This window comes from Rathayibacter sp. SD072, from assembly GCF_017355185.1.
GTDB lineage: Bacteria > Actinomycetota > Actinomycetes > Actinomycetales > Microbacteriaceae > Rathayibacter.
This window is the reverse complement of record NZ_JADILJ010000027.1, coordinates 1-47,021: the sequence shown is the minus strand read 5'-3', so window position 1 is coordinate 47,021 and position 47,021 is coordinate 1. Positions and strand designations below refer to the sequence as shown.

The following is a 47,021-nucleotide window of genomic DNA, read 5'->3' as shown; positions in this document are numbered from 1 at the left end:
CCCACGCCGTGCCGCCCGAGGGGCTCCTCAGCCGGATCCCGGCGGACGGGGTCGCCGGGATCCCGCTGCGGCGGGGATAATCGAGTGCGATGCGTGAAGACGACGATGTCGACCTGGTGATCGACGCCTGGGCCGAAGCCCTGCCCGACCTCGACTTCGCGCCCCTCGACGTCGTCTCGCGGCTGCGGCGCCTCAGCCCGCGCGTGCAGGAGTTCCGCCGGCAGGCCTTCGCCGTCAGCGATCTGGCCCCGTGGGAGTTCGAGCTGCTCTCGATGCTCCGCCAGAACGGCGCGTCCGGGCTCACCCCCTCGGCACTCGCCGCCCGCCTCGGCATCTCGAGCGGCAACCTCGCCAACCGGCTCGACCGACTCGCCGCCCGCGGGCTCGTGCTGCGCGAGCAGAACGCCGCCGACTCCCGGAGCAAGATCGTCTCGCTGACCCCGCGGGGCACGAAGCGGGTCGACGAGGCGATGCGCCACCTCGTGCACGCCGAGGGCGAGGTGCTCGCCGACCTCGACGCGAAGCAGATGGCGGTCCTCATCCAGTGCCTGCGCACGATCAGCGAGACGCTCGACCGGCTGGAGTGACGCCGCCCCGGTTCCCGTCGGCCCCCGGCGAGTTGTGATACTCGACGGATGCGGATCCTGGTTGTCGACGACGAGGTGCGGTTCGCCGACGGCGTCCGCCGCGGGCTCGAGGCCGAGGGTTTCTCCGTCGATGTGGCGCACACCGGCGTCGACGGTCTCTGGCGCGCACGCGAGACCGGGTACGACGCGATCGTCCTCGATCTCATGATGCCGGGGATGAGCGGATCCGCCCTCTGCCGGACCCTCCGCGACGAGGGCGACTGGACTCCTGTCCTCCTGCTGACGGCGAAGGACGGCGACGGGGATCAGATCGCCGGTCTCGACGCGGGCGCGGACGACTACGTCGTGAAGCCGTTGGACCACTCCGTCCTCGTCGCCCGGTTGCGGGCGCTCGTGCGGCGCGGCCGTCCGGAGCGACCGGTGGCGCACCGGTTCGGGGACCTCGTGATCGATCCCGCGTCTCGGGAGGTGCGCCGCGCCGACGTCGCGATCCGCCTGACCTCCCGGGAGTTCGCCGTCCTCGACTTCCTGGCGCGCCGCAGCGACCGGGTCGTCTCGAAGCAGGCGATCCTCGAAGGCGTGTGGGACGACGCGTTCGACGGCGACATCAGCATCGTGGAGGTCTACGTCGCGCGGCTGCGGGCCAAGATCGACCGGCCGTTCGGCACGGAGTCGATCACGACGCTCCGAGGAGCCGGGTACCGGCTGCGGGAGGCGCAGGCGTCCGATGGCTGAGCGTCCTGCCGCCTGGAGCATCCGCGTCCGGCTCACCGTGCTCGTCTCCGCGGCGATCCTCGTGGTCCTCGTCGCCGGTGCGGTGGCGTTCACGGCGCTCCTGGAGCGCTCGCTCGTCGACGCCGAGGCCTTCACCGCCGGTCAGCAGGCCCGGCAGATCGCGGGTGACACCGAGAACGCCGGCCGACTGCCGGCCTTCACCGCCGACGAGGTGGTCATCCAGTTGCAGCGGCAGGGCGCGGTCGTCGCCGTCGCCGACCCCGAGTCCGTGTCCCCGGTGCCGCTCCCGGTCCGCGAGGAGCCGACCGTCGTCACGATCACCGGCACTCGGTTCGTGGTCGCATCGGCTGATCTGCAGCTCGGCGGGGACCCGCGCGAGACCGTCGTCGTCGCACGGACCCTCGCGGGCGCGGAGGACGCCGTCGACTCCGCCGCCGGGCTGCTGGCCGTCGCGGTGCCCGCCGTCACGCTCGTCGTAGGGGCGGCGGTGCGCTTCGTCGTGGGCCGCTCGCTCCGGCCGGTCGAGCGGATCCGATCCGATGTCGAGGCCATCGAGGCGGCCGACCTCGAGCGTCGAGTGCAGGAGCCGCGAGGGCGGGACGAGATCGCCCGCCTCGCGCACACCATGAACGGCCTCCTCGCGCGGCTCGAGCGCTCGCAGGCGGCTCAGCGCGCGTTCGTCTCGAACGCATCGCACGAGCTCCGCTCCCCCGTCGCCGCGATCCGCCAGCACGCGCAGGTCGCGCTGCGGCACCCCGAGTCGATGCGCCTGGCCGAGCTGGCGCGCGTCGTCGACGACGAAGCCGAACGGATGCAGTCCCTCGTGTCGGGGCTGCTCCTGCTGGCCCGTATCGACGAGCGCGCCCCGAGAACGCTCGACGACGTCGACCTCGACGACATCGTCCTGCTCGAGGCGCAGCGCCTCCGCGCGCTGGGGGCCACGGTCGGCAGCGCGGGGATCGGCCCTGCCCAGGTGCGGGGAGACGAGATCCTCCTCCGCAGCGCCGTGCGGAACGCCGCCGACAACGCCCTCCGCCACGCTCGCTCCGTCGTGGTCTTCAGCGTGCTGCGCGAGGGGGACGAGGCGGTCGTCCTAGTCGACGACGACGGACCCGGAGTGCCGGAGGCCGACCGGGAGCGGGTGTTCCGCCGCTTCGAGCGCCGCGACGACGCCCGAGCGCGCGACACCGGAGGATCGGGGCTGGGTCTCGCGATCATCGCCGAGGCGGCGCGGGTGTCCGGGGGGACGGCACGGCTCCTCGAGTCGCCGCAGGGTGGCGCGCGCCTCGAGATCCGGATCCCCGCGCAGGGCGTGTAAGGCTGGCGAAAGGGTCCGCCGGTCACCCTGGTCGGGTGGAGATCCCCGCCTACCTCAGAGTCCTCTGGCACTACCGCCTCGCGGTCGTCGCCGCTGCCCTGCTCGCCGCCCTCGTCGCGACGGCCGTGCACTTCACCATCCGCGACGGCGCCCTCGAGATCCGCGCCGAGCGCGAGTACAGCGCCGCAACGACCGTGCTGCTCGGAGGCGGCCCGCGCAGCCCGTTCCTGTCGGAGTCCCCCGCGCTGGAGCGCGTGCCCGGCATGAGCGCGGCGCAGGAGGAGGACCTGAGCAGCACCGCGGTGGTCTACGCGTATCTCGTCAGCGGTGAGGCGGTCCGGTCCGAGGTCGTCGCGCGGCAGGGTCCCCTCGGTGAGCGGGAGGGCGTCGGCGGAGTCCGCCGCACCACCCAGCCGTCCGGCTCCGAGCGCAACCCCGGACGTGCGTCACTGCCGATCCTCTCGATCATCGGCACCTCGCCCGATCCGGCCCGCGCCGTCGAGCTCTCCCGAGCGGCGACGTCCGTGTTCCTCGAGCAGGCCCTCGCCCGGCAGAACGCCGACGGGATACCCCAGGAGCGGCGCGTGACCTTCACCGTGACCGACGAGGGCGCTCCCGAGCCGGGCCCGCTCGGCACCGTCGCCCTCCCCATCGCGGCCACAGGAGTCGCGGTCTTCCTGCTCGGGGTCCTGGCGATCCTCGCGGTGCACGGGCTCCGGCTGCGCCGAGCGGCCGCGTCTCCCGCTCCCCTCGGGAGCAGCGGGGACGAGGACGACGCAGCGATCGAACCCCGGCGCGAGCGGACCTCGGCGCGGTGACGACGTCGCTACTCCCGCCCGAACGAGAGGTCAAGCCCGTGGGATGCGGGTCCCGTCCGACGTAGCGTGACGTGAGCGCGATGAGGTGAGAACCGACGCGCTACGACACGCGAAAGCGGAGAGCACCATGACACAGACACCCATCATCCAACCCGCGCGATGGAGCCGGAACGGAATCCGGATCGTCGTCGTCCCCGGGGCGGAGCTGCCCCAGTTCCGACTCGAGACCGACCGCCGACTCCTCGGCGACCCCTTCATCCCGACCGGCCCCTTCTCGAGTGTGGAAGAGGCGGAGCGCGCCGCCGAGATCGTCGCGTCGGCCCTGAACGCCAAGATCCCGGCCTGAGCGGAGACCCGCGGCAGAGTTCCGCCGGGAGCCTCGAGGCGTCGCTCCCCGCCGCGGGAATCGGAGAGGACCCCGTGCGCACCCTGCTCCTGACCGGCGAGGGCCGCTACAGCGATCCCTGGCATCCGTTCGCCGGGACGAGCGCCGCCGTGGCCGGCCTGCTGTCGGATCGCGGGCACCGCGTCGAGGTGCGGGGCGATGTCGACGACGCGCTGTCGCGACTCGACGACCTCCCCGACCTCGTCGTCGTGAACGTCGGCCTCCCGCGGGACGGAGCCGCGTCGCCGGCCCCGACGGCGCGAGCCGGTCTCGCGCGGCTCCTCCGCTCACCCGTGCCCCTGCTCGGGCTCCACGTCTCGTCCACGAGCTTCGTGGACGCCGACGAGTGGCCGCGGCTCCTCGGAGGCCGCTGGGTGCACGACGTGTCGATGCACCCCGACTTCGGTCCGGCGCGCATCCGCATCACCGGCGCGGGGCACCCGGTCACCGCGGGGGCCGCCGACTTCGAGCTCGAGGACGAGCGCTACTCCTGGCTCGAGGTCTCGCCGTCGGCCGAGGTCCTGGCGGTCCACGAGCACGAGGGGATCGACCACCCCCTGATCTGGGCGCTCGAGCGTCCGAGCGGGGGCCGCACCGTCTACGACGCGCTCGGCCACACGGCCGCCTCGTACGACTCCCCCGCGCACCGGGCCCTGCTCACGGGCGCGCTCGACTGGCTGGGCGTCTAGACCAGCTCGGCGTCTAGACCAGCTCGGCGAGCGGCCCGGTCGGCAGCGCGATCCAGCCCTCCGCACGGGCGGCCTCGCGGTGCTCCTCCGGGATCGGCAGCGTCGCGCCGAGCGCGTGGGCACGGGCGTTCAGCGCCGCGATCACCGCGTCGAGCGCGTCGTTCGAGCGCGCCATCAGCGCGAACGCCTCCGCGGGTCCCTCGAGCCACGGAGCGGCGCGGCGCAGGGCGTCGACCGCACGCGGCACCGCCTCGGGCCGGGTCTTGTAGCCCGCGGTGTCGATCTGCCAGTGCCGGAGCGCCGCTGACGGATACACCTCCACCAGACGACCGGCCCCGGACCGGTCCACGACCTCGCCCTCCTCCTCGAACGCCTCGAGCAGCTCGGCGCAGCGCATCGCGGTCATGCCGAGCCGATCGGTCGAGACGCTGAGCGGCCAGCGGCCGGTCGCCTCGCGGGCCGCGCGGTCCGTCTCCCGGTACGCCAGCCGCCGGCGCCAGTCGCGCCCGGCGAGGCTGCGCGGAGCGACCTCCCGGCGCGTGTGGGCGTGCACGAAGGCGGCGAACTCCAGCGGCCAGCCGAACGCGCAGTCGATGCCGACCGTCGTCGCGCCGCGCGACAGGGCCACGATCGCGGCGTCGGAGGAGTCGAGGGCGACCTCGCGGATCCTCGCCCGCCCCGCGCTCCACTCCACGGCGGCCCGGGCCGTTCGGGCCGGCTCCGCGGCGAGGTCGACACCGATCGTGAGCACCCGGTCAGGCTAGCGCCGCGGGCTCGCCGGTACTCTCGGCAGAGCAGTGACGCCGTCACCCGAAGGAGCGCTATGAGAACCGCAGTCGCCCTCGTCCGGATCGTCGTCGCCCTGACCGTGCTCGCGGCCGTCGTGGCCACGGCCCTGGACACCGCCTCGCGCACCCCGCTCATCCCGTGGAACTTCTTCGGCTTCTTCACCATCCAGGGCAACATCCTGCTCGCGGCGATCCTGCTCGCCACCGGGGGCCTCTCGCTCGCCCGACGTCCGCAGAGCGGCGGGCTCGTGCTCGCGCGCGGTGCCGCGACCGGGTACATCGCGATCGTCGGAGTCGTCTACAACCTGCTGCTCGCGGGTCTCGCGGGCGGAGTCGCGCTGCCGTGGGCGAACACGGTCATGCACGTGCTGTTCCCCCTCTACGGCGTGCTCGACTGGCTGCTCGTGGGCGATCGCCCTCCCCTCCCGTGGCGGCGCCTCTGGGTCGTCGTGCTGTACCCCGTCGTCTGGCTGGTCGTCGTCCTGGTGCGCGGTGCGACCGACGGCTGGGTGCCCTACCCGTTCCTGGACCCGGCGAACGGGTACGGCTCGGTGGCCGTCTACGTCGCGGCGATCGCCGTCGCGTTCGTGCTGGCGGGCGCGCTCGCTTGGGCGAACAGCCGACTGCGGATCCTCCGCCCGGCCCCCTGACGAACGGCAACCGCATTCCGGCCGTTCTGGGGCCAGAGCCGCAGGAGCGCCCGACGCCCCCGGGACCTAGCGTCGACCTCGGCGGCCCCCGTCGCCGATGACCGAGAGCGATCCCCCATGCCGAGTCACGTCCTCCCCCGCCCGCGCCGATCCGCCGGGAGGAGCCGCCTCGCCGCTCTGGCCGCCGGCGCCGTCCTCGCCCTGACCACCGCCCTGGTGCCCGCCGGTGCCGCGTCCGCCGCCACGCCCACGCTGTCCGTGCTCGCCCTCGGCGACTCCGTCACCCAGGGCTACGGCACCTGCGGCTCGTTCGCCGACTGCCCGCGCAACAACTGGTCGACCGGCACGAACACCACCGTCAACTCCTTCACCCAGCGCCTGCGCGCGGCGAACCCCGGCACCACGGTCACCGCCGCCAACTACTCGGTCTCGGGCGACCTCATCGCCGCCGTCCCCTCGCGCGTCGACACCGCCGTCGCCGCGGGAGTCAAACCCGACGTGGTGACCCTGCTGATCGGCGGCAACGACCTGTGCTCGGCGAAGAACCCGGTCGCCGCCGACGGCTACACGATGACGCCCGCCTCGACCTTCAGCGCATCGGCGACGACCGCGATCACCAAGATCCGCAGCACCTGGCCCGCGGCCAAGATCGTGCTGGCCTCCATGCCCAACGTCGCCGGCGAGTGGGCCGTCGTCCGGAGCGGCTTCGGAGCCGTCATCTGGTCCTCGGGCAACATCTGCCGCACCACCCGGGGCGTCTCCGCCACCGGCGCGAAGCTGAGCACCACGGCCGCCAGCGCCTCCGCCGCCGCGGCCAAGACGCGGACCGCCCAGTACAACACCGCTCTGCAGAACGCCTGCGCCGCCGCCGGCACGCTCTGCGACTACGACGGCGGAGCGCTGACCGCCACTCCGGTCACCAGCAGCCTCATCGGCAAGGTCGACTACTTCCACCCCAGCATCGCCGGCCAGGCCAAGATCGCCTCTGTGCAGTGGAGCGCGTCGAACTTCGCGACCACGGGCTGAGCCGGAGTCGCCGGCGCGGGTCCGCCCGCGCCGACGGCGGCCTCAGGCGTCCTGCGGTCGCTCGCCCTCGAGCCGGCGACGCCGCTCCTCCGCGAGGCGGGCGTAGTGCGCCTCCTCGCGCTCGAGGTCGGCGAGCTGCTCCTCCGTGGACTTCTGCGCGGGCCGCACGACGATCGTCTGCGGCGCCGCCGGGCGCCGGCGCTGCCGGGGCGTGCGCCCGCCGGGGATGAAGGAGCCGCCGTCGCCCCGCTTCCACTCGTGCCCGAGCAGGAACCAGATCGTCACTCCGATGAGCGGGATGAACACGATCAGCAGGATCCAGACGATCTTGGGCAGGTTGCGGACGACGTTGTCCGGCTGGCGCACGACGTCCACGAGCGCCAGGACCATCAGCACGACGGTCAGCAGCGAGAAGAGAGTCCCCATGCACCGAGGGTACGTGCCCCCGGTCGCAGGGACCATCCGCGGAGGGCCCCCTCAGTCGACCGTGGCACGATCGGAGGATGAGCGAGCCGACCCCCGACCGCCCGCGCTCCCGTCCGCGCGTCACGCCCCGACGACTCGCAGCCCTCACCTCGGGCGTCGTGGCGCTCGCAGGGATCGCGCTCCTGGCGCTCGTTCCGCTGCAGTACGCCGCGCTCGCCCGTCGGGGCTTCGACGCGGCCTGCCTGGCGAGTGTCGCGCGGGTGCCCGCCGAGGAGGGCGAGCTGCTGCGCGGTGCGTGGTCGTGGTGGCCACTCGGCGCGTCGTGCGACTGGACGCTGCTCGACGGCACGGTGGTGCGGATCCTGCCGGACTGGTCGACGACCGCGGTCGCGATCACCGGGGGCGCGCTCCTGCTCGTCGGGATCGTCGGCGCGGCGCTCGCGCTGCTCGTGTGGCGCCGCGCCCGTCCGGAGTCCGGGGGACGATCCGAGGACTAGCGGGTCCGACGTCCGGGCTGACCAGCAGACCAGCAGACCAGCGGCCAGCGGACTGGCGGTCCAGCGGCCTGGCGGTCCAGCGGCCTAGCGGTCGAAGAACGACCCGAGGTCGCCGAGGTCCGGCATCTGGAAGTCCGACACCTGCTCGCCGAGCCCCGACGCGTGCTCGCCCGCACCCGAGACGAAGTCGCCCGCCGAGCCGGTGATGTCGCCGAACTCCCCGAGGTCGCCGAAGCCGCTCAGGCCCTCGAGATCGACTCCCTGCAGGAGGGAGCCGCCGACGCTGCTGAGCACCGCGCCGCCGGCGACCGCTGCGAGCAGACCGCCCGCGGCACCGAGGCCGACCCCCGCGACGGCGCCGACTCCGGCGCCTGCGAGGGCTCCCCGGGTGCCGGGCTTCGAGAACATCTTCTTGAGGAAGCCGGGGTTCTGCGCCTCGCCGCGCGTGGCCGCACGGGCGAGGTCGTCGGGCGCCGAGGAGCGCGGCTGCTCGTTCGCGGGCAGCTCGTCGCGCAGGCGCGCCTCGACCTGCGAGCGCTGCGCCGGCGTCAGCTTCGCGAACGCGTCGCGGTGCACCTGCTCGAGCTGCTCGGGGTCGGCGGTGCGGAGGAGGTAGTCGTAGCGGGCGATCGCCGCGCGGTCCTCCGCGGACACGACCGGCTGCCCGGGGCGGGCGTCCTGCGGTCGGGAGGAGGCGCGGGGCGCGGGGGCGCCGTACTGGGGAGCGGGGCGCGAGTCGCCCGTCACCTTGTCGGCGGCGGTGCGGACCAGATCGCGCCAGTCCGTCCCTCCGCTCGAGGAGGCGGGGCGCGCGGCGGAGCTCGTCGAGCTCTTCGAGTCGAGCGCCTTCGACGCCATGCTGAGGATGCGCTTGAGAGTGCTCACAGAAGACCTTCCGTCGGGTATCAGCGTCGATCATCCCGGGGCCACCTGAGCGAAGGCCGTCCGAACACCCTCCGAGCGCCCTGAATCCCCGCACCGGCTCCCCGGGCGCGGGCGGGACTCAGGAGCGGAGGCCCCGCCGCCGGGCGCTCGCCGTCCCGGCGGTCGTCCGGTCGGATCCCCCGGCCGTCCGGTCGGGCGGCGCCGTCGCCGCACCGCCAGACTCGAGCACATGCCCTCGACAGCGTCCCTCCCCGTCGTCCGCCCCCAGACGACCGCGAGGCGGTTCCCCTACGTGCCCCTCGTCGTCCTGATGCTCCTGAGCTTCCTGCTGGTGACCGCCGAGTTCCTGCCCAACGGCGTCCTCACCGAGATGGCGGCCGGACTCGACGTCACGCCCGGCCAGGCCGGCCAGACCGTCACGGTGACCGCGTTCGTCGGCCTCCTCGTGGCTCCGACGATCGGCCTGATGGTCCCCCGGCTCGACCGCCGCAGCCTGCTCGTCTGGACGGCCGTCGCCGCCGGCGTCTCCGGGATCCTCGCCGGTCTCGCGCCCACCCTCCCGCTCGTGCTGCTCTCGCGACTCCTGCTGGGAGCCGCCATCAGCGCCTTCTGGTCCATGTCGATCACCGTCGCGGCCCGGGTCGTCGGCCAGGACCGCGTGGGGCGCGCGACCATGTTCACCAGCGCCGGGCTCTCCCTCGCGACCGTCGCCGGAGTGCCCCTCGGCGTCGTCCTCAGCGAGCTCGTCGACTGGCGAGCGGCGTTCGTCCTGATCGGCGTCCTCACCGCGCTCCTCGCCGTCCCGCTGCGCCTCGTCCTCCCGAGCGTCCCCGCCGCTCCGGCCGCCGGACTCGGGATCCTGCTCGACACGGTGCGCCGCCGCGGCGTGCGCCAGGGCTTCGCCGGGCACGTCCTGATCGTCCTCGGCCACTTCCTCGCGTACACCTACATCCGGCTCGCCCTGGAGCGCACGGACGGAGTCGACGCCGCGACAGTGGTCGGCCTGCTGGCGCTCTTCGGCGCCGGCGGCCTGATCGGCAACATCGTCATCGGATCGGTGATCGACCGCTCCTTCGCCTTCTTCGGCGTCGTCGCGCCGGTGGCCATCGCGATCGCCGTGGGAGCCGTCCTCCTGCTCCCCGGTGTGGTCGCCGCCGTCGCCGTCGCCGTGTTCGTCTGGGGCTTCTTCTTCGCCTCATGGCTCATCATCGTCAACGCCTGGGTCGGCCACCGCATGACCGACCGCCTCGAGGCGGGCGGCAGCCTCGTGGTCGTCGGCTTCCAGGCCGCGATCGTGGTGGCCGCCGGCGTCGGCGGCGTGCTCGTCGACCAGGTCGGCGTCGAGGCCGACTACGCGATCGGCGCGGTCCTGCTCCTCGTCGGAGCGGCCCTGTTCGGCTCGTCGAACCGGCGCTCCGCCGTCTGAGCGCTCACGCCGCGCGTCGTGCCGTCCGCCAACGCGACGGCACGACGCCGACGTGCCGCCGGAACGCGCGGCTGAAGCCGTCGTCGGAGGAGTAGCCCAGCGCCCGCGACGCCTCCGACACGCTGCGCCCCGCCTCGAGCAGGTCCTTCGCCCGCCGCATCCGCACCTCGGTGACGTAGCCCGCGGGGGTGCGACCGAAGGCCGCGCGGAACCGCTCCGTGAGCACCGTCCGCGACATCGCCCCGATGCTCGCGAGGCGGTCCACCGTCCACTCGAGGCCCGGCTCGCTGTCCACCGCCGCGACCACCCGGTCGAGGTAGGCGTCGCCCGTCGTCGGCAGCGCCGAGGCGGTGTCGCTGAAGGCCCACGCCCGCACCACCGACAGCAGCACGGTGCGCACCATCAGGAGGCAGATGACGGGATCGCCCGACCGCACCGTCCCGTCGGCGGCCGTGCCGAGCTGCGCCGCCAGCGCCGCCGCGGCCGGCTCGAGCCGCGCGAACCCGCCGGCGATCACCAGCTCCGGCAGCGGCAGGAGGCACGCCGAGGCCTCGAGCTGCACCTCGACGACGGTCAGCCGCGCCCCCGACGGGGAGGCGATCTCCACGGGCTGCCCGCCGAACGTCAGCAGAGCGTCGCCCGCCCGCAGCGCCCGCGGCGGGCGGACGGCCGTCGCCTCGCCGGCGGGGAGGTCGAGCTCGCAGGCGGTCGCACACGGAGCGAGCGCGGTGATCGCACCCTCGACGACGTACACGAGCACGACGGCGCCCGGTGCGAGTCCGAGGCGCTCCCCGGGCGGCACCGTCACGCGCCGGGTCGCCCCGAGCGTCACCTCGAGCGAAGCCAGCACGTCCTCGAGCACCACGGGTTCGATCGTCACCCTCGGGGCAACGCGCGCTCCTCCCCTGCCATTCCGATGGCGCGAACCACGCCGAAGCACCGCCGGTAGCCGGACGGAGTGCTGCCGAACGCCTGCGCGGAGTTGTGCCGCAGGGTGACCGGATTCCCGTACCCGCAGTCGGTCGGGATCCGGTCGATCGGCAGGTCGGTCGTCTCGAGCCTGCGCGAACGCCGCCCTCCGACGGCCCTCGACACCGGAGGCCTCTCCGCCTTCGCGATCGGCGGGTCCACCGTCGCGACCGACGACCCGCTCCACCTGGTCGGCGCGCGCGGAGTGCCCACGACCCACGTCACGATCCGCGGGTACGGGAAGGCGGGGCACCGACGCCGGTGCCCCGCCCGCTTCAGCCCTTGATCCCTCCCGAGATGAGATCGAGCCGCCAGTAGCGCTGCAGGAACAGCACGAGCGCGACGAGCGGCACGATCGAGACGGCCGCGCCGGTGATGGCGAGAGAGTAGAGCGCCGGCGCACCCGAGCCGCGGGCGAGCAGGGTGAACAGACCCACGGTGAGCGGGTAGTCCGACTGGTCGGACAGCATGATGTACGGCAGCAGGAAGTTGTTCCAGATGCCGATGAACTGCAGGAGGAAGACGGTCACCATCCCGGGCAGCAGCAGCGGCACGGCGATCGAGCGGTAGATCCGCCACTCCGACGCGCCGTCGATCCGCGCCGCCTCGATGGTCTCCTGGGGCACCGCCGAGGCGGCGTAGACCCGGCAGAGGTAGATGCCGAACGGGCTGATGATCACCGGGATCAGCACCGACAGCGGATGCCCCGCCAGCCCGAGCTGCGAGAGCAGCAGGTACTGCGGCACCGCGAGGGTGATGCCCGGGATCAGGACTCCCGCGAGGATCCCGTAGAACAGCACCTGGCGCCCCGGGAACTCGTACTTCGCAAGCGCGTAGCCGGCCATCGACGAGACGAACGTCGACAGCAGCGCGCCCACTCCCGAGTAGAGGAGCGAGTTCAGCGCCCACAGCACGAACTGGCCGCCGTTGTAGGTGAACAGGTCGCCCAGGTTTCCCAGGAGTCCCGTGCCCGGGGCGAAGGTGAAGGTCGAGAACAGCTCGCTCGGCGCCTTGGTGGTGGCGACGAACACCCACACCACGGGAACCAGGCAGTAGACCGCGCCGACCAGCAGCACGAGCGTCGGGAGCACTCCCCCGCGACGCCGCCTCGCCTCCGGCGCCGCAGCGCGGACGGGCGGGCGCTCGAGAGTCGCGGTCACTTCACCGCCTCCCTCTGCCGGCGGTTCGCGAGGACGAGGACCAGTGCCGACACCAGCACCGTGCCCAGCGCCAGCACCGTCGAGGACGCCGCCGCGGCGGGCAGGTCGTCGGTGATGAAGGCATCCCGATAGATCGTCATGAGGGGCGCCCAGGTCTGGCTGATGTCGCGAGCCATCGGCTGCAGAGTCGCGGGCTCCCCGTAGAGCTGCAGCGTGCCGATGAGCGAGAACACGAGGGTCAGCACGACCGCGGGCATCACCAGCGGCACTTTGACCTGCAGGGCGATCTGCGTCTCGCTCGCCCCGTCGAGCCGGGCGGATTCGTACAGCTCCATCGGGATCCCGCGGAGCGACGTGTAGATGATGATCATGTTGAAGCCGACCCCTCCCCAGATCGCGATGTTCGCGAGCGAGCCGAACAGGGTCGGGCTGTCGAGGAACGGGATCGTGCCGAGCCCGGCCGCCCGGGTCAGGTACGAGAACGGACTGGTGCTCGGCAGGTACATGAATCCCCAGAGGAGCGCGGCGACGACTCCGGGCACCGCGTAGGGCACGAAGATCGCGGTGCGGGCGAACCTCTTGGCGCGCACCGCCGGCACATCCAGCAGCAGCGCGAAGAGCAGGGCGAGCCCCAGCGTGATCGGCACCGCGATCAGCCCGTACACCGCGAGTCTGCCCAGGCTCGCCAGCAGCTCCGGGTCGGTGAGGACGGACGCGTAGTTCTCCAGCCCGACGAAGACGTTCTGCCGGGTGCCGAGGACGCCGCCGCCCACCAGGCGGTAGGCGCGCAGGCTGAGCCACACCGCGTAGCCCATGGGCACGAGCATGAATCCGACGTAGAGCACGACGGCGGGTGCCGAGAAGAGGTACGGGGCGAGCCGCGGGCGCAGTGAGCGCCCCGCCCGCGGGCGTGAGCCGATGGAGGTGCTCACCTCAGTCCTCGGCGAGCTCGTAGCCGGTCTCGCGCATGTCGGCCCTCACGGCCTCCGCCGTCTCGACGAAGGCGTCGCGCCAGGAGCCGCCGGAGTCGATCGCTTTGTTGAGGCGGTCCTCGAAAGTCGACTTGGCCACGTTGACGTTGGGTCCCCAGATCACGGGCACGGTCTCGGAGGAGATCTGCGCGGCCAGCGAGTAGAAGTCCGTCTGCTGGGGCATCAGGGTCGGCGGCTCGCTCTCGGCCGCGAGCTCCTGGCCCGAGATCGCCGCCGGATAGGCGTTCTGCTTCGTGAGCACCAGCTCCGACCCCTCCGCACTCGCGTTCAGCCACTTGGCGAACTCGGCGGCCTGCTCGGGGTGCTCGCTCCCCTCGGTGACGATCACGCCGGAGCCGCCCTGATAGGCGACGCGGGCGTCACCCTCCTCCCACTGCGGCGACGGCGCCATCGACCACGATCCCGCCGTCTCGGGCGCGACGCTCTCGATCACGCCCGGTGCCCACAGAGCCGAGGGCCACGACAGGATCGTGCCCTCGTTGAGCTTCTTGTTGTACTCCGGGGTCAGGAGCGGCTCGGTCGAGATCAGGTCCTCGTCCGCCAGTGCCTGGAAGTAGTCGGCGACGGAGAGCGACTCCTCGGCGTCGATCCCGACCGACCACGTGCCGTCGTCGATCGACCACCATTCGGCGCCGGCCTGGGCGGCGACTCCGGCGAAGAACCCGAGCTCGCCGGCGGGGATCGCCGCGATGTAGGTGGACGGGTCCGCGGCCCGGACGGCGGCGGCCGCCTCACGGAAGTCAGCCCAGGTCGTCGGCACCTCGATGCCGAGCTCCTCGAACCGGTCGCTGCGGTAGATCAGCGCACCGGGGCCCACGTCCTGCGGCAGCGCGAAGACGGCACCGTCGAAGGTGGTCTGCGCCCAGGTGCCCTCGGTGTACGAGTTCTGCACGTCCTCGACGTCCTCGGTGATGTCCCGGGGCACTCCCGAGACGATGAGCGAGGGCAGCGTCGTGTACTCGACGAGCGCGACGTCGGGCGCGTTCCCGGCCCGCGCGGCGGTGAGGAGCTTGGCGGACGAGTCGTCTCCGCCTCCCGCGTCCGTGTACTCGACCTGGATGTCGGGATTCTCCTCGTTCCAGACGTCGACGATCTCCTGCGTGTTCGGCGCCCAGGACCAGAAGGTCAGCGTGACGGGTCCGTCCTCGTCCCCTCCGGCACTCGTGCAGGCGCTGAGCAGGAGCGCTGTCAGGCCGACGAGCCCCAGCGCGGTCCCCGAACGCGTAAGCGATCGCATGGCATCTCCTTCGATACTCACTCCGGATCGCACGACAGTGTGCGAATGAGATCAGGATGCGGCGGCGCCCGCTGTTTGTCAATCGACAATACAAACTCTCGGAGCGCACGAGTTCGTCATCGGTCAGGGGTGGCCGCGTACCGGAGGAGGCATCGGCGCAGCGCCGCGTCGCCCGACGCGCTCTCCTGGAGGAGCTCGCGCGCGCGGACGTTCCGCCGATCGCCGCCCGCCTGCGGCTCAGGCTGCGCCGAAGCGCCGCCGGTAGCCGGACGGCGTGCTGCCGAACGCCTGCGCGAAGTTCTGCCGCAGGGTGACCGGACTCCCGAACCCGCAGTCGGTCGTGATCCGATCGATCGGCAGGTCGGTCGTCTCGAGCATCCGGCGCGCCTCGTCGAGCCTGCGCGAGCGCACCCAGGCGGCCGGAGTGGTCCCCGTGGCCGCGCGGAACGCCCGCACGAACGAGCGCCGGCTCATCAGCGCCGCGGCCGCCAGCCGATCCACGCCCAGCTCCTCGTCGAGGTGCGCCAGCGCCCAGGCGGAGGCGCGCGCGATGCGGTCGTCCGTCGGCTCCTCGGGCAGCGGCCGCTCGATGTACTGAGCCTGCCCGCCCTCGCGGTGCGGCGCGACGACGAGACTGCGCGCGACCCGGTTGGCCGCCTCCGCTCCCAGCGCGCCGCGGACGACGTGCAGGCACGCGTCCAGCCCCGAGGCGGTGCCCGCAGAGGTCAGCACGTCGCCGAGGTCGAGGTAGAGCGCGGTGGCGTCGACCTCGATGGACGAGTGGCGCGCCGCCATCCCCGCCGCCGCCTGCCAGTGCGTGACCGCCGCGCGACCGTCGAGCAGTCCGACGTCGGCGAGGACGAGCGCTCCGAGGCAGAGGCCCGCGATCCTCGCGCCGCGCTCGTGCGCGTCGAGCAGCACGCGCGAGAGGGTCGCGCCGGGCGCCCGGCCGTCGTCGATCCAGGACGGGATCACCACGAGGTCGGCCGCTGCGGCCGCCTCCGGCCCGCGCACCCCGCCGATCGTGTAGCCCTCCGCCGTGCGGATCGACCCCGGCCGGTCGGCGAACAGGAGCGTCTCCCACTCGGCGAGGCCGAGCCGCCGCACCTCGTCGAAGACCATCTGCGGCACCGAGAGGTGGAACATCGTCACGCCGTCGACGGCGTGGATCGCGATGCGCACGGTGATCTCCTCCGATTGGCCCGAATCCATCGTAGAGCCGCCTGCGTGCCACTGGTCGGGGCCCGAGCCGACCACGAGGATCGGAGGACCGCCCCGACCCCTGGGAGACACCACCATGACCGCACCCCGCCGCGCCCTGATCCTCGTCGACGTCCAGCAGGAGTACTTCGCCGGACCTCTCGAGATCCGCTTCCCGCCGCACGCCTCCTCGCTCCCCCGGATCGCCGCCGCGATCGACGCCGCGACCGCCGCCGGCCTCCCGATCGCCGTCTTCCAGCACAGCGCGGGCGAGGGCGCTCCCGTCTTCGCGCCCGGCACCGAGGGCTTCGCGCTGCACCCCGAGATCGAGCGCCGCCGCACGACCGAGTGGACGTCGATCACCAAGCAGTACGGCACCGTCTTCGCCGGCACCGATCTGCTCGCCCGGCTGCGCGAGCGCGACGTCGACACGATCACCCTGGTCGGCTACATGACCAACAACTGCATCCTCGCCTCGGCCGCCGAGGCCGAGACGCACGGGCTGACCGCCGAGGTCCTCTCGGACGCCACCGGCGCCATCGCGATCTCGAACGCGGCCGGCTCCGTCGACGCCGAGACGGTCCACACCACACTGCTCGCGCTGCTCAACTCGAACTTCGCTGCCGTGGGCACCACCGACGAGTGGATCGACGCCGTCTCGACCGGCGCCGCCCTCCCGAAGAGCGACCTGGGCTCCTCGGCCGTCGCGGGCGCCGCACTCGCCTCGTAGCCGGACCCGCCGGGAGGTACCGCAGGCGTGTCCTCCGCAGAGCCGACAGCGTCGACGCGCCGAGTCAGGGACACGCCCCGATCCAGAGACTGTCGCGCGCCCGGGTCATCCCGACGTAGAGCTCGCGCCGGCGGATGGTCCACGTCTCGTCCTCGGAGACGGCGCTCTCGAGGAGAGGCGGCGGCACGCGCGGCAGGAGGACGTGCTTGAATTCGAGACCCTTCGCCCGCTTGATCGTGCCCACCTTGACCGCGTCGACGGGCAGCCCTGCGTACTCCGTCAGCTGCAGGACGGGGATCCCCGCTCCGCTGAGCACTCGGATCGCATCCCTCACCCCCTGGTTCGTCAGGCAGAGGACGCCGACATCGCCGGGTCGGCAGTCGAGGCCCGTGACGTGCTCGACCAGTTCCCGATCGTGAGCCGCGCGAGCGGTGAAGCTCCGCGAGACGGGAACCGGTCCCGACCGCGGCACCTCGCCGAGGAGGTCGCGACCGCCGACGTCCCCCTCGATGTCCGCGAACTCGTCGCCCGCGACCAGGGCTGCCGCGAACTCGGCGATCTCCCTCGTGTTGCGGTAGTTGGTCGACATCACGACGCCCCGCCCCGCGATCGAGACGCCGGCTTCGGTCAGCGTGAACCCGCCCGGGTAGATGGTCTGCTGCCCGTCCCCGATCAGGGTGAGCCCGTCGGCCCTGTCGCCGGTCAGCAGGAACAGCATGCGCACCATCGCGCAGGTGAGGTCCTGCGCCTCGTCGATGATCACCGCGCCGTACTCCTCGAGAGGCGTCGCACGCAACGAGGCCTCGGCGTGCAGGATGACGTCGCCGAAATCGTGCACACCCCGTTGTCGGAGCCCCGCCTCGTAGGCCAGGAACAGACGCCACACCTCGCGCCGCTGATCGACTGCGAGCGGGCGGCGGCGGCCCGTCCTGACGAGGTCCGCGTACTGGTCGAACCGCGTCAGGCCTCGGCCCTTGATGACGTAGCCGATCTCGTCCCGCCAGTAGTGGGGGTTCGGCTCGATCGCAGAAAGGGCGCCACCCGCGCCGACGCGCAGCCACGCCGAGGAGAAGGCCGATTCGACCTGGGCACCGTCCAGGCGGACGCGGATGCCCCGTTCCGCGAGGAGCCGCAGAGCGAACGCGTGGACGCCCGCGAACTCGACCGAGTCGACGGCATCGGGAGCGAGTCTGGCCAGAAGCGCGCCCAGCACCTCGGGCAGGGTCCGCACGAAGGAGGTGACGAGCACTCTGCTGCGCTGCGAGCGAGCCAGGTACGCCGCGCGATGCAGACCCACGACGGTCTTGCCGGTCCCCGCAGCCCCGCGGATGCGTGCGGGTCCGTTGAAGCCGCGGCGGACGAGCCTGGCCTGACCGGGATGGAGGAACGCCATCCACTCCTCGATGGGCGCAGCGAGGAGCCCGGCGAGGAGGATCTCCGTCACCTCCTCGACGTCGAGCAGCGGCTCCGGCTCAGACTCCGCCATCACAGGATCGGGGATGGCCGCGTCCACAGGGACCGGCGACGCCCCTAGAACCGGGAAGTGGCCGAGGGCGGCGGTCAGCACCGCGTTCACCTGGATGTCCGTGAGCCGACGGCCTCGCGAGTTGATGTGCAGAGCGGCCCGCTTCTCGCCGATGACGACCACGCCGCCCACTTCGACGGCGGGCGTGCTGCGCCCGGCCAGCACGACGAGCACGTGCACCTCGCCGGGAGCCAGACCCAGGTCCGCCATCACCGCCTCTGTCCGGTAGCCGACGTCCGCCAGTCCCTCGAGGTCATCCGTGACGTCCGCCTGACCGCGGAAGATCCGACCCGCCGAGATCTCGACGTCCGCCCAGGCCTTGGTGTCCACGATGAAGAGTCCACCCGGACCGACGAGCACGTGATCGATCTGCGCTCGAGAGCGCGACCCCGGCCATCCGCGGTCATGCAGGAAGGTGTACCCGGCGGCGGAGAGCGGTGCAAGACTGCCGGCAACCTGACGCTCGGTCCTGTGCGCGATCATCCAGCGCTCCGCGGCGTGCCGCGCCTCCGAGGCCAGACGATCGTGCTCCGCGGCCACCGCGCGGAGTCGTCGCTCCTCCAGCCCGGCGGACTGACCGGCCGCTCCCACATCCACCCCCGACCAGCGGGTTCCCTACCCGCAGACCGTCCCCATCCTGGCGAACGTCCGCCGTCTGAGACATGCCCTCTTGGGAGGGCGTGCGAGCAGTGCGACGCTCACGGCCCGCGGGATGCGGCGCTCCGCTCCTCATCGACTCCGTGGGCGGAGCAGGTCCTCGGGTCGCGGAGGGAGCGCCGCTCCACGGAGCCGGTGCTCGTCGCCTGACCGGATTTCAGAAGACGGGAGCGGCGCCGATCCGGCGCTCGTCTCCGGCAGGGGCAGGGGTCGCTGCGGCGATGCGTGGTGCCCCTGGAGGGACTCGAACCCCCAACCTGCTCCTTAGGACGGAGTCGCTCTTCCATTGAGCTACAGAGGCTGGCCGAGCCAGTGTACCCGTCGCCCACCCCTCCCCCGAAGCCGCGGTTGACAGCGGAGCCCCGACCTGCTTGGTTAGTTACTGCACCAACTAACCACGCAACCAACGGCCAGCAGGAAGGAGCACCCATGGACGACTCACGGCCGATCTTCCTGCAGATCGCCGAGCAGATCGAGAACGACATCATCGCGGGGGCGCTCCCCGAAGAGACCCAGGTCCCCTCGACCAACGAGTTCGCCGCGTTCCACCGCATCAACCCGGCCACCGCCGGGAAGGGCGTGAACCTGCTCGTCGACGACGGGGTCCTCTACAAGAAGAGGGGGATCGGCATGTTCGTCGCCGAGGGCGCCCGCGACCGGCTGGTCGAGAAGCGCCGCACGCAGTTCCGCGACCAGTTCGTCGCACCGCTGCTCGCCGAGGCCGCCAAGCTCGGCCTCACCCGCGAGGAGCTCGCCACCATGATCAGCGAAGGGGGATCGCGATGAGCGCGGTCATCGAGGTCGCCGGCCTCAGCAAGCACTACGGCAGCATGCACGCGATCCGCGACGTGGGCTTCGCCCTCGACGAGAACCGGATCCACGGCCTCCTCGGCCGCAACGGCGCCGGCAAGACGACGCTCATGTCCCTCCTCACCGGTCAGGAGTTCGCCAGCTCCGGCGACATCCGCGTCTTCGGGGCGGCTCCCGTCGAGAACGCCGCCGTCCTCTCCCGCACCTGCTTCATCAAGGAGAGCCAGAAGTACCCCGAGGACTTCCAGGTGAAGCACGTCCTGCGCAGCGCCCAGTGGTTCTTCGAGGGCTGGGACGACGCCTTCGCGCACGAGCTCGCGAGCGACTTCCGACTGCCGCTGAACCGCCGGGTCAAGAAGCTCTCGCGAGGGCAGCTCTCGGCTGTCGGGGTGATCGTCGGCCTCGCCTCGCGCGCCCCGCTCACCTTCTTCGACGAGCCGTACCTGGGTCTGGACGCCGTCGCCCGCCAGCTCTTCTACGACCGCCTGCTCGCCGACTTCGCCGAGCACCCCCGCACGGTCGTCCTCTCCACGCACCTGATCGACGAGGTCAGCAGCCTCCTCGAGCACGTCCTCGTCCTCGACGAGGGTCGGCTCGTCGTCGACAGCGATGCGGAGGAGCTGCGCGGCTCAGCCGCCACGGTGGTCGGCACGCGCAGCGCGGTCGACGCGTTCACGTCCGGTCGCGAGGTGCTCTCGCGCAGCGGCGTCGGCGGACTCGCCTCCGCCACCCTCCCCCGCCTCGACCACTCGGGCCGGGCCCAGGCCGCAGCCGCAGGGCTCGAGCTCGAGCCCGTCTCCCTCCAGCAGCTCGTGGTGCAGCTCACGAGCACGACCCCCTCAGGGAAGGACGCCTCATGACCACCACGGCCCCCGTACGGCACCTCGGCACCTCCGACCGACTGCTCCGCATCGTCCGCCTGCACTTCGCCAACCCCGCGACGCTGCTCTACACGCCGCTCGGGATCCTCGCCGCGATCTTCCTCGGCAGCCTCGCGATCTTCTGGGTCGTCCTGCGGACGATCGGCGCCGACAGCGCCGGCGGCGAATCCGGCGTCCAGGTCTCCGGACCGGGCGCGTTCATCTTCATCTACATGCTCGTCGTCGCGATCCAGGCGGTGAACATCACCTTCGGCCTGGCGCTGGGCTACGGCTCCACGCGGCGCGACTTCTACTGGGGCAGCGCTTTCACCTTCCTCCTCCTCTCCGCCGGCTGGACGGTGCTCTACACGGTCATGGCCGCGATCGAGTCGGCGACGAACGGCTGGGGCATGGGCGGGATCCTGTTCCGGGTCGTCGGCTTCGGCGGCATCTCCTGGGTCGAGCGCGCCTTCGGCGTCTTCGTCCTGTTCCTGTTCTTCTTCTTCGTCGGAGCCGCCACCGCCTCCGTGTACGTCCGCTGGCGAGCGGTCGGCATGACGGTCTTCTGGATCGGCCTCGCCGCGGTGGCCGTCGCCACCGTCGCCGTGATCAGCCTCACGGGCACGTGGGACTCGGTGTGGCTCGCCCTCCAAGCGGTCGGCCCGACCGGCGGATTCGCACTGCTGCTCGCCCCCACCGCGATCGCGGCCCTCAGCGGCTGGATGATCCTCCGCCGCGCCACTCCCCGCGGCTGAGAGCACCGGAGCAGCACCCCGCATCCGACCGTCCCGAGCGCGAGCGCCGCAAGGCCCTACCGCCCGGGGCGGTCGGATGCGAGCGTGGCGTCATGGCCGCATCCACGATCACCGCGCTCCCCTCCGCCTCCGAGCACACCTGGGCCGCCCGCGACGCGGACGCCCCGCTGACGCAGGAGACCCTCGAGACCGTCGACGCCTGGTGGCGCGCCGCCAACTACCTCGCCGTCGGTCAGATCTACCTGCTCGCGAACCCGCTGCTCGCCGGGCCGCTCACCCGCGACCACATCAAGCCGCGCCTCCTCGGCCACTGGGGCACCACTCCGGGGCTGAACCTCATCTACGCGCACCTCAACCGCGCGATCCGCGAGCGCCGGCAGTCCACCCTCTACATCACCGGACCCGGCCACGGCGGCCCGGGCATGGTCGCCAACGCCTACCTCGACGGCACCTACAGCGAGATCTACTCGCACATCGACGAGACCGAGGACGGCCTGCGCCGCCTCTTCCGCCAGTTCAGCTTCCCCGGCGGCATCCCCAGCCACGCCGCTCCCGAGACCCCCGGCAGCATCCACGAGGGCGGCGAGCTCGGCTACGCGCTCAGCCACGCCTACGGAGCCGCCTTCGACAACCCCGATCTGCTCGTCGCCGCGGTCGTCGGCGACGGCGAGGCCGAGACCGGCCCGCTCGCCACCAGCTGGCACTCGAACAAGTTCGTGAACCCCGCGACCGACGGAGTGGTCCTGCCCATCCTGCACCTCAACGGCTACAAGATCGCGAACCCCACGATCCTCGCCCGCATCCCGTACGAGGAGCTCGAGAGCCTGCTCCGCGGCTACGGGCACGAGCCCTTCCTCGTCGAGGGCGGCTTCGACGGCGAGGACCCCATGCGCGTGCACGAGCGCTTCGCCGAGGTCCTCGACACGGTCCTGGACCGCATCGCCGCCATCAAGGAGCGCGCCGCGACCGGAGACCTGACGCGGCCGGCCTGGCCGATGATCGTCCTGAAGACCCCGAAGGGCTGGACCTGCCCCGCCGAGATCGACGGAGTCCAGGTCGAGGGCACGTATCGCGCCCACCAGGTGCCGCTCGCCAACGCGCGGGACACCGAGGAGCACACCCGCCTCCTCGAGGACTGGCTCCGCTCCTACCGCCCCGAGGAGCTCTTCACCGAGAGCGGCGGCATCGCCGAGCGCGTGCGCTCGCTCGCTCCCGAGGGCGAGCTGCGGATGAGCGCCACGCCGCACGCGAACGGCGGCCTCCTGCGCCAGTCGCTCCACCTGCCCGACTTCCGCCGCTACGAGGTCGTCGTCGAGTCCCCCGGCGGCACGGTCGCCGAGGCGACGAAGGTGCTCGGCGAGTGGCTCGCCGACGTCATCCGCGCCAACCCCACCAACTTCCGCATCTTCGGACCCGACGAGGTCGCGAGCAACCGCCTGCAGAGCGTCTACGCCGCCACCGACAAGCAGTGGGAGGGCGAGCTCAGCCCGCTCGACGACCACCTCGCCCGCGCGGGCCGGGTCATGGAGGTGCTCTCGGAGCACCAGTGCCAGGGCTGGCTCGAGGGGTACCTGCTCACCGGTCGGCACGGACTCTTCACCTGCTACGAGGCCTTCATCCACATCATCGACTCGATGTTCAACCAGCACGCGAAGTGGCTCAACGGCACGCGCGAGATCGAGTGGCGCCGCCCCATCGCGAGCCTGAACTACCTGCTCTCGAGCCACGTCTGGCGCCAGGACCACAACGGCTTCAGCCACCAGGACCCGGGCTTCATCGACCACGTCGTCAACAAGAAGCCGGAGGTGGTGCGCGTCTACCTGCCCTTCGACGCCAACACGCTGCTCTCGGTCTACGACCACTGCCTCCGCAGCGTCGACTACGTCAACGTCGTCGTCGCGGGCAAGCAGCCCGCCCCCGCGTGGCTCACGATGGACGAGGCCGTCGCGCACTGCTCGCGCGGCCTGGGCATCCTCGAGTGGGCCAGCAGCGAGCGTCAGGGCGAGTCTCCGGACGTCGTGCTCGCCTGTGCGGGCGACGTCCCGACCCTCGAGACCCTCGCCGCGGTGAGCATCCTGCGCGAGAAGCTGCCGGACCTCGCGATCCGCACCGTCAACGTCGTCGACCTCATGCGCCTGATGTCCGAGTCCGAGCACCCGCACGGCCTCTCGGACCGCGAGTTCGACGCGGTCTTCACTCCCGACCGCCCCGTCGTCTTCGCGTACCACGGCTACCCGTGGCTGATCCACCGCCTGACCTACAAGCGGACCGGCCACCAGAACCTGCACGTGCGCGGCTACAAGGAGAACGGCACCACCACCACTCCGTTCGACATGGTGATGCTGAACGACCTCGACCGCTACTCGCTCGTGATCGACGTCATCGACCGCACCCCCGGCCTCGGCTCCCGCGCCGCCGGCCTCCGCCAGGAGATGCAGGACGCCCGCCTCCGCGCCCGCGCCTACACCCGCGAGTTCGGCGAGGACCTCCCCGAGGTCGCGAACTGGACCTGGTCCGGCGAGCGCTCCGGCAACGCCAGCACCGCCACGGGCGGCGACAACGAATGACGCGGTGCGAGGGACGCCTTCCGCGGCGTTGTCGTCGGGCGCGATACCGCCGGTATCGCTTCCTCCTCCGCCTTGCGGAAGCCGCCCCTCGCACCGCGTCCGGTAGAGCGGTCGGCCGGTCCGACGACGCTTCCGCGAGATGTCACTCCGGTGGGCGACTCTGCGGTCACCTCGTACCGAAGTGGCATCTCGCGGCTCAGGCTGCCGGAGCCAGGTAGCCGTTCCACTCGGGTTCCATGCGCTCCGCGCCGCGCACGAGCCAGGATCCGGCCCGCGGCACACGGGGCACCGTCCGCAGGTGCCAGCCCATCTCGGCCGGCGTGCGGTCGCTCTTGGTGTTGTTGCAGCGGTGGCAGCAGGCGACGAGGTTCTCCCACGTGTCGCGCCCGCCGCGCGACTTCGGCTGGATGTGGTCGATCGTGTTCGCGTGGGTCCCGCAGTAGCCGCAGCGGTGGTTGTCCCGGCGCAGCACGCCACGGCGGGACACGGGCACCGTCCGCGAGCTCGGGATCCGCACGTAGCGCGTGAGCAGGATCACGGACGGGCGGACGTAGTCGCCGGCCGCACCGTGCACCGGATTGTCCTCGTCGGCCTCGATGACGGTGGCCTTCTCGGTCATCAGCAGGACCAGCGCCCGCTTGAACGAGACGACCGCGAGAGGCTCGTAGCCGGCGTTGAGAACCAGGGTGCGCATCAGTGACCTCCGAACGTGCCTCGGCCGTCGCCGCGCGGCATCGCCCAGAACGCGAAGAAGGGCGCCGTCGTGATGACGGCGCCCTTCGGGCCCGCGGCAGATCGCCGCGTCGAGTCGTGGTGACGTATCCGCGTGTCGGAGGAGTGCACCGACGCGGAGAGGATCCCCGCCCGGATCGAGTCGGTCCGCCGCACGCGCGAACGCAGCCCCACAGCGTGGTGCCCGTTCCGCTCGGCCATCCCGGCACTCCGTCCCTCGACGAACCGCTCCGCCGTTCGAGCGGAGTGGGGTTCAGAGTATTCCTTCCCCCGCGAAACACCAGAGGTTCGCCGGAATTCGTCATCCGCATTTCACATCGATGACGCCCGGAACGCGGACGAGCCCGCCCCCGGGGAGGGAGCGGGCTCGTCCGAGTGCGACCGGCGGTCAGCCGGCGATGCGCACGATGTAGTAGTCCGACGTCCAGATCGGCTGCACCCGGACGCTCGCACCGGCGTAGGGCGCGTGCAGGATGTTGCCGTTCCCCGCGTAGAAGCCGTCGTGGCCGGGCATGATCACCAGGTCGCCGGGCTGCGCCTCGGACTCCGGGATGCGGGTGCCCATCGCGGCCTGGCCTGCGGCCGAGTGCGGCATCGAGATGCCGTACTGCGCGAACACGTACATGACCAGACCGGAGCAGTCGAAGCCGCTCGGGTCCGCGCCGCCGAAGACGTAGGGCACGCCCTGGTACTGCATCGCGGTGTTGAACACGGCCGACAGGCTGTACCCGGTGGTCGGAGCCGACGCGGCGAGCTCCGCGGCGGAGGCGCCGTCGTAGGAGTTGAACTCCTCCGCCGTCTCGGCGCGGGCCTCCTCGACGTCGTCCGTCTCCACGACGGGCTCGACCACGGGCTCCGGCTCGGGGGGCGGCGGGGGCGGAGGAGCGGCCTCGGCCGAGAACGCGTCGCGTGCGATCGCGTTCTGCACGACGCTGCCGGCGACCGCAACGGTCTGCGCGTCGCCCTGTCGGAGGAGGTCGGCCTGCGAGGCGGCGAAGGGGCTGTCGGTCTCGGTGCCCGGCGAGAAGGCGTAGGCGGGCAGGGCCATGGTGGCGACCAGCGCGCCGGCGAAGCCGACGATCGCGACCTTGCCGAGCTTCCGGCCCCGGTGCTTGCGCGGGGTGCCGGCCGGCGACGGCACGAAGTCGGTCACGTCGCGCTGCCGCGCCGGAGCCGTCGGGACGGCACGACGGGCGACCGGCGCCTCGGAGTGGATCCGAGCGCGCACGACGGGCGGCTGGTTCTCGAAGGTGGCGGTGCTGCGGGGGCTGTTCGGGTGGGTGGAGCGGTACCGGTCGGGGGTTCCGGGGGTGTCGTTCTCGGCCAAGGGGTTGGACCTCCGCGTCCCGTCAGCCCAGGCAGCTGTCCCGTCTCATGCACGAAGCATCGATGTTCACGGTGGTCCGAGACGGGCAGGGGGACGTCGGATTCCGCGCCCTGGAACCGAGGTTCGGATGCAGGGCTCCCCAGAGCGTAAGCGACCGTTACCGATTTGTCACCATTCGACGGCACCGGATCCTGGGGACAGCCGACGGCGGGACCCGGGATGCACTAGGAGTCCGTCCAGCGTCCGGTCAGGAACCCCGCGATCCGGAACCGGTCAGACGACGAGGAAGATGTGCGCCGCGACCTCGGTGGGGAGCTCGATGCCCGCCTCCGCGCCGTCGATGCGCACCAGGACGTAGCCGTTCAGCGCCGAGAACTCGCCCTCGGCGCCCGGCATCACGCCCGCCTGCTTGAGCTGCAGCAGCAGCTCCGGGTCGACCTGCGCCGGCTCGCCGAGGCGTCGGACGACTCCGCGCTTGGGCTCGGCGGAGCCCGCGACGAAGCGCGGCAGGCTGATCACGCCGTCCGCGAAGCGCGAGGCAGGGCTGTCGCCCAGCTCGTCGAGCCCGGGGATCGGGTTGCCGTAGGGCGACTCCGTCGGGTGGTCGAGCATTTCGAGGAGACGGCGCTCGACCTGCTCGCTCATGACGTGCTCCCAGCGGCAGGCCTCCTCGTGCACGAACTCCCAGTCGAGCTTGATGACGTCGTGCAGGAGGCGCTCGGCGAGGCGGTGCTTGCGCATGACGTGGATCGCCTTGCGGCGGCCGTCGGAGGTGAGCTCGAGGTGGCGGTCGCCCGAGACGACGACGAGGCCGTCGCGCTCCATGCGCCCGACGGTCTGCGAGACGGTCGGTCCCGAGTGGCTCAGACGCTCCGAGATGCGAGCACGGAGGGGGATGATGTTCTCCTCCTCCAGCTCCAGAATGGTCCGCAGGTACATCTCGGTCGTGTCGATCAGATCCGTCATCTCAGCCTTCCCGTCTCGGCGCGCTCAACCTTACTGGGCACCGTGTCGCAACATCCGCGAGGCGTACGGCACCAGGCCTTCGTCACTCGAAGGAGGGGGCGAGCCGGGAACCCTAGTATTAACGCATGCCGGACGTCACCATTCCTCGCGAGCTCCTCCCCCACGACGGACGATTCGGCTGCGGCCCGTCCAAGGTGCGGCACGACCAGCTCGCGCATCTCGCGACCGAGGGCGCGCACCTCCTCGGCACGTCCCACCGGCAGGCCCCGGTCAAGAACCTCGTGGGCCGGGTGCGCGAGCACCTCTCGACGCTGTTCCGCGTGCCCGAGGGCTACGAGGTCCTCCTCGGCAACGGCGGCTCGACCGCCTTCTGGGACTCGGCCGCCTTCTCGCTCATCGAGCGCCGCGCCGAGAACCTCACCTTCGGTGAGTTCGGTCAGAAGTTCGCGAAGGCCGCCTCCGCGCCGTTCCTCGAGCCCGCGCACGTGATCTCGGCGCCCGCCGGCTCGCGCAGCGAGGTCGAGGTGCTGGAGGGCGTCGACGTCTACGCCTGGCCTCACAACGAGACCTCGACCGGAGTCATGGCGCCCGTGACGCGGGTCCACGGCGACGAGGGCGCGCTGACCGTCATCGACGCGACGAGCGCCGCCGGAGGCATCGACTTCGACGCCTCGCAGGCCGACGTGTACTACTTCGCCCCGCAGAAGAACTTCGCGAGCGACGGGGGCCTCTGGTTCGGCCTCTTCTCTCCCGCCGCCATCGAGCGCGTCGAGCGCATCGCCGCGAGCGGCCGCTACATCCCCGAGTTCCTGAGCCTGAAGAACGCGGTCGACAACTCGCGCCTGAACCAGACGCTGAACACGCCGGCCCTCGCGACCCTCCTGCTGATGGAGTCGCAGCTCGACTGGATGAACGGCAACGGCGGCCTCGCCTGGGCCTCGGCGCGCACCGCCGAGTCCTCCTCCGCCATCTACGACTGGGCCGCGGCCTCGTCGGTCGCGACCCCGTTCGTCGAGGTCCCCGAGCACCGCTCGCAGGTCGTCGCCACCATCGACTTCGACGCCTCGATCGACGCGGCGCTCATCGCGAAGATCCTCCGGGCGAACGGCATCGTCGACACGGAGCCCTACCGCAAGCTCGGGCGCAACCAGCTCCGCATCGCGACCTTCACCGCCATCGAGCCGGACGACGTCCGGTCGCTGCTGAACTGCATCGACCACGTCATCGAGCGCCTGGCCGACTGAGCGGGTGCGGAGGATGAGGCTGTGGCTCCGCGAGGAGGAGCGCCGACCGAGTCCTCCGCCCTACCCGAGCGACGACGCCCGGGCGCTGCTCGTCGGCTGCCTGATCTGGCTGGCGGCGCTGATCGGCGTGCTCGTGGCGTCCGCGATCGGAGGAGACGTCCCTCCCCTGGTGCTGTCGACCGTCGTCATCGGCTTCGTGCTCGGCACGATCGGCCTCTTCTACAGCCGCAACCGCCGCTGACGGGTCAGCCGGCGTCCGTCTCCATCGTGAGCGTCGCCTCGATCGGATCGATCGCGAGCTCCACGGTGACGCTCCCGAGTTCCGACAGCCGGGCCACGTGCGTCCCGCCGCACGGGATCGACGCCTCACCGGCGGGCAGATCGCACCGCCAGGTGCGCCGCGCGCTCAGGCTCGCGTCGTCCCTCTCGATCCGCACATCCGCGTCGGTGCCGATCCACTCGGCGAGCAGCTCGTCGATCCGCTCCGTCAGGTCGGGGAGCGCCTCCTGGAGTCGGGCGGTGTCGAAGCCGCTGCGCCGCAGCGACTTGCCCAGCCGGTAGACGTCCGTCGATCCGGACGACCGGATGAGGGACGTCGTGATCGCCGCCTGATCGAAGTCGGGGCTGCCGAGCGAGTCGGTGCGGACCGGCTTGCTCCAGAAGCCGGCGAGGGCGGCGTTGAGCGCGAGAGACGCCAGGTGGCACGCGGTGTGACCCCGCGACAGCGAGCGCCGCTCGGCGGGGTCGATCTCGACGCGGACCCGCTGACCCTCGGCGAGCGCCGACGCGTCGGCGACGAGGTGCGCGACGACGAAGCTCCAGCCCTCGGTCCCGAGGCGCACGGGAAGGCGGTCGCCGAGGTGCAGCGCACTGCCGTCCCACGCCGCGATCCGGCAGTCGAGGAGCCGGTAGCGCAGGCCCTCCGCCACGAGGGCGCCGACATCGGCACCCTGGTCCGGCCAGGTGGGATCGACCGGATGCGCGGCCGTCTCGTCGAGGACGACGACCCAGCGGCCGTCCTCGCGCACCTCCAGGTGCAGGATCGCCCCCTCGGAGGCGGTGGCTCCGTCGGGGTAGGAGACGAGCGTGTCGGAGTTGATCACGCCGGCCCCTCCCCCGCGGCGCGCGGCCGAGACGCCGACTCAGCGGTCGTCGTCGTCCCGGTCGTCGTCATCGTCGTCTTCGGAGTCCTCGTCCTCGGACTCGTCGTCTTCGGAGTCGTCGTCGTCATCATCGTCCGAGTCGTCGTCTTCGGAGTCGTCATCGTCATCATCGTCCGAGTCGTCGTCGTCCGAGTCGTCCTCGTCGTCGTCGAGCACGACCTGGTCGTCGAACTCGTCCTCGGAATCGGCGTCCTCCTCGTCCGAGTCCTCGTCGTCCGCGTCCTCGTCCTCCGCGTCCTCGAGCTCCTCGCCGGCGGCGTCCTGCGCAGCGCGGTAATCGGCGAGGCGGTCGGTCCACGGCACCCAGTCGGGAGCCAGGACGGCGCCCTCACCGGGCAGCAGCTCGACCTCGAGCACGTTGACGTCCTCGGTCTCGTCGATGCGCGAGAGCGTCGCGGTCCAGAGCCATCCGGGATAACCGCGCATGAGGTTGGCGAACTGGAGCGAGACGACGTGCTCGCCTTGAGCGAGCGTCGCCACCAGCGGCCCGATCGTGTCCGCAGGAGTGATGTCGGCGAGCGCCTCGCGGGCCCGGTCCTCCGACGCCGCGAGCACCGGATCGAGCTCGTACACGGGCTCGGGGGCGAGGTCGTCCGCGGCCTCGTCCGCCGAGGCGTCCGGCTCCGGCTCCTCGGAGGCGTCCTCCTCGCCGGCCGTCGCGGTCAGCTCGGTCTCCTCCGACTCCGGTGCCTCGGTCTGCTGAGACACCTCATCCGACTCCAGTGCCTCGACCTCCTGGGGGGCCTCCGCGAGTCCGTCGTCCGAGCCGGCGTCGTCCACCGGCACCTCCGCCCGCTCGGGAGCCGGATCGGCAGTGTCGACGGAGCCCTCGAGAGCCTCGACGGGAACGTCCTCCGACGCGGGCACCCCTGCCGGGTCCGAGTCGGAGCCGACAGGAAGGAGGGACTCCTGCCCCTCCTGCGGCGCGAGGTCGCCGGTCGTCTCGTCGGCGTCAGGCATCCAGCTCGTCCGCGACCTTGCGCAGCAGGGCCGCGATCTTGCGTCCGTGCGCCTTGTCGGGGTAGCGACCGCGCTTGAGGCCCGTGCCGATCCCGTCGAGCAGCTTGACGGTGTCCTCGACGATCACCGACATGTCGTCCGCCGACTTGCGGTTCATCTTGACCATGCTGACGGGGGCTTCGAGGATGCGGGCCGACAGGGCCTGCGCTCCGCGCTTGCCGTCGGCGATGCCGAACTCGAGTCGCGTGCCGGGCTTCACCGCGGTCCCCGAGGGCAGCGCGGACGCGTGCAGGAAGACCTCCTGGCCGTCATCAGTGCTGATGAAGCCGAAGCCCTTCTCCTCGTCGTAGAACTTGACCTTGCCGGTAGGCATGCAGAACCCCTCCTGGAATCGAAGCAGCCACCAGTTTAGAGGCTCCCCGGCTCGGCCTATCCTTGACGCGTGAAGCCACAGCCGCCCGCGGGCATCGGACGCGCCGAGCGCACCCTCGCCTACATGTTCATCGCGATCATCGTCGTGACCGTGCTGGCGTTCCTCGCCATCCTGATCGCGCCCGCTACAGGGCTGCGCGAGTACGAGGGCCCGCTGTGGCAGTTCGTCTTCGCGATCCCCCTCGTGGGCCTGCCGATCGCGTTCCTCATGATGATCGCGATGCTCGTCGTCGGAGTGCGGCGCCGCCGCGCCTCCTGAGCGCGCGGGCGCGAGGACGACGCCGAGCGATCCACCACTTCGCTCCCAGACTCCGTTCAGCCAACGCGCAGAAGATGTGTTCATGGACGGACCCCGAATTCTCATCGTCGACGACGAGCCCAACATCAGAGACCTGCTCACCACGAGCCTCCGCTTCGCCGGCTTCGCCGTGCGCGCGGTGGGGAACGGCGCTCAGGCCATCTCGGCCGTCCTCGAGGAGGAGCCCGATCTGATCATCCTCGACGTCATGCTCCCGGACATGAACGGGTTCGGCGTCACGAAGCGGCTGCGCTCCGCCGGCTACACCTCGCCCATCCTCTTCCTCACGGCGAAGGACGACACCGAGGACAAGATCACCGGCCTCACCGTCGGCGGCGACGACTACGTCACCAAGCCGTTCAGCCTCGACGAGATCGTCGCTCGCATCAAGGCGATCCTCCGCCGCACGATGCACGCGGAGGAGGACGCCGTCATCCGCGCCGGCGAGCTCACCATGGACCAGGACACCCACGAGGTCCTCGTCGGCGACGAGCCCGTCGAGCTCAGCCCGACCGAGTTCAAGCTCCTGCGCTACCTGATGCTCAACCCCAACCGGGTGCTCAGCAAGGCGCAGATCCTGGACCATGTCTGGGAGTACGACTTCAACGGCGATGCGGGCATCGTCGAGTCCTACATCTCGTACCTCCGACGTAAGCTCGACACGCATTCCGAGGAATCGCTCATCCAGACCAAGCGAGGATTCGGATACATGCTGAAGGTCGCGAAGGCCTAGCCTCCCGTCCGATCCACGTCGCGGAGCCCGAGGCTCCGCAGCCCGGCGGCCGTCCCTTCGAGGGGCGGCCGCCGTTCCGCCATCGAGGGAGTCCCACCGCCATGCACCAGACCCTGGCCGAGCGGTGGAACTCCATCTCGCTGCGCACGAAGATCACCGCGGTGACCGTGCTGCTGCTGACCCTCGGACTCCTGGTCTCGGGCATCGGCACCATGACGATGCTCAAGCCGCAGCTCATCTCGCAGCTCGACCGCAATCTGACTCTCAAGGCGCAGGCCGTCGCCGACTCGCTGAGCGCGATCGGCGAGGCGGGACTCGACGACGACGACGCGGACTACGTCGGCGCCGTCTACGACGCGCTCGGCAACCGCGGGGACACGACGGCCGCCGGTCCGACCGACCCCGTCTTCCCCGAGACGTTCACCATCGAGCAGGCGCTCAAGATGACGGACAAGGTTCAGCACGTCCTGAGCGAGAACGGCAAGATCGAGTACCACTTCGTCGCGACGACGTACTCGCAGGGCAACCAGATCGAGACGCTGCTCCTGGCGACGTCCACGCGGAACGTCGACTACATCATGACGCTGTACCTGACGATCTTCCTCGGCTTCGGAGTCGCGATCGTCGTCATCGGGGCGTTGCTCACGCGCTTGCTGGTCACCACCACCTTCGCCCCGCTGCGCGAGGTCGAGCGCACCGCCGCGGCGATCGCCGACGGCGACTTCAGCCAGCGCCTCGACGGCACCACCCCGAACACCGAGGTCGGGCGTCTGAACCGCTCCCTCAACGCGATGCTCGGGCGCATCGACACCGCGTTCCGCGATCGGGCGCGCACCATCGACCAGATGCGGCGCTTCGTCGGTGACGCGAGCCACGAGCTGCGCACTCCCCTCGTCTCGGTCCGCGGCTACGCCGAGCTCTACCGGATGGGCGCGCTGCAGACGCCCGAGGCCGTCGGCCAGGCTATGGAGCGCATCGAGAAGGAGGCGATCCGCATGGGCGGCCTCGTGGAGGACCTGCTCGAGCTGGCCCGTCTCGACGAGACCAAGCCGCTCGCCCTGGCGCCCGTCGACCTCATGCCGCTCGCCCGCGACGCCGCCATGGACGCCATGGCCTCGTGGCCCGATCGCGACTTCGGCGTCGAGACCCGGGACGACACTCCGATCGAGACCCCCGCCCTCGACGAGGACGAGCTCGCCGACGGCGCGACCCAGCCGATGCAGACCGCCGCCGCAGGCCTCACCGGTCCGATCGCGGCCGCGAGCGCCCGGCTCGCTCGTCTGCGACGCCGCCCCCGCCGTGTCGTCAAGGCGGAGGAGATCGCAGCGGGCACCGCCGAGGCCGCCCCGGAGGAGGCGGGCGTCCCCGCGCTCGTGATGGCGGAGGAGAACAAGATCCGCCAGGTGCTCACCAACCTCATCGGCAACGCGGTGCGGTACACGCCCGAGGACACTCCGATCGAGATCGGCGTCGCCGTCGACCGCTCCCGCCGCGTGGCGTTCCTCGAGGTCATCGACCACGGCGAGGGCATCCCGCCGCAGATCCGCGAGAAGATCTTCCAGCGCTTCTGGCGCGCCGACACGTCGCGCACCCGCGAGACCGGAGGCAGCGGACTGGGCCTCGCGATCGTGTCCTCCATCGTCAGCGCCCACAAGGGCCGCGTCGACGTCGTCGAGACGCCGGGCGGAGGCGCGACGTTCCGCGTAGCCCTGCCTCTCCTCACCGTCGGCCCGAACGGCGAATCCTCCCCAGCCTCGGTCTGACCGCCTCCGCGGTCCCCGCCCTCGGACCTACCGTTCTCGCACGCGCCGACCGGCGCCGACCGGAACGAGAGGACTCCCCCATGACCCGCTACCAGACCGACATCGACGCGCTCACCACCATGACCGGCACCGCGCACGGCTACATGGACCGCATCCAGACGGAGGTCTCGGGACTGCTCGCCCAGCTGACCGGCCTGGAGGCCTCGTGGCAGGGCCGGGCCTCGAGCGCGTTCCAGGGGGTGGTCGGCGTCTGGCGGGCGACTCAGGCGCAGGTCGACGAGGGGCTCTCGACCATCACCCTCGCTCTCGGCACCGCCGCGCAGCAGTACGAGGACACCGAGCAGGCGAACGCGCGGCTCTTCGGCTCGTGAGCGCGGCGCCGGGCGGGGCGCACCGCTCTGCGTGAGCGTAGCGCCCCTCCGGCCGGCGGACGCCTGCGCTCGGCACCGGGCCGGGATGCACAGAAGGCGGCTCCCCCGGAGGGCAACCGCCTTCAGCGTGTGGTGCGGGTCGGACTAGAAGTCCATGCCGCCCGTGGGGTCGCCGGCCGGGACCGGGTTCTTCTCGGGCTTGTCGGCGACGACGACCTCGGTGGTGAGGAAGAGGCCGGCGATGGACGCCGCGTTCTGCAGAGCGGAGCGGGTGACCTTGACCGGGTCGATGATGCCGGCGGCGATCAGGTCGACGTACTCGCCGGTCGCGGCGTTGAGGCCGTGTCCGGTGGGCAGCTCGCGGACCTTGGCGGCGACGACACCGGGCTCGAGACCGGCGTTCAGCGCGATCTGCTTGAGCGGGGCCTCGATGGCGACCTTGACGATGTTCGCGCCGGTCGCCTCGTCTCCGGTGAGCTCGAGCTTGTCGAAGGCGAGCTTGCCGGCCTGGATGAGGGCGACCCCACCACCGGCGACGATGCCCTCCTCGACGGCGGCCTTCGCGTTGCGGACGGCGTCCTCGATGCGGTGCTTGCGCTCCTTGAGCTCGACCTCGGTCGCCGCTCCGGCCTTGATGACCGCGACACCGCCGGCGAGCTTCGCGAGGCGCTCCTGGAGCTTCTCGCGGTCGTAGTCGCTGTCGGTGTTCTCGATCTCGGCGCGGATCTGCGCGACACGACCGGCGATGGCCTCGGCGTCGCCGGAGCCCTCGACGATGGTGGTCTCGTCCTTGGTGATGACGACCTTGCGGGCCGAGCCGAGCAGGTCGAGGGTGACGTTCTCGAGCTTGAGGCCGACCTCCTCGGAGATGACCTGGCCGCCCGTGAGGATCGCGATGTCCTGGAGCTGCGCCTTGCGACGGTCTCCGAAGCCCGGGGCCTTGACGGCGACGGACTTGAAGATGCCGCGGATCTTGTTGACGACCAGGGTCGCCAGCGCCTCTCCGTCGACGTCCTCGGCGATGATCAGGAGCTGCTTGCCGGCCTGGATCACCTTGTCGACGACGGGCAGGAGGTCCTTGATGTTCGAGACCTTGGAGTTGACGATGAGGATGTAGGGGTCCTCGAACACCGCCTCCTGGCGGTCGGGGTCGGTCACGAAGTACTGCGACAGGTAGCCCTTGTCGAAGCGCATGCCCTCGGTCAGCTCGAGCTCGGTGCCGAAGGTGTTCGACTCCTCGACGGTGACGACGCCCTCCTTGCCGACCTTGTCGATCGCCTCGGCGATGATCGCGCCGATCTCGGGGTCCGCAGCCGAGATGGACGCGGTCGCCGCGATCTCGTCCTTGGTCTCGATGGCCTTCGCGCCGGCGATGAGCTCGGCGGTGACGGCCTTGACGGCCTTCTCGATGCCCTTCTTCAGGGTGATCGGGTCGGCGCCGGCCGCGACGTTGCGCAGGCCTTCGCGCACGAGCGCCTGAGCGAGCACGGTCGCGGTGGTGGTTCCGTCGCCGGCGACGTCGTCGGTCTTCTTGGCGACCTCCTTGACGAGCTCGGCGCCGATCTTCTCGTACGGCTCGTCGAGCTCGATCTCCTTGGCGATCGAGACGCCGTCGTTCGTGATGGTGGGGGCGCCCCACTTCTTCTCGAGCACGACGTTGCGGCCGCGCGGGCCGAGGGTCACCTTGACCGCGTCGGCCAGAGTGTTGAGTCCACGCTCGAGGCCGCGGCGGGCTTCTTCGTCAAAAGCAATGATCTTGGCCATGTGTGTTTCTCGTCCCTCCCGGACGTCAAGAAAGTTTCATTCCTGGCACTCGGATCAACCGAGTGCCAAGAGCGATTCTGGCACTCACGGGTGACGAGTGCAAGCGACGCGACACGGGCGGAACGACAGGAGCCGCCGTCCGCTCGAGGCGGGCGACGGCTCCTGCGACAGGCGCGCGGATCAGACCACGCGCACCGATTCCGCCTGGGGTCCCTTCGATCCGCTGCCGACCTCGAAGGCGACGTGCTGGCCCTCCTCGAGGACCTTGTAGCCCGACATGTCGATCGCGGAGTAGTGGACGAACACGTCCTGTCCGCCCTCGTCGACCGTGATGAAGCCGTAGCCCTTCTCAGCGTTGAACCACTTGACGGTTCCGTTCGCCATTTCCACTCCCAAAGTGCTGTGCTGCCCTCGACACCAGCGATGCGCTAGTGCCTCCGAGTCGAGATACTAATCCGCGGAATGACGCCGGAAACGGCCGGAACGGGCGTTCGGGAAAGAGTTGTCCGCGATTCAACACGGATTAAACGTGCCGGAAACAGAACACCCCCTCCAACGCGAGGATGCATCGGCTCCCGGGCTCCGGAGGCCTCAGTCGACCGGGTAGTCCGCACCGAGGACGACGACCAGATCGCCGGTCTCGACGAACTCGTCGCCCTGCACGATCTCACCGGCGCCGAGCGACTCGACGAGGCCCAGTGCCGCACCCTCGAGGGCGGCGTCGCTGTAGTAGACGGTCGTCACGGCCTGATCCTCGGAGTTCGCGTTCGCGACCGTCGGCACCGTCCAGCCGGCCGTCGTCAGCTGATCGCCCGCACTCGCGGCGAGCCCCGCGGTCGCCGTCCCGTTCAGCACGGCGATCTGCAGCGCCGGATCGAGGGTCGGCGTCGCGGAGGGCGACGCCGACGCGTCCGCGATGCCCGTGGGGGCGGTGAAGACGTCGTTGAACTGGACGCGGTTGTCGATCACGAGGAGGCCGATGAATCCCAGCAGCACGATGACGCCCGTGGCCAGCGCCGCCCAGGCGAAGGCCACGAGGCGCGCGTGCGGGGCAGGAGGCCGACGGTGCGCTCCGACGCGCCCCTCCGTCGCCGGGATCTCGTCGAAGCGGTCCTTGGGGTGCGTGTTCGACATCGGGTCGGGGCCGGCCTTCCGTTGCGGTGTGCTCGAGCAGCGGGTCTACTCGGGGCGCCCGAGGCGTCGTGCCGCGCGGGCACCGGAGCGTCCGTCGCGGATGCGCAGGAGGCGGTTGACGAGCATCGGGTCGTGAGCGAGGGCCGCCGGAGAGGCGAGGACCGCGCCGAGGACCTGATAGTAGCGGGCGACCGAGAGGCCGAACCTGGACCGGATCGCGTCCTCCTTGTCGCCCGAGCGCGAGGTCCACTCGCGCTCGAAGGCGAGGACCTCGCGGTCCCGGTCCGAGAGGGTCGCGCCCGCGCCCCGCGTCGTTCCCGTCGTCCCGCTCATCGCTCCAGCGTAGGCACGCCGTCCGCCCGCGCCGGGGAGGCGCTCCGGTACATGCTCACGTGGTCGATGCCCGCCTCCCGGTACTCGGCGCCGAACGCCGCGAACCCCGAGCGCGCGTAGAGCCCCGCGACGTACGACTGCGCGTGCAGGAGCATCGCCTCCTGCCCGTAGCGCTCGATCACCGCCTGCACCAGGGCGTGGGCGAGCCCCTCGCCGCGCCGGTCCGCGCGCGTCACGACGCGTCCGATGATGCGGTGCGCATCGGCGTGCTCCGGCTCGTCGTCGCGGAGGGTGCGCAGGTACGCCGCGGCCCCGCGCTCGTCCGCGATCCACCAGTGGCGCGTGGTCGGCTCGAGGTCACGCGCGTCGAGCTCCTCGTCGTCCACTTTCTGCTCCCGGAGGAACACGTCGGTCCGCAGCCTCGCGAACGAGTGGACCTCCTCGATCGTGAGTTCGCTCCACGCCTTCGAGATCACGGAATTCGCCTGCACGGCTGGGAGTTTACGAGAGAGGAGGGGAGCACCCCTCCCCCGTAAACTGGCGAGGAATCCTAGGGAGACCCATGTCGTCGTATTCCGTGAACAAGACCGACGCCCAGTGGCGCGAGGAGCTCGACCGCGAGCAGTACGCGGTCCTGCGCGAAGCCGCCACCGAGCGTCCGTGGACGGGCGAGCTGCTCGACGAGCACCGCTCCGGCCTGTACACCTGTGCCGCCTGCCACGCGGAGCTCTTCCAGAGCGGCACCAAGTTCGACTCCGGCTGCGGCTGGCCCAGCTTCTACGAGTCCGTGAACCCGGACGCGGTCCAGCTGATCGAGGACAGCACCCTCGGCATGGTGCGCACCGAGGTGCGCTGCGCCAACTGCGGCTCGCACCTCGGCCACGTGTTCCCGGACGGCTTCGGCACTCCGACCGGCGACCGCTACTGCATGAACTCGATCGCACTCGAGTTCCAGGCCGAGAGCGAGTGACGGTGCCCACTCCGGTGCTCGACGCCGTCCTCGCGAGACGCTCGCGGTCGAAGGTGACGGCGGAGGCGCCGGGGCACGACGAGATCGCGACGTACGTCCAGGCGGCGTCGCGCCTCGCCGACCACAGCTCGCTGCGCCCCTGGCGGGTCATCGAGATCCGCGGAGCGGCGCGCGACCGCATCGGCCGCGCCTTCGCGGCGGCGTCCGGGTCGAAGAAGGACCCGCGCAAGTACATCGAGAAGACGCACCGCGCCTCGCTCCTGCTCGCCGTCGTGGTGAGCACGAAGAAGTCCAGCGTGCCGGACTGGGAGCAGGAGGCCGTCGCCTCGGGCGTCGCGCACCTCCTGAGCCTGCTGCTCGACGAGGCGGGCTGGGGCGTGTTCTGGCGCACCGGCTCGTACACGCGCGCCAAGGCGGTCCGCAAGGCGCACCGTCTCGAGAAGGGCGAGGAGCTCCTGGGCTGGCTGTACGTCGGGCGCCCCGACGGCAAGATCGGCGGGCCCAAGCGGCCGACGCCGGCCGAGAAGCACCTCAGCGTCCTCGCGCCCTGACGCCCGCGGGCGCCCCGCCTCCTCGGCGCGGCGCCCGCGATAGTGTGTCCGGGTGCCTCAGGGCACCTGCCGACGTGGCGCAATTGGTAGCGCACCCGACTTGTAATCGGGCGGTTACGGGTTCGAGTCCCGTCGTCGGCTCCGAAGTCCCCGCGCCTGAGCGGAGCCGTACTCCACACGGCCGCGGTCCGTGATCGTCCCGCCGCTCGGAAGGCCGGGCGGTCGGCGGGCCGCATCCTCACGGGTGCTCACCGTGCGACCGACGCGCCTCCTCGCGCCGCGCCCGCCGAACGACGACGAAGGGGCGCGCCCGGATCCTCCGGACGCGCCCCTTCGTCAGTGCTCGACGAACGTCAGCTCGCGGGCGTCGGGGTGGGCGACGCCGAGGAGTACGTGTCGGCCGCCGAAGCGAGCACGAACGAGCTGAACGCCTCGGGGTCGGTGAGGGAGCCGGTGTAGGCCTCGCCGTTCACGAGGACGGTCGGGGTGCCGGAGACCTTCTCGACCTCGGTGCCCGGCAGCGGCCCCGCGGTCGCCCGCTCGGTCGCGGCCTGCACCCAGCTCGTGAAGGAGCCGTCGTCGATGCAGGAGTCGACGGCCGCCGTGTCCTCGACTCCGGCGTCGGCCGCGTAGCCCTTGAGCTGCTTGTCGGACAGGCCGTCGGTCCCCTCGGCGGGCTGGTTCTCGAAGAGCAGCGCGTTGAAGTCGAAGAAGGAGTCGGGAGAGCTGTCGGCGACGCAGGCGGCGGCGTTCGCGGCGCGCTCGGAGTACTTCGTGCCGTTGGAGCGCGTGGTCAGGATCGCGATCGGGTGGATCTCGACGGTCGCGGCCCCGCTCTCGACCCACTCCTGGATCTGCTCGCCGTTGGTCGTCTCGAACTGGCCGCAGTAGGGGCACAGGTAGTCGACGTAGACGCGGATGTCGACGGTGCCGGTCGAGGTGTCGAGCTCGCTCGGGCTGGGGGTGCCGCTCGCGGGGATCGGGTCGGAGGTCTGCGCGACCAGGCCCTCACCCACGACGAGGCCGTCGCTGGCCATGTTCGCCGGACCGGGGCCCACCTCGGCCGGGCGGAGGTTCGGCACGAGCACGAGGGCGACGATCGCCACGACGGCGATGACGGCGACGGCGAGCCCGCCCTGCAGGAGGAGACGGCCGGCGCGATCGCGGCGCTTCTGCTGCTCGCGGAGTCGTCGGGCCTTCTCCCTCGCTGCCTCTCGACGCTGGTTCTTCGAGAGACGGTCGTTGGCTCCGCCGTTGGTCATGACAAGGACACTCCGAGAAAGAGAGGGGAAGGACGTCGCCGGGACGCGACGCCGGAATCCTACGCGCGAGCCCTGGGAATACCCCAAACGGCGGGTAGTCGCCGGGGCCGCGACCAGGAGGCGCCGTCGCGGTGGCGCGGTTGCGGCGCGTGGCATACTGTGACGGTTGGCCGCCGTCGTCCACACGACGATGACCATCATCAATTCCATTCACTCGGATCGTCCGGCACGTACCTGCCGGTGAAGGAGCAAGAACAATGGCGTCCGTAACCTATGACCACGCGTCCCGCGTCTACCCCGGGGCCACGCGTGCCTCCGTCGACAAGCTGAACCTCGAGGTCGGCGACGGCGAGTTCCTCGTCCTCGTCGGGCCCTCCGGCTGCGGCAAGTCCACCTCCCTGCGCATGCTCGCCGGCCTCGAAGAGGTCAACGAGGGCCGCATCCTCATCGGCGACCGCAACGTCACGGACGTTCCGCCGAAGGACCGCGACATCGCGATGGTGTTCCAGAACTACGCGCTGTACCCGCACATGTCGGTCGCCGAGAACATGGGCTTCGCGCTCAAGATCGCCGGCATCAACAAGGACGAGCGCGCCGCGCGGGTCCTCGAGGCCGCGAAGATGCTCGACCTCGAGCCCTACCTCAACCGCAAGCCGAAGGCCCTCTCCGGTGGTCAGCGTCAGCGCGTCGCGATGGGCCGCGCCATCGTCCGCAAGCCGCAGGTGTTCCTCATGGACGAGCCGCTGTCGAACCTCGACGCCAAGCTCCGCGTCCAGACCCGCACTCAGATCGGCACCCTCCAGCGCCGCCTGGGCATCACCACGGTCTACGTCACCCACGACCAGACCGAGGCGCTCACCATGGGCGACCGCATCGCGGTCCTCAAGGACGGCCTCCTCCAGCAGGTTGGCAGCCCGCGCGACCTGTACGAGAACCCGAACAACGTCTTCGTGGCCGGCTTCATCGGCTCGCCCGCGATGAACCTGTTCCACGCCGACGTCACCGACGGCGGAGTCAAGTTCGGCGACACCGTTCTCCCGATCGCCCGCGAGGCGCTCGCGAAGACGAGCCAGAAGGTCGTCACGCTCGGCGTCCGCCCCGAGGACGTCACCGTCTCGACGCAGCCCGGCGGCCTCCCCATCGAGGTCGACCTCATCGAAGAGCTCGGCTCGGACGGCTACCTCTACGGCCACACCGAGGTCGAGGGACGCCGCACCGACATCGTCGCGCGCGTCGACGGCCGCGTGCACCCCACCGCGGGCGACCGCGTCTACGTGACCGCGAACCACCGCGTGCACATCTTCGACGCGGAGTCGGGCGAGCGCCTCTCCTAAGGCTCCGCTCCCGCGCACACGCTGCCGCCGTCTCCTCCGGGACGGCGGCAGCGTTCGTTACCGCTCCTCCACCGCCCGACTTCCGACACGAACGGCGCTCCATGTCCGGATCCCTGAACATCACCTCCGCCACCGTCGACCCCGCCCTCCTGGACCTCCCGTGGAACCTGCGCCTCGACGACTGGCCCGACGCCTACATCGCCGCTCTGCCCAAGGGCATCTCGCGGCACACGGTGCGCTTCGCCCACCTCTCGGGGCACGTCGTCGCCGTGAAGGAGACGACCGCCGAGATGGCTCGTCGCGAGTACGAGATGCTGAAGACCCTCCAGCGCCTCGACGTGCCCTGCGTGGTGCCCGGCGCCGTCATCGCGAACCGCACCGACGACGAGGGCGGTGAGCTGCCCGCCGTGCTGGTGACGCGCCACCTCAAGTTCTCGCTCCCCTACCGGGCGCTCTTCTCCCAGACGCTGCGGCCGGACACGGCGACCCGCCTCGTCGACGCCCTCGCCCTCCTGCTCGTCCGCCTGCACGTGATCGGCTTCTTCTGGGGCGACGTGTCGCTCTCGAACACGCTGTTCCGCCGTGACGCCGGTGCGTTCGCCGCCTACCTGGTCGACGCCGAGACGGGACAGCTCTACTCGGGCGGGCTCTCGAACGGCCAGCGCGAGAACGACCTCGAGATCGCCCGCGTGAACATCGCCGGCGAGCTCCTCGACCTCGAGGCCGGCGGCCGCGTGGACGAGGACCTCGACCCCATCACCGTCTCGGACGGGATCGTCGCGGCGTACCGCAGCCTCTGGAAGGAGCTGACGGGCGTCGAGTCGTTCGCCACCTCCGAGCGCTGGCGCATCAACGACCGCGTGAACCGCCTGAACGACCTCGGCTTCGACATCGAGGAGCTGGCGATCAAGACCGACGACGCCGGATCGACGGTGCGGATCCAGCCGAAGGTCGTCGACGCCGGCCACCACCAGCGCCGCCTGCTCCGCCTGACCGGGCTCGACGCCCAGGAGAACCAGGCGCGACGGCTCCTGAACGACCTCGACTCGTACACCGCGACCTACGGCAAGCAGGGTCTGGACGAGGAGATGGTCGCCCACGAATGGCTGGCTCAGGTCTTCGAGCCGGTGATCCGCTCGATCCCGCGCGATCTGAAGGGGCGTCTGGAGCCGGCGGAGATGTTCCACCAGCTGCTCGAGCACCGCTGGTTCATGTCGCAGCAGCAGGCCCGCGATGTGCCGCTCGCCGAGGCGGTCACCGCCTACGTGAACGACATCCTGCGCCACCGCCGCGACGAGGCGACGATCATCGCCCCGCCGACCGAGGCCCTGACGCTGCCCAACCTCGTGATCGACGAGGCGGGCGACGCCGAGCTGACCGACGAGGACGCCGAGGTCGACTGGACGAAGAACGTCTGACCTCTCACGAGGAAGGCCCGTGCGAATCGCTCCGCACGGGCCTTCGTCGTTCTTCCCGGCCCCGCGAGGGGCCCGGCGCGGTGAGCTGCAAGGCGGAGGAGGAAGCGATACCGGAGGTATCGCGCCCGACGACAACACCGCAGATCGCCGTGCCGGGCCCCTCGCGGTGAGCTGCAAGGCGGAGGAGGAAGCGATACCGGAGGTATCGCGCCCGACGACGACACCGCAGATCGCCGTGCCGGGCCCCTCGCTATTTCTGTGACGCGCGGAGCTTCGAGATCTCGTAGAGCGCGACGGACGCGGCGATGCCCGCGTTCAGCGACTCCGCCGCCGAGCTGATCGGGATCGAGACGATCGCGTCGCACTGCTCGGTGACGAGGCGGGACAGCCCCTTGCCCTCGCTGCCGACGAGCACGAGCAGGGGCCGATCGGCCAGCTCGAGACCCGGCAGCATGGTGTCGCCGCCGCCGTCGAGCCCGATGACGAAGACGCCGTCGCGCTTGAAGTCCTTGATCATGGCGGTCAGGTTCGACGCCATGGCGACGGGCACGCGGGCCGCGGCTCCGGCCGAGGTCTTCCACGCGGCCGAGTTCAGACCCACCGAGCGGCGCTGGGGCACGATGACGCCCTGACCGCCGAACGCGGCGACCGAGCGGATGATCGCGCCGAGATTGCGGGGGTCCGTGATCCCGTCGAGCGCGACGAACAGGGGGACCTGCGCGCGGGAGATGCTGCGCTGCAGCAGATCGCTCGGGTGGGCGTACTCGTAGGGCGGCACCTTGAGGACGAGGCCCTGGTGCACCGAGTCGGGGCCGGCGAGCCGGTCGAGCTCGGGGCGCATGACCTCGAGGACGGGCAGGCCGCGCGCGGTGGCGAGCTTGAGCGCCTCCTTGACCCGGTCGTCCATCTCGATGCGGGTCGCCACGTAGAGCGTCGTCGCGGGGATCTTCGCCCGCAGCGCCTCGAGGACGGAGTTGCGGCCCGTGACCATCTCGGACTCGTCGACGCTCTTGGGCCTGCGCGACGGAGCGGGGCGGCCCGCTCCCCCTCTGGCGGCCGCCGACAGCGTGCTGCCGGGACGCCCCTTGCCGCCGGCGGCGACGAAGCGCTCGCGCGCCGCCTTCGCCTTGCCCGCGGGGTGGTACGGACGGTCCTCCGCCTTCGGCGTGGGCTTCTTGCCCTCGAGGGCCTGCCTGCCCTGACCGCCGGAACCGACGGCCTTGCCCTTGCTCTTCTTTCGGACCGCTCCTGGGCGGCCGGGCTTATTCGCCATCGAGACTCCAATGCGCACCCGTCTGGGTGTCTTCGATCGTGATTCCCGCCGCAGCGAGATCGGTTCGGATGCGGTCGGCGGCCGCCCAGTCGCGCTGCTCCCGCGCGGACTGGCGCTCGAGGACCAGACGGTCGACGAGGACGCTCAGAGCCCGGTAGGAGGGCTCGTCGTCGGAGCGCGCCCACTCGGGCGCCTCCGGGTCGATGCCGAGCACCGACGCCATGGCGAGGACCTGCGTGCGCAGCGCCGCGACGGTGCCCAGATCCTCGGCGTCGAGGGCGGCGTTGCCGGCCCGGACGGTCTCGTGCAGGACGCCGACCGCCTGCGGGACCGACAGGTCGTCGTCCATCGCCTCGGCGAACTCCTCGGGCACGAGCGGCTCGCCGAGGGTGGCGAAGCGGGTGCCCTCCAGGCGTCGGCGCGACCTGTCGAGGAAGCCCTCGATCCGCTCGAGGGCGGCCTCGGCCTCGTCGAGCGCACCGTCGTGGAACTCGAGCGTCGAGCGGTAGTGCGCCGAGCCGAGGTAGTAGCGGACGACCAGCGGTCGCGCGGCGCCGAGGAGCTCGGAGGCGAACACGGAGTTGCCGAGCGACTTGCTCATCTTCTGCCCGGTCACCGAGACGAGCCCGTTGTGCAGCCAGTAGGACGCGAAGGCGTGCCCCGCCGCGCTGGACTGGGCCAGCTCGTTCTCGTGGTGCGGGAAGCGGAGATCGAGGCCGCCGCCGTGGATGTCGAACTGCGTGCCGAGGTACTTCGTCGACATCGCCGAGCACTCGATGTGCCAGCCCGGGCGGCCGCGGCCCCACGGAGAGGCCCAGGACGCCGACTCGGGCTCGTCGGGCTTCATGCCCTTCCAGAGGGCGAAGTCGTGCGGGTCGCGCTTGCCGCGGGGGTCCGCGTCGGTCGCGGCCTCCATGCTCTCGAGGCGCTGGTGGGTGAGGGCGCCGTAGTCGGGCCACGAGCGGGTGTCGAAGTAGACGTCGCCGGACTCGTCGGGCGCGGGGTACGCGTGGCCGAGCTCGATGAGGCGCTGCACGAGCCCGATCATCTCGGCGATGCTCGCCGTGGCGCGCGGTTCGTAGGTGGGAGGGAGGATGCCGAGGGCGTTGTAGGCCGCCGTGAACTCGAGCTCGACGCGGTAGGCCAGGGCCCACCACTGCTCGGACGGCACCTCCTCGGGGGCGGCGCGGCGCGACTCCTCGGCGATCGCGAGGATCTTGTCGTCGATGTCGGTGACGTTGCGCACGAGGGTGACGTGGAACCCGCGGTAGCGGAGCCAGCGCCGCAGCTGGTCGTAGACCAGCGCCGAGCGCAGGTGACCGATGTGCGGGGAGGACTGCACGGTGGGTCCGCAGACGTACATCCCGACCTCGTTCGCACGGAGGGGGACGAAATCGACGAGGGCCTGGGCCTTCGAGTCGTGCAGTCGCAGAGTCACGGGGCGAGTTTACCGGGCGCGCCGCCTCCGGCCGGGCCGCGGATCAGCGCGCTGGCGGGGCGGGGAGCACGAGTGCGGTGGCGGTCGCCGCCACTCCCTCGCCCCGGCCGGTGAAGCCGAGGGCGTCCGACGTGGTGGCCGCCACGCTCACCGGCGCGCCGAGCAGCCCCGAGAGCAGCCGCTGCGCCTCGTCCCGGCGCGGCGAGAACTTGGGGCGGTTGCCGATGAGCTGCACCGCGACGTTGCCGATGACGAACCCCGCCGCCTCGACGAGGTCGCGCGTCGCGACGAGGAACACCTCGCCGTGCGCGTTCGCGAACCTCGGGTCGGAGGTGCCGAAGCGGGAGCCGATGTCGCCGAGGCCCGCGGCCGCCAGCAGCGCGTCGCAGATCGCATGCGCGACCGGATCCCCGTCGCTGTGGCCGGAGAGGCCCCGCTCGCCGGGCCAGTGCAGTCCCGCGAGCCAGAGAGGCGACTCGTCGTCGAAGGCGTGCACGTCGGTGCCGATGCCGACCCGCGGAGGGGCGACGGGAACCGGTGGGGCGAGGAGCTGCTCCGCCCTCGAGAGGTCCCACGGCGTGGTGATCTTGAAGGCGAGCGGATCGCCCGCGACGACGACGGATCCGTGCCCGTGCGCCGCGAGGAGCGCCGCGTCGTCCGTGTGCTCCGTGCCGGCCGCCGCATACGCGGCGTCGAGCAGTGCGCGCGGGAAGCCCTGCGGGGTCTGCACGGCGGCCAGCAGCGAGCGGTCGACCGTCTCGAGGATCGCGCCGTCGGCCTCGATGCGCTTGATGGTGTCGGTGACCGGGAGCCCGGGGACGACCCCTCCCCCGGTCGAGCGGACGGCCGCGACGACCCGCTCGAACTGACCGACGGGAGTGAGTGCGCGTGCGGCGTCGTGCACGAGCACCGTGTCGATCGAGGGTGCGAGCAGCGCGAGGCCGCGCGACACCGACTCCTGGCGGGTCGCCCCTCCGGCCGTGACCGCGATGCCGTCGGAGCCCGAGGCGGTGCGGCAGAGCGCGACGGTCTCGTCGACGAGCTCCGCCGGAGCCACGACGACGATCTCGACGGGCTCGGAGAGCGTGAGGACCGTGCGGAGGCTGCGCTCGAGGATCGTGCGCCCCGCGCAGTCGACGTAGGCCTTGGGGCGCTCGCGTCCGAGCCGGGTGCCGCTGCCCGCCGCCACGATCACGACGGCGACGGTGGGAGCAGCCGCGGAGAGGGGGGTCATCGGGCACGTCCTTCCACCGGCGGTCGCCGGCGGTCAGAGTACCAGGGGGCCTCTGCGGGTGAGGACCCCCTCGGTCGGACGGGCGCGGAGGGGTCGCTACGCTAATCTGGAGTCGGCCCGTGCACCGTGAAGACGCCCTGTCCGGGGCGAGCAGGGCCGACGATCTGGAGGAACCTGTGAAGGCGCGTATCGCTGCATCCGTCGTTCTCGCGGTCGGCGTCGCCCTCGCAACCGCCGGCTGCAACCTCGTCGCCCCCCAGGCGACCCGCAACATCTACGACCCGAGCGACGGAGTCGGAGCGACCATCGGCGATCTCGCCCTCCGCAACGCCTTCATCGTCTCGAACGACGGCGAGGAGGGCACTCTCGTGGTCACGATCGTGAACGACTCCGCCGACACCGAGACGCTCGAGGTGCAGTACGAGTCGAGCGAGGGCCGGACCGACGGCGAGCTCGAGCTCGTCCCCGGCCGGAACGAGATCGGCCCGACCGCCGAGCAGGCGGTGACGATGTCGGGCCTCGACACCGTTCCCGGCAGCCTGTTCCCCGTCTACTTCCAGTACGGCGACGTGGAGGGCAAGGAGCTGCTGGTCCCCGTCCTGACCAACGCGCTGGAGTCGTACGCGACC

Annotated in this window: 51 protein-coding genes and 2 tRNA genes; 28 read left to right on the top strand and 25 right to left on the bottom strand. The window is 71.4% G+C overall.

The features are described from left to right. Nucleotides 1-89: 89 nt before the first annotated feature. From IOC53_RS11905 to IOC53_RS11880, 6 genes are all read left to right on the top strand, one after another. A complete protein-coding gene (locus IOC53_RS11905; RefSeq protein WP_207405980.1) occupies nt 90-587 on the top strand; it encodes a MarR family winged helix-turn-helix transcriptional regulator in 498 nt (165 codons plus the stop codon). Between the two features lie 48 nt (nt 588-635). Continuing rightward, nucleotides 636-1,322, top strand: coding sequence for a response regulator transcription factor (locus IOC53_RS11900; RefSeq protein WP_207405978.1), 687 nt, complete (start codon nt 636-638; stop codon nt 1,320-1,322). Further along, entirely contained in the window at nt 1,315-2,640 is a 1,326-nt protein-coding gene (locus tag IOC53_RS11895; protein WP_207405976.1) for a cell wall metabolism sensor histidine kinase WalK, read from the top strand. The genes IOC53_RS11900 and IOC53_RS11895 overlap by 8 nt, the downstream gene beginning before the upstream one ends. A gap of 35 nt (nt 2,641-2,675) precedes the next feature. Next, a complete protein-coding gene (locus IOC53_RS11890; RefSeq protein WP_207405974.1) occupies nt 2,676-3,458 on the top strand; it encodes a hypothetical protein in 783 nt (260 codons plus the stop codon). Nucleotides 3,459-3,585: 127 nt separating this feature from the next. Further along, complete coding sequence (locus IOC53_RS11885) at nt 3,586-3,804, top strand: hypothetical protein (RefSeq protein ID WP_207405973.1); 219 nt, start codon at nt 3,586-3,588, stop codon at nt 3,802-3,804. A 74-nt stretch (nt 3,805-3,878) separates the two neighbouring features. Further along, entirely contained in the window at nt 3,879-4,532 is a 654-nt protein-coding gene (locus tag IOC53_RS11880) for a ThuA domain-containing protein (protein WP_207405971.1), read from the top strand. 13 nt (nt 4,533-4,545) lie between these two features. Here IOC53_RS11880 and IOC53_RS11875 read toward each other — a convergent pair whose 3' ends face one another. Beyond that, a complete protein-coding gene (locus IOC53_RS11875; RefSeq protein WP_207405969.1) occupies nt 4,546-5,283 on the bottom strand; it encodes a DUF429 domain-containing protein in 738 nt (245 codons plus the stop codon). Between the two features lie 72 nt (nt 5,284-5,355). Between IOC53_RS11875 and IOC53_RS11870 the strand changes: the two genes are divergently transcribed. Continuing rightward, nucleotides 5,356-5,970: a Pr6Pr family membrane protein gene (locus IOC53_RS11870; protein WP_207405967.1), complete on the top strand. Its 615-nt coding sequence runs from the start codon at nt 5,356-5,358 to the stop codon at nt 5,968-5,970. A gap of 117 nt (nt 5,971-6,087) precedes the next feature. After that, complete coding sequence (locus tag IOC53_RS11865; protein WP_207405965.1) at nt 6,088-6,996, top strand: SGNH/GDSL hydrolase family protein; 909 nt, start codon at nt 6,088-6,090, stop codon at nt 6,994-6,996. 42 nt (nt 6,997-7,038) lie between these two features. Here IOC53_RS11865 and IOC53_RS11860 read toward each other — a convergent pair whose 3' ends face one another. Continuing rightward, nucleotides 7,039-7,422: a PLD nuclease N-terminal domain-containing protein gene (locus IOC53_RS11860; RefSeq protein ID WP_207405962.1), complete on the bottom strand. Its 384-nt coding sequence runs from the start codon at nt 7,420-7,422 to the stop codon at nt 7,039-7,041. Between the two features lie 77 nt (nt 7,423-7,499). Here IOC53_RS11860 and IOC53_RS11855 point away from each other — a divergent pair, with 77 nt between their 5' ends. After that, nucleotides 7,500-7,919 (top strand): hypothetical protein, encoded by a 420-nt coding sequence (locus IOC53_RS11855; protein ID WP_207405960.1) that lies wholly within the window; start codon nt 7,500-7,502, stop codon nt 7,917-7,919. 84 nt (nt 7,920-8,003) lie between these two features. On the opposite strand, the gene IOC53_RS11850 is transcribed toward IOC53_RS11855, so the two are convergent. After that, nucleotides 8,004-8,804 (bottom strand): hypothetical protein, encoded by an 801-nt coding sequence (locus IOC53_RS11850; RefSeq protein WP_207405958.1) that lies wholly within the window; start codon nt 8,802-8,804, stop codon nt 8,004-8,006. A gap of 229 nt (nt 8,805-9,033) precedes the next feature. Here IOC53_RS11850 and IOC53_RS11845 point away from each other — a divergent pair, with 229 nt between their 5' ends. After that, nucleotides 9,034-10,230: an MFS transporter gene (locus IOC53_RS11845; protein ID WP_207405956.1), complete on the top strand. Its 1,197-nt coding sequence runs from the start codon at nt 9,034-9,036 to the stop codon at nt 10,228-10,230. Between the two features lie 4 nt (nt 10,231-10,234). Here IOC53_RS11845 and IOC53_RS11840 read toward each other — a convergent pair whose 3' ends face one another. Beyond that, the gene (locus tag IOC53_RS11840; RefSeq protein ID WP_207405954.1) at nt 10,235-11,110 is read right to left on the bottom strand and encodes a helix-turn-helix transcriptional regulator; all 876 of its coding nucleotides are present in this window, start codon (nt 11,108-11,110) and stop codon (nt 10,235-10,237) included. Nucleotides 11,111-11,224: 114 nt separating this feature from the next. Between IOC53_RS11840 and IOC53_RS11835 the strand changes: the two genes are divergently transcribed. Beyond that, nucleotides 11,225-11,485 (top strand): hypothetical protein, encoded by a 261-nt coding sequence (locus tag IOC53_RS11835; protein WP_207405952.1) that lies wholly within the window; start codon nt 11,225-11,227, stop codon nt 11,483-11,485. Here the strand turns inward: IOC53_RS11835 and IOC53_RS11830 are convergent. The 4 genes from IOC53_RS11830 to IOC53_RS11815 form a co-directional block, all read right to left on the bottom strand. Next, nucleotides 11,475-12,359 (bottom strand): carbohydrate ABC transporter permease, encoded by an 885-nt coding sequence (locus IOC53_RS11830; RefSeq protein ID WP_207405950.1) that lies wholly within the window; start codon nt 12,357-12,359, stop codon nt 11,475-11,477. The two genes, IOC53_RS11835 and IOC53_RS11830, sit on opposite strands and share 11 nt — an antisense overlap. Continuing rightward, a complete protein-coding gene (locus IOC53_RS11825; protein ID WP_307786175.1) occupies nt 12,356-13,291 on the bottom strand; it encodes a sugar ABC transporter permease in 936 nt (311 codons plus the stop codon). The genes IOC53_RS11830 and IOC53_RS11825 overlap by 4 nt, the downstream gene beginning before the upstream one ends. Nucleotide 13,292: 1 nt before the next feature. Continuing rightward, complete coding sequence (locus IOC53_RS11820; RefSeq protein ID WP_207405948.1) at nt 13,293-14,588, bottom strand: ABC transporter substrate-binding protein; 1,296 nt, start codon at nt 14,586-14,588, stop codon at nt 13,293-13,295. A 237-nt stretch (nt 14,589-14,825) separates the two neighbouring features. Next, nucleotides 14,826-15,770 (bottom strand): GlxA family transcriptional regulator, encoded by a 945-nt coding sequence (locus IOC53_RS11815; protein ID WP_207405946.1) that lies wholly within the window; start codon nt 15,768-15,770, stop codon nt 14,826-14,828. A 115-nt stretch (nt 15,771-15,885) separates the two neighbouring features. On the opposite strand from IOC53_RS11815, the gene IOC53_RS11810 reads away from it, so the two are divergent. Next, nucleotides 15,886-16,518, top strand: a complete 633-nt coding sequence (locus tag IOC53_RS11810) for an isochorismatase family protein (RefSeq protein WP_207405944.1) — start codon at nt 15,886-15,888, stop codon at nt 16,516-16,518. 64 nt (nt 16,519-16,582) lie between these two features. Here the strand turns inward: IOC53_RS11810 and IOC53_RS11805 are convergent, their stop codons facing one another. Together IOC53_RS11805 and IOC53_RS11800 are read right to left on the bottom strand one after the other, a co-directional pair. Beyond that, complete coding sequence (locus IOC53_RS11805; protein WP_207405942.1) at nt 16,583-18,526, bottom strand: nuclease-related domain-containing DEAD/DEAH box helicase; 1,944 nt, start codon at nt 18,524-18,526, stop codon at nt 16,583-16,585. Between the two features lie 400 nt (nt 18,527-18,926). Beyond that, a tRNA-Arg gene (locus tag IOC53_RS11800) sits at nt 18,927-19,001 on the bottom strand. Nucleotides 19,002-19,129: 128 nt separating this feature from the next. On the opposite strand from IOC53_RS11800, the gene IOC53_RS11795 reads away from it, so the two are divergent. The 4 genes from IOC53_RS11795 to IOC53_RS11780 all read left to right on the top strand — a co-directional run bounded on the left by IOC53_RS11795 (nt 19,130) and on the right by IOC53_RS11780 (nt 23,692). Next, nucleotides 19,130-19,486 (top strand): GntR family transcriptional regulator, encoded by a 357-nt coding sequence (locus tag IOC53_RS11795; RefSeq protein WP_207405940.1) that lies wholly within the window; start codon nt 19,130-19,132, stop codon nt 19,484-19,486. Then, nucleotides 19,483-20,370, top strand: a complete 888-nt coding sequence (locus tag IOC53_RS11790; protein ID WP_207405938.1) for an ABC transporter ATP-binding protein — start codon at nt 19,483-19,485, stop codon at nt 20,368-20,370. The genes IOC53_RS11795 and IOC53_RS11790 overlap by 4 nt, the downstream gene beginning before the upstream one ends. After that, entirely contained in the window at nt 20,367-21,125 is a 759-nt protein-coding gene (locus IOC53_RS11785) for an ABC transporter permease (protein ID WP_207405936.1), read from the top strand. The genes IOC53_RS11790 and IOC53_RS11785 overlap by 4 nt, the downstream gene beginning before the upstream one ends. Nucleotides 21,126-21,217: 92 nt before the next feature. Continuing rightward, the gene (locus IOC53_RS11780; RefSeq protein ID WP_207405934.1) at nt 21,218-23,692 is read left to right on the top strand and encodes a phosphoketolase; all 2,475 of its coding nucleotides are present in this window, start codon (nt 21,218-21,220) and stop codon (nt 23,690-23,692) included. Between the two features lie 196 nt (nt 23,693-23,888). Here the strand turns inward: IOC53_RS11780 and IOC53_RS11775 are convergent, their stop codons facing one another. From IOC53_RS11775 to IOC53_RS11765, 3 genes are all read right to left on the bottom strand, one after another. Next, nucleotides 23,889-24,386, bottom strand: coding sequence for an HNH endonuclease (locus IOC53_RS11775; protein WP_207405932.1), 498 nt, complete (start codon nt 24,384-24,386; stop codon nt 23,889-23,891). A gap of 426 nt (nt 24,387-24,812) precedes the next feature. After that, nucleotides 24,813-25,751, bottom strand: coding sequence for a C40 family peptidase (locus IOC53_RS11770; protein WP_242683254.1), 939 nt, complete (start codon nt 25,749-25,751; stop codon nt 24,813-24,815). Nucleotides 25,752-26,024: 273 nt separating this feature from the next. Further along, on the bottom strand, nt 26,025-26,717 hold the full coding sequence (locus tag IOC53_RS11765; protein WP_207405930.1) for a metal-dependent transcriptional regulator: 693 nt from the start codon (nt 26,715-26,717) through the stop codon (nt 26,025-26,027). Nucleotides 26,718-26,842: 125 nt separating this feature from the next. On the opposite strand from IOC53_RS11765, the gene serC reads away from it, so the two are divergent. After that, a complete protein-coding gene (serC, locus tag IOC53_RS11760) occupies nt 26,843-27,961 on the top strand; it encodes a phosphoserine transaminase (RefSeq protein WP_207405928.1) in 1,119 nt (372 codons plus the stop codon). Between the two features lie 13 nt (nt 27,962-27,974). Continuing rightward, on the top strand, nt 27,975-28,202 hold the full coding sequence (locus tag IOC53_RS11755) for a hypothetical protein (protein WP_207405926.1): 228 nt from the start codon (nt 27,975-27,977) through the stop codon (nt 28,200-28,202). A gap of 4 nt (nt 28,203-28,206) precedes the next feature. Here IOC53_RS11755 and IOC53_RS11750 read toward each other — a convergent pair whose 3' ends face one another. The 3 genes from IOC53_RS11750 to IOC53_RS11740 are packed head-to-tail and all read right to left on the bottom strand — an operon-like array spanning nt 28,207 to nt 30,457. Next, the gene (locus tag IOC53_RS11750) at nt 28,207-29,064 is read right to left on the bottom strand and encodes a metal-dependent hydrolase (protein ID WP_207405924.1); all 858 of its coding nucleotides are present in this window, start codon (nt 29,062-29,064) and stop codon (nt 28,207-28,209) included. 39 nt (nt 29,065-29,103) lie between these two features. After that, nucleotides 29,104-30,084: a DUF3027 domain-containing protein gene (locus tag IOC53_RS11745; RefSeq protein WP_207405922.1), complete on the bottom strand. Its 981-nt coding sequence runs from the start codon at nt 30,082-30,084 to the stop codon at nt 29,104-29,106. Beyond that, nucleotides 30,077-30,457: a cold-shock protein gene (locus IOC53_RS11740; protein ID WP_207405920.1), complete on the bottom strand. Its 381-nt coding sequence runs from the start codon at nt 30,455-30,457 to the stop codon at nt 30,077-30,079. The genes IOC53_RS11745 and IOC53_RS11740 overlap by 8 nt, the downstream gene beginning before the upstream one ends. A gap of 69 nt (nt 30,458-30,526) precedes the next feature. Here IOC53_RS11740 and IOC53_RS11735 point away from each other — a divergent pair, with 69 nt between their 5' ends. From IOC53_RS11735 to IOC53_RS11720, 4 genes are all read left to right on the top strand, one after another. Next, nucleotides 30,527-30,775, top strand: coding sequence for a hypothetical protein (locus tag IOC53_RS11735; RefSeq protein ID WP_251946620.1), 249 nt, complete (start codon nt 30,527-30,529; stop codon nt 30,773-30,775). An 82-nt stretch (nt 30,776-30,857) separates the two neighbouring features. Beyond that, nucleotides 30,858-31,547: a response regulator transcription factor gene (locus tag IOC53_RS11730; RefSeq protein ID WP_055787731.1), complete on the top strand. Its 690-nt coding sequence runs from the start codon at nt 30,858-30,860 to the stop codon at nt 31,545-31,547. 101 nt (nt 31,548-31,648) lie between these two features. Next, nucleotides 31,649-33,310, top strand: a complete 1,662-nt coding sequence (locus IOC53_RS11725; RefSeq protein WP_207405919.1) for a cell wall metabolism sensor histidine kinase WalK — start codon at nt 31,649-31,651, stop codon at nt 33,308-33,310. An 80-nt stretch (nt 33,311-33,390) separates the two neighbouring features. Continuing rightward, nucleotides 33,391-33,681 carry a WXG100 family type VII secretion target gene (locus tag IOC53_RS11720; RefSeq protein WP_207405916.1) on the top strand — a complete coding sequence of 97 codons (291 nt, stop codon included), beginning with the start codon at nt 33,391-33,393 and terminating at the stop codon, nt 33,679-33,681. A 144-nt stretch (nt 33,682-33,825) separates the two neighbouring features. Here the strand turns inward: IOC53_RS11720 and groL are convergent, their stop codons facing one another. The 5 genes from groL to IOC53_RS11695 all read right to left on the bottom strand — a co-directional run bounded on the left by groL (nt 33,826) and on the right by IOC53_RS11695 (nt 37,403). Further along, nucleotides 33,826-35,445 carry a chaperonin GroEL gene (gene groL, locus IOC53_RS11715; protein WP_207405914.1) on the bottom strand — a complete coding sequence of 540 codons (1,620 nt, stop codon included), beginning with the start codon at nt 35,443-35,445 and terminating at the stop codon, nt 33,826-33,828. A gap of 180 nt (nt 35,446-35,625) precedes the next feature. Then, nucleotides 35,626-35,829 (bottom strand): cold-shock protein, encoded by a 204-nt coding sequence (locus IOC53_RS11710; RefSeq protein ID WP_207405912.1) that lies wholly within the window; start codon nt 35,827-35,829, stop codon nt 35,626-35,628. 207 nt (nt 35,830-36,036) lie between these two features. Beyond that, entirely contained in the window at nt 36,037-36,579 is a 543-nt protein-coding gene (locus IOC53_RS11705) for a LytR C-terminal domain-containing protein (RefSeq protein ID WP_207405911.1), read from the bottom strand. Nucleotides 36,580-36,624: 45 nt separating this feature from the next. Next, nucleotides 36,625-36,912: a DUF3263 domain-containing protein gene (locus tag IOC53_RS11700; RefSeq protein ID WP_207405908.1), complete on the bottom strand. Its 288-nt coding sequence runs from the start codon at nt 36,910-36,912 to the stop codon at nt 36,625-36,627. Further along, the gene (locus IOC53_RS11695) at nt 36,909-37,403 is read right to left on the bottom strand and encodes a GNAT family N-acetyltransferase (protein WP_207405907.1); all 495 of its coding nucleotides are present in this window, start codon (nt 37,401-37,403) and stop codon (nt 36,909-36,911) included. Before IOC53_RS11695 ends, IOC53_RS11700 begins: the two co-directional genes overlap by 4 nt. A 71-nt stretch (nt 37,404-37,474) precedes the next feature. Between IOC53_RS11695 and msrB the strand changes: the two genes are divergently transcribed. The 3 genes from msrB (at nt 37,475) to IOC53_RS11680 (ending at nt 38,574) form a co-directional block, all read left to right on the top strand. Then, the gene (msrB, locus tag IOC53_RS11690) at nt 37,475-37,882 is read left to right on the top strand and encodes a peptide-methionine (R)-S-oxide reductase MsrB (protein ID WP_207405905.1); all 408 of its coding nucleotides are present in this window, start codon (nt 37,475-37,477) and stop codon (nt 37,880-37,882) included. A 2-nt stretch (nt 37,883-37,884) separates the two neighbouring features. Further along, the gene (locus IOC53_RS11685) at nt 37,885-38,433 is read left to right on the top strand and encodes a nitroreductase family protein (protein ID WP_307786174.1); all 549 of its coding nucleotides are present in this window, start codon (nt 37,885-37,887) and stop codon (nt 38,431-38,433) included. A 68-nt stretch (nt 38,434-38,501) separates the two neighbouring features. After that, nucleotides 38,502-38,574 (top strand) — tRNA-Thr (locus tag IOC53_RS11680). Between the two features lie 212 nt (nt 38,575-38,786). On the opposite strand, the gene IOC53_RS11675 is transcribed toward IOC53_RS11680, so the two are convergent. After that, nucleotides 38,787-39,695 (bottom strand): thioredoxin domain-containing protein, encoded by a 909-nt coding sequence (locus IOC53_RS11675; RefSeq protein WP_207405901.1) that lies wholly within the window; start codon nt 39,693-39,695, stop codon nt 38,787-38,789. Between the two features lie 257 nt (nt 39,696-39,952). Here IOC53_RS11675 and IOC53_RS11670 point away from each other — a divergent pair, with 257 nt between their 5' ends. Together IOC53_RS11670 and IOC53_RS11665 are read left to right on the top strand one after the other, a co-directional pair. Next, nucleotides 39,953-41,029 (top strand): ABC transporter ATP-binding protein, encoded by a 1,077-nt coding sequence (locus IOC53_RS11670; RefSeq protein ID WP_207405899.1) that lies wholly within the window; start codon nt 39,953-39,955, stop codon nt 41,027-41,029. A 101-nt stretch (nt 41,030-41,130) separates the two neighbouring features. Beyond that, the gene (locus IOC53_RS11665; protein ID WP_207405897.1) at nt 41,131-42,447 is read left to right on the top strand and encodes a DUF4032 domain-containing protein; all 1,317 of its coding nucleotides are present in this window, start codon (nt 41,131-41,133) and stop codon (nt 42,445-42,447) included. A 250-nt stretch (nt 42,448-42,697) separates the two neighbouring features. Here the strand turns inward: IOC53_RS11665 and rlmB are convergent, their stop codons facing one another. From rlmB to ispD, 3 genes are read right to left on the bottom strand one after another with little or no spacing between them, the layout of a single operon-like run. Continuing rightward, nucleotides 42,698-43,720 carry a 23S rRNA (guanosine(2251)-2'-O)-methyltransferase RlmB gene (gene rlmB / locus IOC53_RS11660; protein WP_207405895.1) on the bottom strand — a complete coding sequence of 341 codons (1,023 nt, stop codon included), beginning with the start codon at nt 43,718-43,720 and terminating at the stop codon, nt 42,698-42,700. Continuing rightward, on the bottom strand, nt 43,710-45,158 hold the full coding sequence (cysS, locus tag IOC53_RS11655; RefSeq protein WP_207405893.1) for a cysteine--tRNA ligase: 1,449 nt from the start codon (nt 45,156-45,158) through the stop codon (nt 43,710-43,712). The genes rlmB and cysS overlap by 11 nt, the downstream gene beginning before the upstream one ends. Nucleotides 45,159-45,201: 43 nt before the next feature. Then, nucleotides 45,202-46,392 carry a 2-C-methyl-D-erythritol 4-phosphate cytidylyltransferase gene (ispD, locus tag IOC53_RS11650; RefSeq protein ID WP_207405891.1) on the bottom strand — a complete coding sequence of 397 codons (1,191 nt, stop codon included), beginning with the start codon at nt 46,390-46,392 and terminating at the stop codon, nt 45,202-45,204. A 176-nt stretch (nt 46,393-46,568) separates the two neighbouring features. Here ispD and IOC53_RS11645 point away from each other — a divergent pair. Next, nucleotides 46,569-47,021 (top strand): hypothetical protein (locus IOC53_RS11645; RefSeq protein WP_207405889.1); only part of this gene is annotated, 453 nt, incomplete at its 3' end.

Coding starts and splice junctions, on each gene's coding strand:
- IOC53_RS11905 (WP_207405980.1), top strand. CDS start 90: ATGCGTGAAGACGACGATGTCGACCTGGTGATCGACGCCTGGGCCGAA.
- IOC53_RS11900 (WP_207405978.1), top strand. CDS start 636: ATGCGGATCCTGGTTGTCGACGACGAGGTGCGGTTCGCCGACGGCGTC.
- IOC53_RS11895 (WP_207405976.1), top strand. CDS start 1,315: ATGGCTGAGCGTCCTGCCGCCTGGAGCATCCGCGTCCGGCTCACCGTG.
- IOC53_RS11885 (WP_207405973.1), top strand. CDS start 3,586: ATGACACAGACACCCATCATCCAACCCGCGCGATGGAGCCGGAACGGA.
- IOC53_RS11870 (WP_207405967.1), top strand. CDS start 5,356: ATGAGAACCGCAGTCGCCCTCGTCCGGATCGTCGTCGCCCTGACCGTG.
- IOC53_RS11865 (WP_207405965.1), top strand. CDS start 6,088: ATGCCGAGTCACGTCCTCCCCCGCCCGCGCCGATCCGCCGGGAGGAGC.
- IOC53_RS11860 (WP_207405962.1), bottom strand. CDS start 7,422: ATGGGGACTCTCTTCTCGCTGCTGACCGTCGTGCTGATGGTCCTGGCG.
- IOC53_RS11855 (WP_207405960.1), top strand. CDS start 7,500: ATGAGCGAGCCGACCCCCGACCGCCCGCGCTCCCGTCCGCGCGTCACG.
- IOC53_RS11845 (WP_207405956.1), top strand. CDS start 9,034: ATGCCCTCGACAGCGTCCCTCCCCGTCGTCCGCCCCCAGACGACCGCG.
- IOC53_RS11820 (WP_207405948.1), bottom strand. CDS start 14,588: ATGCGATCGCTTACGCGTTCGGGGACCGCGCTGGGGCTCGTCGGCCTG.
- IOC53_RS11810 (WP_207405944.1), top strand. CDS start 15,886: ATGACCGCACCCCGCCGCGCCCTGATCCTCGTCGACGTCCAGCAGGAG.
- IOC53_RS11805 (WP_207405942.1), bottom strand. CDS start 18,526: ATGATCGCGCACAGGACCGAGCGTCAGGTTGCCGGCAGTCTTGCACCG.
- IOC53_RS11795 (WP_207405940.1), top strand. CDS start 19,130: ATGGACGACTCACGGCCGATCTTCCTGCAGATCGCCGAGCAGATCGAG.
- IOC53_RS11790 (WP_207405938.1), top strand. CDS start 19,483: ATGAGCGCGGTCATCGAGGTCGCCGGCCTCAGCAAGCACTACGGCAGC.
- IOC53_RS11785 (WP_207405936.1), top strand. CDS start 20,367: ATGACCACCACGGCCCCCGTACGGCACCTCGGCACCTCCGACCGACTG.
- IOC53_RS11780 (WP_207405934.1), top strand. CDS start 21,218: ATGGCCGCATCCACGATCACCGCGCTCCCCTCCGCCTCCGAGCACACC.
- IOC53_RS11775 (WP_207405932.1), bottom strand. CDS start 24,386: ATGCGCACCCTGGTTCTCAACGCCGGCTACGAGCCTCTCGCGGTCGTC.
- IOC53_RS11765 (WP_207405930.1), bottom strand. CDS start 26,717: ATGACGGATCTGATCGACACGACCGAGATGTACCTGCGGACCATTCTG.
- serC (WP_207405928.1), top strand. CDS start 26,843: ATGCCGGACGTCACCATTCCTCGCGAGCTCCTCCCCCACGACGGACGA.
- IOC53_RS11755 (WP_207405926.1), top strand. CDS start 27,975: ATGAGGCTGTGGCTCCGCGAGGAGGAGCGCCGACCGAGTCCTCCGCCC.
- IOC53_RS11745 (WP_207405922.1), bottom strand. CDS start 30,084: ATGCCTGACGCCGACGAGACGACCGGCGACCTCGCGCCGCAGGAGGGG.
- IOC53_RS11740 (WP_207405920.1), bottom strand. CDS start 30,457: ATGCCTACCGGCAAGGTCAAGTTCTACGACGAGGAGAAGGGCTTCGGC.
- IOC53_RS11730 (WP_055787731.1), top strand. CDS start 30,858: ATGGACGGACCCCGAATTCTCATCGTCGACGACGAGCCCAACATCAGA.
- IOC53_RS11725 (WP_207405919.1), top strand. CDS start 31,649: ATGCACCAGACCCTGGCCGAGCGGTGGAACTCCATCTCGCTGCGCACG.
- IOC53_RS11720 (WP_207405916.1), top strand. CDS start 33,391: ATGACCCGCTACCAGACCGACATCGACGCGCTCACCACCATGACCGGC.
- groL (WP_207405914.1), bottom strand. CDS start 35,445: ATGGCCAAGATCATTGCTTTTGACGAAGAAGCCCGCCGCGGCCTCGAG.
- IOC53_RS11710 (WP_207405912.1), bottom strand. CDS start 35,829: ATGGCGAACGGAACCGTCAAGTGGTTCAACGCTGAGAAGGGCTACGGC.
- IOC53_RS11705 (WP_207405911.1), bottom strand. CDS start 36,579: ATGTCGAACACGCACCCCAAGGACCGCTTCGACGAGATCCCGGCGACG.
- IOC53_RS11700 (WP_207405908.1), bottom strand. CDS start 36,912: ATGAGCGGGACGACGGGAACGACGCGGGGCGCGGGCGCGACCCTCTCG.
- msrB (WP_207405905.1), top strand. CDS start 37,475: ATGTCGTCGTATTCCGTGAACAAGACCGACGCCCAGTGGCGCGAGGAG.
- IOC53_RS11675 (WP_207405901.1), bottom strand. CDS start 39,695: ATGACCAACGGCGGAGCCAACGACCGTCTCTCGAAGAACCAGCGTCGA.
- IOC53_RS11670 (WP_207405899.1), top strand. CDS start 39,953: ATGGCGTCCGTAACCTATGACCACGCGTCCCGCGTCTACCCCGGGGCC.
- IOC53_RS11665 (WP_207405897.1), top strand. CDS start 41,131: ATGTCCGGATCCCTGAACATCACCTCCGCCACCGTCGACCCCGCCCTC.
- rlmB (WP_207405895.1), bottom strand. CDS start 43,720: ATGGCGAATAAGCCCGGCCGCCCAGGAGCGGTCCGAAAGAAGAGCAAG.
- ispD (WP_207405891.1), bottom strand. CDS start 46,392: ATGACCCCCCTCTCCGCGGCTGCTCCCACCGTCGCCGTCGTGATCGTG.